The organism is Deltaproteobacteria bacterium (genome assembly GCA_016180845.1).
GTDB lineage: Bacteria > UBA10199 > UBA10199 > JACPAL01 > JACPAL01 > JACPAK01.
Window position 1 is genome coordinate 1 of sequence record JACPAK010000004.1, and the last position, 57,671, is coordinate 57,671.

56 protein-coding genes and 1 tRNA gene (1 of these 57 running past the window's edge) are annotated in these 57,671 nt (G+C 51.1%); 27 read left to right on the forward strand and 30 right to left on the reverse strand.

Annotation, left to right across the window (positions count from 1 at the left end; translation table 11 throughout):
* Positions 1-887 (forward strand): OmpA family protein (locus HYT76_06995; protein ID MBI2083302.1); only part of this gene is annotated, 887 nt, incomplete at its 5' end.
* On the opposite strand, the gene HYT76_07000 is transcribed toward HYT76_06995, so the two are convergent.
* Together HYT76_07000 and HYT76_07005 are read right to left on the reverse strand one after the other, a co-directional pair.
* Positions 884-1,180: a hypothetical protein gene (locus tag HYT76_07000; protein MBI2083303.1), complete on the reverse strand. Its 297-nt coding sequence runs from the start codon at positions 1,178-1,180 to the stop codon at positions 884-886. The two genes, HYT76_06995 and HYT76_07000, sit on opposite strands and share 4 nt — an antisense overlap.
* A 27-nt stretch (positions 1,181-1,207) precedes the next feature.
* Positions 1,208-5,026, reverse strand: a complete 3,819-nt coding sequence (locus tag HYT76_07005; protein MBI2083304.1) for a hypothetical protein — start codon at positions 5,024-5,026, stop codon at positions 1,208-1,210.
* Positions 5,027-5,524: 498 nt separating this feature from the next.
* On the opposite strand from HYT76_07005, the gene HYT76_07010 reads away from it, so the two are divergent.
* The 5 genes from HYT76_07010 (at position 5,525) to HYT76_07030 (ending at position 9,223) form a co-directional block, all read left to right on the forward strand.
* Positions 5,525-5,917: an arsenate reductase ArsC gene (locus tag HYT76_07010; GenBank protein MBI2083305.1), complete on the forward strand. Its 393-nt coding sequence runs from the start codon at positions 5,525-5,527 to the stop codon at positions 5,915-5,917.
* Positions 5,914-8,187: a trehalose-6-phosphate synthase gene (locus HYT76_07015; protein MBI2083306.1), complete on the forward strand. Its 2,274-nt coding sequence runs from the start codon at positions 5,914-5,916 to the stop codon at positions 8,185-8,187. The genes HYT76_07010 and HYT76_07015 overlap by 4 nt, the downstream gene beginning before the upstream one ends.
* 94 nt (positions 8,188-8,281) lie before the next feature.
* Positions 8,282-8,719, forward strand: coding sequence for a MerR family transcriptional regulator (locus HYT76_07020; GenBank protein MBI2083307.1), 438 nt, complete (start codon positions 8,282-8,284; stop codon positions 8,717-8,719).
* The gene (locus HYT76_07025; protein MBI2083308.1) at positions 8,707-9,033 is read left to right on the forward strand and encodes a hypothetical protein; all 327 of its coding nucleotides are present in this window, start codon (positions 8,707-8,709) and stop codon (positions 9,031-9,033) included. The genes HYT76_07020 and HYT76_07025 overlap by 13 nt, the downstream gene beginning before the upstream one ends.
* 7 nt (positions 9,034-9,040) lie before the next feature.
* On the forward strand, positions 9,041-9,223 hold the full coding sequence (locus HYT76_07030) for a hypothetical protein (protein MBI2083309.1): 183 nt from the start codon (positions 9,041-9,043) through the stop codon (positions 9,221-9,223).
* A 93-nt stretch (positions 9,224-9,316) separates the two neighbouring features.
* On the opposite strand, the gene HYT76_07035 is transcribed toward HYT76_07030, so the two are convergent.
* From HYT76_07035 to HYT76_07050, 4 genes are read right to left on the reverse strand one after another with little or no spacing between them, the layout of a single operon-like run.
* Positions 9,317-9,607, reverse strand: a complete 291-nt coding sequence (locus tag HYT76_07035) for a hypothetical protein (GenBank protein ID MBI2083310.1) — start codon at positions 9,605-9,607, stop codon at positions 9,317-9,319.
* Positions 9,604-10,230, reverse strand: a complete 627-nt coding sequence (locus HYT76_07040; GenBank protein ID MBI2083311.1) for a class I SAM-dependent methyltransferase — start codon at positions 10,228-10,230, stop codon at positions 9,604-9,606. Before HYT76_07040 ends, HYT76_07035 begins: the two co-directional genes overlap by 4 nt.
* On the reverse strand, positions 10,227-10,514 hold the full coding sequence (locus tag HYT76_07045) for a zf-HC2 domain-containing protein (GenBank protein ID MBI2083312.1): 288 nt from the start codon (positions 10,512-10,514) through the stop codon (positions 10,227-10,229). The genes HYT76_07040 and HYT76_07045 overlap by 4 nt, the downstream gene beginning before the upstream one ends.
* The gene (locus HYT76_07050; GenBank protein ID MBI2083313.1) at positions 10,504-11,127 is read right to left on the reverse strand and encodes a sigma-70 family RNA polymerase sigma factor; all 624 of its coding nucleotides are present in this window, start codon (positions 11,125-11,127) and stop codon (positions 10,504-10,506) included. Before HYT76_07050 ends, HYT76_07045 begins: the two co-directional genes overlap by 11 nt.
* A gap of 109 nt (positions 11,128-11,236) precedes the next feature.
* Between HYT76_07050 and HYT76_07055 the strand changes: the two genes are divergently transcribed.
* Genes HYT76_07055 through HYT76_07085 form a run of 7 tightly spaced genes read left to right on the forward strand, consistent with a single transcriptional unit; the run spans position 11,237 to position 16,957 of the window.
* The gene (locus HYT76_07055; protein MBI2083314.1) at positions 11,237-11,665 is read left to right on the forward strand and encodes a hypothetical protein; all 429 of its coding nucleotides are present in this window, start codon (positions 11,237-11,239) and stop codon (positions 11,663-11,665) included.
* Positions 11,666-11,670: 5 nt separating this feature from the next.
* Positions 11,671-13,101: a mercuric reductase gene (locus HYT76_07060; protein ID MBI2083315.1), complete on the forward strand. Its 1,431-nt coding sequence runs from the start codon at positions 11,671-11,673 to the stop codon at positions 13,099-13,101.
* Entirely contained in the window at positions 13,098-13,730 is a 633-nt protein-coding gene (locus HYT76_07065) for a glycosyltransferase (protein MBI2083316.1), read from the forward strand. The genes HYT76_07060 and HYT76_07065 overlap by 4 nt, the downstream gene beginning before the upstream one ends.
* Positions 13,731-13,768: 38 nt before the next feature.
* Complete coding sequence (gene arsS, locus HYT76_07070; protein ID MBI2083317.1) at positions 13,769-14,683, forward strand: arsenosugar biosynthesis radical SAM protein ArsS; 915 nt, start codon at positions 13,769-13,771, stop codon at positions 14,681-14,683.
* A 12-nt stretch (positions 14,684-14,695) separates the two neighbouring features.
* Complete coding sequence (locus tag HYT76_07075) at positions 14,696-15,742, forward strand: methyltransferase domain-containing protein (GenBank protein ID MBI2083318.1); 1,047 nt, start codon at positions 14,696-14,698, stop codon at positions 15,740-15,742.
* Positions 15,742-16,314: a TIGR04282 family arsenosugar biosynthesis glycosyltransferase gene (locus HYT76_07080; GenBank protein ID MBI2083319.1), complete on the forward strand. Its 573-nt coding sequence runs from the start codon at positions 15,742-15,744 to the stop codon at positions 16,312-16,314. Before HYT76_07075 ends, HYT76_07080 begins: the two co-directional genes overlap by 1 nt.
* Positions 16,301-16,957, forward strand: a complete 657-nt coding sequence (locus HYT76_07085; GenBank protein MBI2083320.1) for a TVP38/TMEM64 family protein — start codon at positions 16,301-16,303, stop codon at positions 16,955-16,957. Before HYT76_07080 ends, HYT76_07085 begins: the two co-directional genes overlap by 14 nt.
* A gap of 200 nt (positions 16,958-17,157) precedes the next feature.
* Here the strand turns inward: HYT76_07085 and HYT76_07090 are convergent, their stop codons facing one another.
* Positions 17,158-17,604: a hypothetical protein gene (locus HYT76_07090; protein MBI2083321.1), complete on the reverse strand. Its 447-nt coding sequence runs from the start codon at positions 17,602-17,604 to the stop codon at positions 17,158-17,160.
* Between the two features lie 364 nt (positions 17,605-17,968).
* Positions 17,969-18,041 (reverse strand) — tRNA-Gly (locus HYT76_07095).
* A 104-nt stretch (positions 18,042-18,145) separates the two neighbouring features.
* Here HYT76_07095 and HYT76_07100 point away from each other — a divergent pair.
* From HYT76_07100 to HYT76_07110, 3 genes are all read left to right on the forward strand, one after another.
* Positions 18,146-19,504, forward strand: coding sequence for an MBL fold metallo-hydrolase (locus HYT76_07100; protein MBI2083322.1), 1,359 nt, complete (start codon positions 18,146-18,148; stop codon positions 19,502-19,504).
* A 194-nt stretch (positions 19,505-19,698) separates the two neighbouring features.
* Positions 19,699-21,441 (forward strand): FAD-dependent oxidoreductase, encoded by a 1,743-nt coding sequence (locus HYT76_07105; GenBank protein MBI2083323.1) that lies wholly within the window; start codon positions 19,699-19,701, stop codon positions 21,439-21,441.
* A gap of 6 nt (positions 21,442-21,447) precedes the next feature.
* Positions 21,448-22,398: a hypothetical protein gene (locus HYT76_07110; GenBank protein ID MBI2083324.1), complete on the forward strand. Its 951-nt coding sequence runs from the start codon at positions 21,448-21,450 to the stop codon at positions 22,396-22,398.
* Here the strand turns inward: HYT76_07110 and HYT76_07115 are convergent.
* The 10 genes from HYT76_07115 to HYT76_07160 form a co-directional block, all read right to left on the reverse strand.
* Complete coding sequence (locus HYT76_07115; GenBank protein ID MBI2083325.1) at positions 22,387-23,484, reverse strand: hypothetical protein; 1,098 nt, start codon at positions 23,482-23,484, stop codon at positions 22,387-22,389. The two genes, HYT76_07110 and HYT76_07115, sit on opposite strands and share 12 nt — an antisense overlap.
* 59 nt (positions 23,485-23,543) lie before the next feature.
* Positions 23,544-23,960, reverse strand: coding sequence for an SCP2 sterol-binding domain-containing protein (locus tag HYT76_07120; GenBank protein ID MBI2083326.1), 417 nt, complete (start codon positions 23,958-23,960; stop codon positions 23,544-23,546).
* 9 nt (positions 23,961-23,969) lie between these two features.
* A complete protein-coding gene (locus tag HYT76_07125) occupies positions 23,970-25,139 on the reverse strand; it encodes an iron-containing alcohol dehydrogenase (GenBank protein ID MBI2083327.1) in 1,170 nt (389 codons plus the stop codon).
* Between the two features lie 58 nt (positions 25,140-25,197).
* Positions 25,198-26,046 (reverse strand): hypothetical protein, encoded by an 849-nt coding sequence (locus HYT76_07130; protein ID MBI2083328.1) that lies wholly within the window; start codon positions 26,044-26,046, stop codon positions 25,198-25,200.
* A gap of 52 nt (positions 26,047-26,098) precedes the next feature.
* Complete coding sequence (locus tag HYT76_07135; protein MBI2083329.1) at positions 26,099-27,499, reverse strand: amidophosphoribosyltransferase; 1,401 nt, start codon at positions 27,497-27,499, stop codon at positions 26,099-26,101.
* Between the two features lie 89 nt (positions 27,500-27,588).
* A complete protein-coding gene (gene purL / locus HYT76_07140) occupies positions 27,589-29,958 on the reverse strand; it encodes a phosphoribosylformylglycinamidine synthase subunit PurL (protein MBI2083330.1) in 2,370 nt (789 codons plus the stop codon).
* Positions 29,924-30,580 carry a phosphoribosylformylglycinamidine synthase subunit PurQ gene (purQ, locus tag HYT76_07145; GenBank protein ID MBI2083331.1) on the reverse strand — a complete coding sequence of 219 codons (657 nt, stop codon included), beginning with the start codon at positions 30,578-30,580 and terminating at the stop codon, positions 29,924-29,926. Before purQ ends, purL begins: the two co-directional genes overlap by 35 nt.
* Positions 30,577-30,807 carry a phosphoribosylformylglycinamidine synthase subunit PurS gene (purS, locus tag HYT76_07150; GenBank protein MBI2083332.1) on the reverse strand — a complete coding sequence of 77 codons (231 nt, stop codon included), beginning with the start codon at positions 30,805-30,807 and terminating at the stop codon, positions 30,577-30,579. The genes purQ and purS overlap by 4 nt, the downstream gene beginning before the upstream one ends.
* A 4-nt stretch (positions 30,808-30,811) precedes the next feature.
* Positions 30,812-32,104, reverse strand: a complete 1,293-nt coding sequence (locus HYT76_07155; GenBank protein MBI2083333.1) for an adenylosuccinate lyase — start codon at positions 32,102-32,104, stop codon at positions 30,812-30,814.
* A 38-nt stretch (positions 32,105-32,142) separates the two neighbouring features.
* Complete coding sequence (locus HYT76_07160; protein ID MBI2083334.1) at positions 32,143-35,634, reverse strand: hypothetical protein; 3,492 nt, start codon at positions 35,632-35,634, stop codon at positions 32,143-32,145.
* A gap of 82 nt (positions 35,635-35,716) precedes the next feature.
* On the opposite strand from HYT76_07160, the gene HYT76_07165 reads away from it, so the two are divergent.
* The 3 genes from HYT76_07165 (at position 35,717) to HYT76_07175 (ending at position 39,382) form a co-directional block, all read left to right on the forward strand.
* Positions 35,717-36,913, forward strand: coding sequence for a sodium:calcium antiporter (locus HYT76_07165; protein ID MBI2083335.1), 1,197 nt, complete (start codon positions 35,717-35,719; stop codon positions 36,911-36,913).
* 5 nt (positions 36,914-36,918) lie between these two features.
* Complete coding sequence (locus HYT76_07170; GenBank protein MBI2083336.1) at positions 36,919-38,193, forward strand: Glu/Leu/Phe/Val dehydrogenase; 1,275 nt, start codon at positions 36,919-36,921, stop codon at positions 38,191-38,193.
* Positions 38,194-38,302: 109 nt separating this feature from the next.
* Positions 38,303-39,382: an ATP-binding protein gene (locus tag HYT76_07175; GenBank protein ID MBI2083337.1), complete on the forward strand. Its 1,080-nt coding sequence runs from the start codon at positions 38,303-38,305 to the stop codon at positions 39,380-39,382.
* Positions 39,383-39,470: 88 nt separating this feature from the next.
* Here the strand turns inward: HYT76_07175 and HYT76_07180 are convergent, their stop codons facing one another.
* Positions 39,471-40,337: a hypothetical protein gene (locus HYT76_07180; GenBank protein MBI2083338.1), complete on the reverse strand. Its 867-nt coding sequence runs from the start codon at positions 40,335-40,337 to the stop codon at positions 39,471-39,473.
* A 148-nt stretch (positions 40,338-40,485) separates the two neighbouring features.
* On the opposite strand from HYT76_07180, the gene HYT76_07185 reads away from it, so the two are divergent.
* Together HYT76_07185 and HYT76_07190 are read left to right on the forward strand one after the other, a co-directional pair.
* Positions 40,486-40,719, forward strand: a complete 234-nt coding sequence (locus HYT76_07185; GenBank protein ID MBI2083339.1) for a hypothetical protein — start codon at positions 40,486-40,488, stop codon at positions 40,717-40,719.
* Positions 40,716-41,123, forward strand: a complete 408-nt coding sequence (locus HYT76_07190) for a type II toxin-antitoxin system VapC family toxin (protein ID MBI2083340.1) — start codon at positions 40,716-40,718, stop codon at positions 41,121-41,123. The genes HYT76_07185 and HYT76_07190 overlap by 4 nt, the downstream gene beginning before the upstream one ends.
* 13 nt (positions 41,124-41,136) lie before the next feature.
* Here HYT76_07190 and HYT76_07195 read toward each other — a convergent pair whose 3' ends face one another.
* On the reverse strand, positions 41,137-41,427 hold the full coding sequence (locus HYT76_07195) for a heavy-metal-associated domain-containing protein (protein ID MBI2083341.1): 291 nt from the start codon (positions 41,425-41,427) through the stop codon (positions 41,137-41,139).
* A gap of 259 nt (positions 41,428-41,686) precedes the next feature.
* Here HYT76_07195 and HYT76_07200 point away from each other — a divergent pair, with 259 nt between their 5' ends.
* A complete protein-coding gene (locus HYT76_07200; protein ID MBI2083342.1) occupies positions 41,687-43,267 on the forward strand; it encodes a sodium-dependent transporter in 1,581 nt (526 codons plus the stop codon).
* 100 nt (positions 43,268-43,367) lie between these two features.
* Here the strand turns inward: HYT76_07200 and HYT76_07205 are convergent, their stop codons facing one another.
* From HYT76_07205 to HYT76_07220, 4 genes are read right to left on the reverse strand one after another with little or no spacing between them, the layout of a single operon-like run.
* The gene (locus HYT76_07205; GenBank protein ID MBI2083343.1) at positions 43,368-44,429 is read right to left on the reverse strand and encodes an AI-2E family transporter; all 1,062 of its coding nucleotides are present in this window, start codon (positions 44,427-44,429) and stop codon (positions 43,368-43,370) included.
* The gene (locus HYT76_07210; protein ID MBI2083344.1) at positions 44,426-45,586 is read right to left on the reverse strand and encodes an MFS transporter; all 1,161 of its coding nucleotides are present in this window, start codon (positions 45,584-45,586) and stop codon (positions 44,426-44,428) included. The genes HYT76_07205 and HYT76_07210 overlap by 4 nt, the downstream gene beginning before the upstream one ends.
* 16 nt (positions 45,587-45,602) lie before the next feature.
* Complete coding sequence (locus tag HYT76_07215; protein ID MBI2083345.1) at positions 45,603-46,487, reverse strand: cation transporter; 885 nt, start codon at positions 46,485-46,487, stop codon at positions 45,603-45,605.
* Between the two features lie 10 nt (positions 46,488-46,497).
* Positions 46,498-47,532 carry a 6-phosphofructokinase gene (locus HYT76_07220; protein MBI2083346.1) on the reverse strand — a complete coding sequence of 345 codons (1,035 nt, stop codon included), beginning with the start codon at positions 47,530-47,532 and terminating at the stop codon, positions 46,498-46,500.
* A gap of 43 nt (positions 47,533-47,575) precedes the next feature.
* Here HYT76_07220 and HYT76_07225 point away from each other — a divergent pair, with 43 nt between their 5' ends.
* Positions 47,576-48,169 (forward strand): hypothetical protein, encoded by a 594-nt coding sequence (locus tag HYT76_07225; protein ID MBI2083347.1) that lies wholly within the window; start codon positions 47,576-47,578, stop codon positions 48,167-48,169.
* Between the two features lie 15 nt (positions 48,170-48,184).
* Here the strand turns inward: HYT76_07225 and HYT76_07230 are convergent, their stop codons facing one another.
* Positions 48,185-48,382, reverse strand: coding sequence for a hypothetical protein (locus HYT76_07230; GenBank protein MBI2083348.1), 198 nt, complete (start codon positions 48,380-48,382; stop codon positions 48,185-48,187).
* Positions 48,383-48,433: 51 nt separating this feature from the next.
* Between HYT76_07230 and HYT76_07235 the strand changes: the two genes are divergently transcribed.
* Positions 48,434-50,914, forward strand: coding sequence for a PBP1A family penicillin-binding protein (locus HYT76_07235; protein ID MBI2083349.1), 2,481 nt, complete (start codon positions 48,434-48,436; stop codon positions 50,912-50,914).
* On the opposite strand, the gene HYT76_07240 is transcribed toward HYT76_07235, so the two are convergent.
* Complete coding sequence (locus HYT76_07240) at positions 50,874-51,866, reverse strand: histone deacetylase (GenBank protein ID MBI2083350.1); 993 nt, start codon at positions 51,864-51,866, stop codon at positions 50,874-50,876. The two genes, HYT76_07235 and HYT76_07240, sit on opposite strands and share 41 nt — an antisense overlap.
* Positions 51,867-51,908: 42 nt before the next feature.
* Here HYT76_07240 and HYT76_07245 point away from each other — a divergent pair, with 42 nt between their 5' ends.
* The 3 genes from HYT76_07245 to mtgA are packed head-to-tail and all read left to right on the forward strand — an operon-like array spanning position 51,909 to position 53,436.
* The gene (locus tag HYT76_07245; GenBank protein ID MBI2083351.1) at positions 51,909-52,064 is read left to right on the forward strand and encodes a twin-arginine translocase TatA/TatE family subunit; all 156 of its coding nucleotides are present in this window, start codon (positions 51,909-51,911) and stop codon (positions 52,062-52,064) included.
* Complete coding sequence (gene tatC / locus HYT76_07250; protein ID MBI2083352.1) at positions 52,061-52,786, forward strand: twin-arginine translocase subunit TatC; 726 nt, start codon at positions 52,061-52,063, stop codon at positions 52,784-52,786. The genes HYT76_07245 and tatC overlap by 4 nt, the downstream gene beginning before the upstream one ends.
* Positions 52,783-53,436, forward strand: a complete 654-nt coding sequence (gene mtgA / locus HYT76_07255; GenBank protein ID MBI2083353.1) for a monofunctional biosynthetic peptidoglycan transglycosylase — start codon at positions 52,783-52,785, stop codon at positions 53,434-53,436. Before tatC ends, mtgA begins: the two co-directional genes overlap by 4 nt.
* Here mtgA and HYT76_07260 read toward each other — a convergent pair.
* The 4 genes in view from HYT76_07260 to HYT76_07275 are tightly spaced (at most 54 nt apart) and all read right to left on the reverse strand, a layout consistent with a single transcriptional unit that may run on beyond the window.
* Positions 53,433-54,956: a methylmalonyl-CoA mutase gene (locus HYT76_07260; GenBank protein ID MBI2083354.1), complete on the reverse strand. Its 1,524-nt coding sequence runs from the start codon at positions 54,954-54,956 to the stop codon at positions 53,433-53,435. The genes mtgA and HYT76_07260 overlap by 4 nt on opposite strands.
* On the reverse strand, positions 54,953-55,465 hold the full coding sequence (locus tag HYT76_07265; protein MBI2083355.1) for a biotin/lipoyl-binding protein: 513 nt from the start codon (positions 55,463-55,465) through the stop codon (positions 54,953-54,955). Before HYT76_07265 ends, HYT76_07260 begins: the two co-directional genes overlap by 4 nt.
* Complete coding sequence (locus HYT76_07270) at positions 55,429-56,994, reverse strand: ATP-grasp domain-containing protein (protein MBI2083356.1); 1,566 nt, start codon at positions 56,992-56,994, stop codon at positions 55,429-55,431. Before HYT76_07270 ends, HYT76_07265 begins: the two co-directional genes overlap by 37 nt.
* Before the next feature lie 54 nt (positions 56,995-57,048).
* Positions 57,049-57,671 carry the 3' end of a DUF4215 domain-containing protein gene (locus HYT76_07275; GenBank protein MBI2083357.1) on the reverse strand. The gene runs 1,258 nt beyond the window's last position, so only the last 623 of its 1,881 coding nucleotides appear in the window; its start codon lies off the right edge, out of view — the gene reads right to left on this strand; it ends in the stop codon at positions 57,049-57,051.

Genomic DNA, 57,671 nt, shown 5'->3' on the forward strand with positions numbered 1-57,671 from the left:
AGGAGAGAGAGGAACTGAAGAAACAAGATCAAGAGGCCAAACAATTGGCGGATAAGATCAAGAAAGAAAAGGCAGAACTGGAAAAATTAAGGAAAGAAGCGCCGAAGAAAGAGAAGGCAAAAAAGATCAAAAAAGAAAAATTGAGCAAGAAGGAATTAAAGGAAAAGGCACAGGCGACCGCCTATTTTGGAGTGGGGGGCATTGACCCTACACCGGAATTTCTAGGACCGATCCGTGAGGTCGCACTCCTCTTGAAGCAGCATCCGGAGGTGAAACCTGTAAGGATCGAAGGACATACCGATAACACCGGAAGTCATACGCTGAATCTGGCCCTGTCACTCCGTCGGGCAGAAGCGGTCAAAGAAATTCTTATCCGCGAAGGGGTTGATCCTTCACGAATCGTTACAGCCGGTTTCAATGCCGACCGTCCCGTTGCGCCGAATATCACACGCAGGGAAAGACAACTGAATCGACGGGTCGAGATTTTTATTGGAGACAAAGAGAAGAAGCGGGAACGTCATCGGATCAAAGAGAAGGAGCTCCGAAAAAATATCCATACCACTGCCTATTTTAGTGTTGGTGCCAACCACCCGAGCCAGGAATCCACGCAATGGATCCGCAAGGCGGCTGCGCTGTTGCGTGAGCATCCGGAAATCAAAGAGATCGCCGTGGAGGGACATACCGATAACATTGGAGATCGTTCCAAGAATGTCGACCTCTCACTTCAACGAGCGGAGGCGGTAAAAGAGATTCTGGTTCGGGAAGGGATCGATCCCTCCAGGATTATGACCTTCGGATTCAATGCCGATCGCCCGGTGGCAGCCGATAACACACCCAGTGAGCGACAATTAAATCGGCGGGTTGAAATTATGGTTGGGGATTATTAATGACGGTGGTAACCACGCTGCTGTCCTGGAGAAGTCGGCCGTCCTAGGAGAAGATTCCCTTCATGCCAAACTCGAATCGACCGATGCATCGGTTCAGGCCCCATTTTCTGGAGTTGAATCAGGATCTCCACCACACGGGCCAGTCGATCATTGTTCTTTTGGAGTAATTCAAGCGCCCTTTTTTGGTCCGGCGACAGTGGCCCCGAACGTTTGTCCGTCATCACGATCTCGGTAGCCAGCTTGATATTGCACAGGGACGACCTTACTTCTCGCCAAAGAAATTGCTTCGTCATTCTCACAGTCCTCCCTTCCTGCCTGTCTTATGGCACCGTCATTTCGATAGACCAACTTAAAAAACCGGCACAGGTACCTGCTGATTCCGTAAATGAGATATCAATACAATCATTCGCCGTAATCGCTACCGTATTAACAGCATCGGCACACGTCTGACTGTTTGAGATCGAGCAGGTCAGTGCGGTATTAGAAAAGACACCGGTACAGCCGGTTGCCTTGCGTACGGTCAGCACACAGGTATCCCCCGATGCCTGAGCCGCACTCATATAAAAGTTCAAATTCTTGAGCGTCGCGGCAAAGGGGATATGAGTGCCAAGAGAGGCCTCCGCGGCACCACAAACCCCACCATAAGGATGGCAGGTGGTGCTGGCCGTAAGTGACACACTCGATCGGCCACTGATTAACGATCGATCGACACCGGTAGAGGCTGATGTAAGTCGACCATCCGCATCGACAGTGATCGAGGCGACGGTGTAACTACCCGGCGTGACAGCAGTCGAAGCAAGCTCCGAGGTTCCGACCGCATCCGCGGCAATATCGGCCGCCGCTATTGTATCCGCTGCGATATCATCGGTCGTGATCGTCGAATCCGTGATCTCCGCTGATTCAATCGTTTGTCCCAGAACCGAAAGCTCTCCAGCGGCATTGGGTAATGTGATTGATCTGTCGGCGGTCGGGTCAGCAGCGGAGAGCGTGATCTCAAAAAGATCGGCAGTCGCCCCTTCAAAGATCAGGCTTTGATTCGTCCCATCAATAAAGCAATCGCCACTCAAGCAGGAACCAACCGCTGTAATATCACCCGATCCCGAAGCGGTGGCCCAGGCGGGATTGGCCCCTGTTCCCAAGGTTTGGAGGAACTGCCCGGAGGTTCCGGCAGCAAGCCTGACCCAATCAGTACCACTATAATACATGACATCCCCCTGCGCATCGGAACCGAGCGCAATATCGGTCCCATCCACAGAGTTGTCAGCAACCGTCGGATTTGGATATGACCCCGTTAAATCCCCTCCCGCACTCGTCCCCGACGTCACGATGGTCCCCGTCTCATTCGGAATTGTCACAATCGTATCGGCACCCGGATCGCCCGTGAAGGCCAATCGATTCTCGAAGGTATTGACGGTGGCCCCTTCATAGACCAGCTCAGTTCCATTGTTTGTCCCATCAACAAACGCCGCCCCCGTCGTTGCATCCCCTACCGCTGATATATCTCCTGTCTCCGATCCGGATGAGGCAGCGGTCAATCTCCCGTCCGCATCCACCGTGATCGAGGCGATCGTGTAACTCCCAGCGGTCACTGCCGTCGCCGCTAACTCGGAGGCGTCAACCGCATTCGCAGCGATCTCGGTACTCCCAACCGCATCCGTTGCAATCTCATCACTCCCGACCGCATCGGTCCCGATATCCGCAGCGGCAATCGTTGCATCGGTGATCTCGCCTGATTCGATCGTCTGTCCCAAAACTGAGAACTCACCGCTCGCATCCGGTAATGTCACCGACCGGTCCGCCGTTGGATCGCCAGCCGAAAGAACAATTTCGAAAAGATTGGTGGTCGCCCCCTCGAATGTCAGGTTCTGATTCGTCCCATCAATAAAACAATCACCGGTTGTGCACGAACCGACAGAGGAAACATCACCTGTCTCGCTTCCCGTTGAGGCCGCTGTGAGTCTTCCGTCGGCGTCGACTGTAATGCTCGCCACGGTGTAGCTTCCCGCTGTCACCGTAGTGGCAGCAAGTTCGGAAGCCCCGATAGCATCGACAGCGATCTCTGCGGAACCGACGGCATCGGTGGCTATTTCAGAGCTGCCCACAGCGTCCGCAGCGATCTCATCACTCCCGACCGCATCGGTCCCGATATCCGCAGCGGCAATCGTTGCATCGGTGATCTCGCCTGATTCGATCGTCTGTCCCAAAACCGAGAACTCACCGCTCGCATCCGGTAATGTCACCGACCGGTCTGCCGTTGGATCCCCAGCCGAAAGAACAATTTCGAAAAGATTGGTGGTCGCCCCCTCGAATGTCAGGTTCTGATTCGTCCCATCAATAAAACAATCACCGGTTGTACAGGAACCGACAGAAGAAATATCACCGGTCTCGCTTCCTGTTGAGGCCGCTGTGAGTCTTCCGTCGGCGTCGACTGTAATGCTCGCCACGGTGTAACTTCCCGCTGTCACCGTAGTGGCAGCAAGTTCGGAAGCCCCGATAGCATCGACAGCGATCTCTGCGGAACCGACGGCATCGGTGGCTATTTCGGAGCTGCCTACAGCATCCGCAGCGATCTCTAACCCACCAACGGCATCGGTCGCAATTTCCGAGCCCCCAACAGCATCGGCAATAATCTCGGCGCTTCCGACAGCATCCGTCGCAATCTCTGCCGATCCGACACCGTCAGTCGCAATATCTCCTGCTGTAATCGTGTCCGCCGCAATCTCAGTCGTCGTGACGGCATCCGTTGCGATCTCCGCTGACCCAACGGCATCGGTCGCAATTTCAGAGCTGCCGATTGCATCCGCCGCGATATCGGCTGCAAGAATCGTATCCAGAGAAATCTCCGCGGTTGTGACCCCTCCCGCAGAAATTCCGATGACATCAGCGGCAACCGTAAGACCGTTACCAGCCCCCACATCGAGTGTCACACTGCCGGTGCTCCCACCCCCCGTCAGACCGGCCCCCGCAGTCACATCCGTAATATCACCACCACTCCCTGAGGGGGTGTCCCACGAGAGAACGCCGGCGCCACTTGTCTTCAAAAATTGACCAGAGGTTCCGTCGACGGAAGGCAAGGTCCAGATCTGGTTCGCGGAAATATCGTTGGGCGCCTTAAGGCCGACATAATTGGAACCGGTCGCCTCCAGTTCGCGAAACCTGAGCTCTGCCGTTTGTCCCGCGTCGGTACCAAAGGCCATCAGGACAAGACCATCAGCAGTCGTCCCATCAATTGTCACAAGGGTAAAAGTTCCTGTCGCTGGGGTTGTCCCGCCGATCACTGAATTATTGATCGTCCCCCCCGAAAGTGTCAGATTGTTATCCACCTCGGCATCGGAAACGACAGAACTTCCGGCAACGAGATCCGAGGCGGTCAAGGTATCCGAAACCTGCGTATCAGTGATCCCGGCCGCCGTGCTGATATCGGCACTGGTAATCGTCCCATCAGTAATCTCCGAAGATTCAATCGAAGTCCCCAGAACAGAACTGAGCGTCACATCACCCGATGCCCCACCCCCACTGAGACCCGTCCCTGCCGTCACGGCCGTGATATCACCTGTCCCACTGCTCACCATCCCATTCGCCGCCGAGGTAATACGACCATCGCCATCCACAACAATAGTCGCTAAGGTATATGTCCCCGGAGTCACTCCCGAAGAGGCGAGTTGGGTCGGACCGATAGCCCCCGTCCCGATATCGGATTCCTCAATGACACCGGCCCCGATATTCTCGCTCGTAATAATATCCTCCGCGAGAGAAAGCGCGATTTCAGCCACATCGGCCCTCTGGGACCAGGGAATGCTAAAGATTGCCAGACGCGGAGAAAACTCCCGATCCCCCTCAATCTGAACACCGAGGTAAAGCGACTCATTTTCAAAGAGATCCACGGGAAATGGAACAGTCGCCCCTAATTCTGCGGTAAAGACACCTTGATCAAAAGAAAGATTCTGTGCCTCTTCCCAAACGGGATCTGCCGAACTGGAATCAGGGTAGAGACGAAAGGTGACTTCCAAAAAACCACCGAGCGGGTTCCCTTCTTCATCCACAACAAAACCCTGGTGAAAAAGCCGATCCCGTGTCCCTGCAAGGGCAGCAAGGGGAAAAAGTAGAAGGAAAAGGAAGATGAGGATCTTGATCTTCATTCCTGACCCCCCTTCTCTCCCGCAAGACTTTGGGCCCCAAGACTGAGCGAAGGGGAAAACATCCGATAGCGGTCACCTCGACTTTCTCCCCCGAAAATGAAACTAGATCCCCCTGTCCCTCTATAAACATCACCTGAGAAGTTCACCTGACCCAAACTTCCAACGAGCTGATGACTGCCGCTCAAAGGAGGGATTAACCCTGGCTCTGTGGGCGGAGGTATCGGAGGCACCGGAGAAATCGCTGTCTCCTCCCGAGAGAGGAAAAGATGCGGTCCTGGACTGATACAACCCTCCCCAAGGCAGAGGAAACACCCCAGTAGGACAAAGCCTGGAGATATCCATTTCATACGCGATGAATGGTAAGGAAAAGTGTGTCCTAATGATATCGGCGCAAACCTGATGTTTTTGTCCGTTATTCTCCTACAAAAAGCAGGCTAAAAGCTGTCCTTATACTTTTCCCCTTGTACATATACTCGTCGCCTTGCTATTCTTTCTTCCGTGAAAATTCTATTCGTTTGCGAATACAATGCCTGTCGGAGTCAGATGGCAGAGGGTATGGCGCGAGTGTTCCTTCCAACCCATTTTTCTATTATGAGTGCTGGCCTCTACCCTGGTGAATTAAACCCGATTACGATCGAGGTCATGAAGGAGATCGGAATCGACATCTCACATCAGCGGTCGAAGCTGCTTGCGGAAGTGAAGGAGAAGCAGTTTGATCAGGTAGTTGTCCTTGCCGAACCGGCATGGGAAGCAATAGGGATGTTACAGATGGATCACAAAATGCTTTGGGCTTTTCCCGATCCAGCATCTGATCCCGGTGACACTGAAACGGTGAAGGGGCGAATCCGCAGGGTTCGGGATCTGTTGAAGGAGAGAATTTTAACATTATGAGGATTTCCCGTTTCTGGATTTTAATCGTTGGATCTTTGCTGGTCGTTGCCGTCGCCGTCTCCTTCGGTCATTTTCGGCGGGAACAGAACAGCCTTCGGGATGATCTCAATCGACGCGCCCGTGTGATCGCAAAAAGCCTCGCACCCCCTGCGATCCGCATCCTGAAAAATCCTCCCGCTGTTGATGAAGAAGATGTTGCGGAACGATTGGAGGGACAAGGTCGCACCCTTGGACTTATGGTTTGCGATCTTGAGGGGAAGTTGATCGCTCGATCATCAACGCTCTCCGACATCTTCACCTGTAACGATGAAGTCATGGCAACGTTGCAGAGCGGAAATGAAGCGGTGCTTCTGGATGAAACAGGGGGCCAGTCTCTTCATCGGTTGGTCACTCCATTGAAAGATCGGTCTAGTTCCCTTGTTGGTACTCTCACCATCGTTCATGACGCCACCTACATTACAAAACGGGTCATGTCGGCTGTTACCTGGATGACGCTTACCCTCGCCATTTTGGCGATTGTCATTGCCGTCGGAACTTATCTTGCTTCGCGTCGCTCATTTCAAAGATCGGTTGCCCATCTCCTCGACTGGATGAAATCGTCAAAGACCGAAGAGAACCTTTCTCCTCCCACCGAATCTCTTTTGAGGCCTGTCTCCAGAGAGGTTGAAAAGCTGACCGCCCGATTGAGGGCGGCCAAGGAGACGGCCAAAGAGGTTTCGGAGGCAAGTCAGGTGAGCAATCTCTGGACCGCGGCCCGTCTGAAGGCCCACGCTACATCTTCTATTGGAAACAAGTCACTGATCGTCGTTTCAAATCGGGAACCGTACATGCATGTTCGGCAAGAGGGTCAACCGCAGGTCATCATCCCGGCAAGTGGTCTGGTCACGGCGCTTGATCCTGTCCTTCGGGCGACCTCTGGCATCTGGATCGCCCACGGATCGGGGGAGGAAGACCGCGATTTTGTGGATAGCGAAGACAAGATCCTGGTCCCGCCGCAGTCCCCTCTTTATACACTCAGAAGAATCTGGCTCACGCGGGAGGAGGAAGAGCGGTACTATTATGGTTTCTCCAACGAAGCGGTCTGGCCTCTCTGTCACCTCACCCATCACCGGCCGCATTTTGAGGAGAAGGACTGGCAGTATTACAGGAAGGTGAATGAGAAATTCGCTGATGCCGTTGTGCAAGAATGCGGCAAAGAACGACCGTTTATTCTCGTCCAGGATTACCATTTTACCCTGCTCCCAAAGTTGATTCGTGAGCGGCGACCTGATGCCGTGGTTGGCTTGTTTTGGCACATCCCCTGGCCTACACCCGAATCGTTTCAAATCTGTCCTTGGAAGCGGGAGATATTAGAAGGGATATTGGGGGCAAACTTCGTCGGGTTTCATCTGCAATCGTTCTGTAACAACTTTCTTGATACTGTAAACAGTCTCCTCCCGGTGCGAATTGATTGGGATCGACCGGGCATCCTCCACGAGGAAGGATTAACGACAGTCAAGCCATTCCCGATCGGGGTTCAGCCGTGGTCGGAGCGAGGAATCGCCTCAGATGAAGTATTTCGCGAGAAGGCAAATATGTGGCGAAAGGAATTGGAGTTGAACACTCGGCGTCTGGTCGTGAGTGTTGACCGGCTCGATTACACCAAGGGGATACCGGAGAGGATCGGAGCAATTGATCGGTTTTTGGAAAAATATCCGGCCTATCGCGGAAAGGTTTCCTTTGTGCAACTTGCGGCCCCTAGCCGGGTTCACATTCCACGCTACCGGGAATTTGTGACAGAAGTTGAAGCCTTTGTGGAGCAGGTCAATTGGCGGCACGGAACCGAGGATTGGAAACCGATTCTCTTTCTCAAATCACATCACGATGCCGAGACGGTTTACACCTTTCTTAGAATGGCTGATGTTTGCATCATCAGTTCTCTCTCAGACGGGATGAATCTCGTTGCCAAGGAATTTGTCGCGGCACGAGAAAAAACAGATGGAGTTCTTATTCTCTCCGAGTTTGCTGGCGTGGCGCGTGAGTTTCAGGATGCCTTGCAGGTGAACCCTTATTCTCGTGCCGATTTTGCGGAGGTCATCCGGGTGGCCCTTGAGATGCCGATGGAAGAACAAAAAAGACGGATCGGCCGCATGAAGGCACAAGTCATAGAACATAACGTCTACGGATGGGCCGCAAGTCTTATTACTGAAATGACTCAGACCACGGAGGAAGTGTCTGCACAGAAAGTTCATTCGGTATTGAAAACAGCAAATAGCGACGAATCTCGTTGAGGCTAGACCCCTTCTCGTGTCTTTCTTTGATCTGGGCGACCCTTTAAAAAAACAATTTGACCTTAGAGCCAGCTCAAAGGTTTATAATACCTTCATGCGTTCGGGTTTATTCGTTGGAGAATTGGCAAAGCAGGGCGGCGTCGATCCCTGGACGATCCGGTACTATGAAAAAGAGCGGTTGATCCCGCAAGCCCCTCGTTCCACCTCCCGATACCGGATGTATCCCAAGGAAACCGTTGATCTGATTCGATTTATCAAAACGGCGCAAGGACTGGGCCTCACTCTCGAAGAGATCAAAAAGGTCATCGATGCAAAGAGGCTCAAAGGAAAGCCCTGCGAACATGTGGTCAAGCTCCTGGAGACGAAAGTCGGCGACCTGCATCGAAAGATTGAGGAGATGGGTCGGCTTAAGAAAACAATCGGAGGGCTTCTTAGAAATTGGCAAACGGTTCGCAAGAGTAAAACGACCTGTATCTGTGAAATCATCGAGTCGGCGGGTCAAAGAAGAGGAGAAAAGAAATGCAAAAGCTGACACGAATCACCGCCGTCGGGGCGAGTGCGGCCGCCCTTTTTGGCTCCTGTTGTGCCTTGCCGCTTCTTCTGGTGGGACTGACGGGGACTGTTGGTTTTGCCTCTGTGCTCATTCCCTATCAGAAGTATTTTACGATTCTGACCATCCTCTTATTGGGAACCGCCTTTTATCTCGTTTATGGAAGGAAACAGGCAGTTTGCGAGAATCCTAAACTTTGTAGCCCTGCAAGTCAGAAATGGACGAGGATTCTCTTGTGGATCTCGACGGCATTGGCGGCGATCTTTTTGATCGGGCCGCATTTGATAGCACCGTGAGGGAACCATGACAGAAAAATGCGCCGAAGGAGTTTGTGAAATCAGCGACAAAGAGACGGCTCAAGCCCCAGCGTCTGCAGTAAAAGAGAGGTATAATTCACCGCCGATCTGCTACTGTTTCCATATCTTTCGTGAGGATATTGAGCAGGAGATCGGAAAAACAGAAAAGACAACAATACCGGATTTTTAAGGGCGCAAATCAAGTCCGGCAATTGCCGGTGCGAGACTGTCAACCCAAAGAAGACCTGTTGCCTGGGAGATATCGTAAAGGTAGTCAAAGAAATTACAGATTGACCCGGAGGTGTCTTTTCAGGTCGGGAAGTTTTCCCTCAAGGACTTCCCTCGCATGGATTCGGCAATCGAGAAAATGGGCAAGGAATTGAGGTTGGTCTTTGAGCATCTCCCTGACCTCTGACTCCGGGACATCGAGAAGGGCGATGGTGCTCACATATTCGGTTTCTTGATCGCCGGAATATCTTTGAAGGAGTGTCAGCGTCGGAGTCTTCTCGATAAACTTCTCCCGAACGATCTTCACGAGGAGGTCAGGGGGAATATGGCAGTAGCAGGTCTTCATATTTTTTCCCCTTCAATCAAGAGATAGGTATCTGCCTTCAAATAGGTCGTGCGGGTCACCTTGAGCGATTTGGTAGAACGAATGTGATCCAAGGTTTTACGATCGAACCGTGCCCCGTAAACAAGTTCAACAAAGGGGGCCAGGAGTTTTTGTCGAAGTTGTAACGAGCGGTCTTTGGAATAGAGGATTTCAATCAGGCGGAACCGTCCTCCCGATTTGAGAATCCGCGCCATCTCGCGCAAAGCCAGCGGTTGAAGACTGTCGGGCATGACACAATACATAAAGGTCGAGATGTACCAGTCGAAGGTTCCATCGGCGAATCTCTTTAAGCTTGTGGCATCTGCCTCTTGGAGGTCGACCTTGCATTGAGCCACACCCCTCCTTTTACGTGCCTGTCGGAGCATTCCTGAACTCAAATCAATGGCGGTGAGATTCACGGATGGGGAGTAATGGCGCAGGTTGTGTCCCGTTCCGACCCCGGCCTCCAGGACACGACCATCGACATCTTTCAGAATCTCCGGCCGCCACTTTCGATATTGCCGCTCCCACGGATAATCCAAAATATCATAGAACCACGAGGTGATCTGATATTTTGATCGGAGGCGGTGATTTTCATCGGTCACACCTTGCCTCCCGCCTTTTGCGCGAGAAACTCAAAGAGATTCTCCTTGAATTCCGGATCGAGTGTCGGCTTCTGAAATGTTTTTCCCAACGAGGCGGTCTTTCGATAGGCCGCTATGAAGCGCTGACAGTTTTTGCAAGCCTTGAGGTGCCGCTCGACCGCCTTCATCGTCGATGAATCCAGGACCCCTTCTAAAAAGTCGTAGGCGAACTGTTCTACCTCCTCACAAGTGGGGAGCCCCATGAGGCCAAACATCGCCCGGATCATTTTGTGCTTAACGGACATACTTTCCCTCAATCCTCTTCCTCAAAAAAAGCCGTGCCCGATGGACCCGATTCTTCATTGCCGGTTTGGTCAGTTCCAAAATTTTGCAGACCTCATCCTCCGGCAGCTGCTCAACATCCTTCAAGAGGTAGGCGGTCTTCAAGTCATCGGGGAGGAGTTCGATCGACGCCTGAACAAACTCCTGAAATTCTTTTTCGGCAAATCTCTCGTCGGGAAGTTTTGCCCAGTCAGAGAAATTTTCCAGATGGATGCCGTTTTCATATTTTGGCAAGGCATCCTCCCACGAGACCTGAACCTTCCCCTTGTTGGGCCGGAGCCTCATCAACGACTCGTTCACCGTCACCCGGTAGAGCCACGTATAGAGCGACGAGGCCTCTTCAAATGTTGCGATCTTCTCCACCACCTTCAAGCACACCTCCTGAACGATCTCTTGGGCCTCCTCCGGACGTTTCAAGAACTGGAGTGAAAGCCGGTACAGTTTATCCGACCAGCGGGAGATCAATTCGCGAAAGGCCCAGTCGGCCTTCTCGCGAAGGCCCCGAATCAGATCCTTCTCACTGATGTTAGATGCGGCGGCTGACTGAAAATCTCGCGATTTTGGAAGACTTTCCACAGGGGCTGGAAATCTAACAAAATATCAAGGAATGGGAAGACAAAATCTCTCAAGACTTTTTCCTATCCCCAGCATCAAAGCGTATAGAAACCAAAGAAAAGGGGGACTTATGAAGATCAATATCAAGAAGGGGATTCTGGCAGGGATTTTGGGGACGGTGGCGATCACCATCGTTGCCACCTTCGGTGCGCCGATGATGGGGTTACCGAAGATGGACATCGCCGGGATGCTGGCCGGTGTCATGGGAGGTTCAGCCACACTCGGATGGATTGCCCACTTTATGATCGGGACAATCCTCGCCTTTGGTTATGCCCTGTTTCAGGGGAAACTCCCCGGACCTGCCGTCGTGCGAGGCGCCCTTTACGGGATCGCCCCATGGCTCATGGCCCAGATTGTCGTGATGCCGATGATGGGGATGGGATTCTTTTCGGGTGCCTTCACCCCGGCGTTTGGAAGTCTGATCGGTCACCTTGTTTATGGTGCGGTGGTGGGGATTGTTTACTCATCTGATGCCACGTGCAAATCATGCTCCGCATAGAAGGAATGGAAACACAACGATATCATCTCATCGTCATCGGTGCCGGATCAGGAGGACTTGTGGCGGCGGCTGGTGCGGCGGGGCTGGGGGCCAAAGTCGCCTTGGTCGAGAAGCACAAGATGGGAGGCGATTGCCTCAACACCGGGTGTGTTCCCTCGAAGGCGATTATTCGGACGGCGAAACTGATCTACGATACGAAAACCGGACACCGGTTTGGGCTTTGCGATCTCCATCCCGAAATCAATCTCTCCCGCATTATGGAATCGGTTCGCTCTGTACAATCGAAGCTCGAACCTCATGATTCACCCGACCGATTCCGTGGACTCGGTATTGACCTTCACTTTGGTTCCTTTCGATTCATCTCCTCGCACGAAATCACCGATGGAAAGGTCACGCTGTCGGCCAAACGGTTTGTGATCGCCACCGGCGCAAGTCCCTTTGTCCCGCCGATCAAGGGGATCAACGAGATACCGATCCTCACGAGCGACAATGTCTGGGGACTTAAGGAACTCCCCAAGCGACTTGTTGTCTTGGGTGGCGGCCCGATCGGTGCGGAGCTGACACAAGTCTTCGCACGGTTGGGGTCGAAGGTCACTGTTGTTGAAATGTTGGACTCCCTTCTCATCCGGGAAGACACCGAAGTCTCACAGTTCATCAAGGAACGTTTTATAAAAGAAGGGATCGAGGTCTTGATCGGTCACAAGGCGGTTGAAGTCAGAAAATCGGGCGATTCTTTTGAGCTGATTGCGCAAGAGGGTCAGAAGGGAAAACATATCCCGTTTGACCAGATCCTTGTTGCCGTAGGCCGTGCCCCGAATGTGAATGGTCTCGATCTTGAAAAGGCGGGGGTCAAATTCTCCAAGAAGGGAATCGAGGTGGATGAATACCTTCAGACCTCCGCAAAACATATCTTTGCTTGTGGGGATGTTGTCGGCCCTTATCAATTCACCCACACCGCCGATTTTCAGGCAAGACTGATCCTCCGAAACGCCCTTTTCCCCGGAAGATCAAAGATTAACTACCGAGTCGTTCCGTGGTGCACGTTCACCGATCCTGAAGTCGCCCGTGTCGGTTTTAACGAAAGAGAGGCGAAAGAAAAAGGGATTCCTTATGATCTCTATTCTTACTCATTCAACGATCTCGACCGTGCGGTTTGTGATCGTGAGGAGGGAGGATTCATCAAGATATTGACTGAAAAGGGATCGGGTCAGTTATTGGGAATCACCATCGTCGGCTCCCACGCCGGGGATCTTCTGCATGAACTCGCCTTGGCGATGCACCAAAGAATCGGGCTTAAAAAAATCGCCTCGATGATCCATGTCTATCCGACACTGGCGGAAATCTCCAAACGGATTGCCGACACCTATCAAAGATCACACATGACACCTCGGCTCAAGCAATGGCTGGCAACATATTTCAAATGGAGGTTTGGATGATAAGCGTCATTATTCCTTCTTTGAATGACGGGGTTCATCTCAAACGGAATCTTCCCGCACTGGAGAAAGATCATCGGATTGAGGTGATCGTGATTGAAGCGGAGAAGGTTGGCATCGCCAATCGTGCCCATCAGATGAATGTGGGTGCGACAAGGGCAAAAGGAGACTTGCTCGTTTTTCTTCATGCCGACACGAAGATCAATCCGGATGATCTCACCAACCTCGCCGAGCAGATGAAACAAAGGCCTGAACTGGTAGGCGGAGCCTTCCGGTTTGCATTGGATGGTGAAGGCATCAAGTCCCGCTTGATTGAGTTCGGTGTGAGGTTAAGGGAGTTAGCGTTTCGACTCCCGTACGGCGATCAAGCGATCTTCATCCGAAAGACCCACTTTGAAAATTTGGGTGGTTACCCGGAGGCACCGCTTTTGGAGGATGTCCTGCTCGCACAAAAGATGAAAACGTTAGGATCGCTCTATTTCTTCCCTAAGAAAGCGGTGACGAGTGCGCGCTGCTGGGAACAACACGGTTACCTCAAAACCACATTCGTGAATTTGGCGACGATGATTTTTTGGCGATTGGGGGTTTCGTTAGAAAGAATTGTCAATTTTAGACGGAGGGTTTTTCAGTGATCCCGTTCGAGGAGACATTAAGAAAGAACCGGCTCGAAATCAGACGGAAGCCGCTTGAAATCTTGCAAATCAACCTCGGGAAGCTCTGTGATCTCGCCTGTCTCCATTGCCATGTCGAGGCCGGGCCGAAACGCAAGGAGATGATGGAACGGAAGACTGCCGAGCGACTTATGGAACTTTTGAAGAAGTCACCCTCTATTCAGACGGTTGATCTGACTGGCGGGGCACCGGAACTCAATCCAAACTTCCGCTACCTCGTTCAAGAGTCACGAACATTGGGGCGGGAAGTGATCGACCGCTGTAACCTTACAGTTCTTTTCCAGAAAGGTCAGGAGGAAACCCACTATTTCTTGAAACAGCATCGAGTTCAGATCGTCGCCTCACTCCCCTGTTACTCCAGAGAGAACGTTGAGAAACAACGTGGCCGAGGCGTCTTTGACAAGAGCCTCCGGGCCTTAAAGCTCCTGAATGAGTTGGGTTACGGAAGAGAGGGAACCGGTCTTATTCTTGATCTTGTTTATAATCCGATCGGGCCTTCTCTCCCGCCGCCTCAGGCAGAATTGGAGTTGGACTACAAAAAGGAACTCAAGGAACTTTTTGGAATTGAATTTAATCGCCTATTGACGATCACGAACATGCCGATCAAACGGTTTCATGGTTATTTGGGACGACGAGGTGAACTGGACCGATACGCAGACCTCCTTGTAAATAATTTCAACCCGGAGGCGGCCGGGCATGTGATGTGCCGCAACCTCATTTCCGTAAGCTGGGACGGCAAAATCTACGATTGCGATTTTAATCAGATGTTGGAAATTCCCATTGGAGGAAAAAGAAAGACGATTTGGAAGATCGGGTCATTTGATGAAATTGCATCCGACCCGATTCAGTTTGCGAATCACTGTTACGGATGCACCGCCGGGGCGGGAAGTTCGTGCTCCGGTGCGCTTATTTAGGAAAGGAGATATATGCAAAACCTAATATCAGAATCGGTGAAGGAGTATTACGGCAAGGTCCTCACGGGGAAAAAAGACTTGAAGACCAACGCCTGTTGCGGCACCGACAGTTTCCCGCCCCACGTTCGCTCGATTGCAAAGATGATCCACCCGGAGATTATCGAGAAATGCTACGGTTGTGGTTCGCCCATCCCATCAGTATTGGCAGGGTTGACGGTACTTGATCTTGGGTGCGGCACCGGACGAGATTCCTATATCCTTTCCAAGCTCGTTGGCACGGAAGGCAAAGTCATCGGCGTCGATATGACCGATGAGCAACTGGAGGTGGCCAGGCGCCATCTCCCCTTCCAAATGAAACAATTTGGTTACACACAACCGAATGTCCGTTTCTTAAAAGGATACATTGAGGACCTTGAATCGTTGGAGATCAAAAACAACTCCGTTGATCTTGTTGTTTCCAACTGTGTGATCAACCTCTCCCCCGACAAACGCCGGGTTTTCTCTGAAATCTTTCGTGTCCTGAAACCGGGCGGGGAACTCTATTTCTCCGATATTTTTACGGGACGCCGGATGCCCAAAGAGTTGTCGGAAGATCCGGTCCTGTTGGGTGAGTGTCTCGGTGGTGCTCTTTACCTCGAAGATTTTCGTCGACTGCTTGTTGAGGTTGGATGCCATGACTATCGCATCACCTCCCGTTCCCGAATTGAATTAAAGAATCCGGAGGTTGAGGCAAAGGCCGGGATGATCGACTTCTGGTCGATGACGGTCCGGGCGTTCAAACTGAAACTCGAAGATCGATGTGAAGATTACGGTCAGATCGCCACTTATTTGGGAACAATCCCGGAATCTCCCCACGCCTTTTCGCTGGACGACCATCACCTGTTTGAAAAGGGACGACCGGCGCCGGTATGCAGTAACACAGCGGTGATGCTCCAAGAGACACGATATGCCTCACACTTCAAGGTGACGGGCGATCTTTCGACTCATTACGGGCTTTTTGATTGTGGGACAGGCGGGAAGGGTGCGGCAAGGGAGACCCCCACAGGGGGATGTTGCTAATGAACAAACTCCTCATCTTTGCCAAATATCCGGAGCCAGGACGGGTGAAAACACGGCTAGCCAAAACGATCGGACCGGAGAAGGCGGCCATTCTCTACAAGGAGATGGTTGAGACGGTCATGCAAAAGAGTCTTCCCGTGGATGGCGAGTATCGAAGAACTTTGTGCTTTGACCCTCCTCAAATGGAGAACGATTTTAGGGAATGGTTTCCTTTGTTGGAGATGAGACCCCAATGTCGTGGGGATTTGGGGCAACGGATGTCAGCCGTTTTTCAAGAGTCGTTGGAGAATGGTTCAACCAAAACGGTCTTGATTGGAACCGATTGTGTCGAGATCGACCGATCTCTTTTGTGCGATGCCTTTGATCGTCTGGAAAAGAGTGATCTCGTCCTCGGCCCCGCGAAAGACGGCGGCTATTATCTGATCGGAATGAAGAAGCCGCATCCCTTTCTCTTTGAAGGAATCCCTTGGAGTACGGAAAAGGTTCTTGGGCTTACGCTTGAGAAGGCCAAAGAGAGCGATCTCAAGGTTGAATTGTTAAAAACACTCTCGGATCTCGATGAAGAATCTTAAACCGATACTGTTTCTTTTGATTCTCATTGGAGGTGTAGCGGCCTATTTCTTTACGCCACTTCGACAACTCCTGACACCCGGCCGTCTTATAGCCTTAACCCAGTCGGCACACGAAGTTTGGTGGATTCCGATTGTTCTCATTCTTGTCTATGGCATCGGGGGGTTGTTTGGTTTTCCCGGTTCTGCCCTGACTTTAGCCATTGGTGCCCTGTATGGAGTCATCCCCGGATTTTTCTACAACGTGATCGCCTCGAATCTTGCCGCTGGTGCCGGTTTCTTCGGGGCACGATACTTGGGACGCGATTTTGTCTCCCGCTTTCTCAAGGGGAGATGGAAAGAGTTCGATGAAAAAGCGGCGAGACATGGTTTTCGATTCATCTTCTATCTTCGACTTGTTCCGCTCTTTCCATTCAACGGAATCAACTTCGGCGCCGGTCTTTCCAAGATCCGATTCACCGATTATGCCCTTGCCTCGCTCTTGGGAATGATTCCCGGCACTTTTGTCTATACCTACTTTGCCTCCTCCCTTTTGAGTGGAGCAACCGGAGCAAAAGAGAAGGCCACCTTCCATCTGATACTCTCAACAATTCTGTTCGTGCTGTTGTCGCTCGTCCCGGTGGTCTATAAGCGACTCAAGAGGTGATGCACCCTGTCTCAAAAACCCTCCTTACCGACACCTAAAGGTTGATTCATGTCGCTCCTAACTTTTCCAACAGAGCGAGATCTTTCTTCTCCCTCTTCTTTCTTCTCCCTCTTATCGAATCAATTTAAGACATCGGCAAAGTTATCGGTGATAAAGAAGGGAGGTTGTGGATTGATTTTAAAAGCTGATATCGCTTAAGTTTAATTTGTTGTCAGCGCAAAAGGAACAAACCCGATCCGGAAGGCGGGAGAGCCGGGTCGCAGATTAAAATTCTGACGAGCTGGATCCTGAAAGAGTGGGTCCGCGTTGATTGAATTAAGATCCTGTCTCATCTCCCGTTGCCATTGCCAGAGATTCCCCGGCGACGTCGGTGTCCTCGGACGATAGAACAGGTTGTGATTCGACGTGACGAATCGAAACGGCCATTGGTCATAGTGAATCAGTTTTCGATCATTCTCAGGCGGTGAATCGTAAACGATGTTATGTCGGAAAACATTTCCCTGAGGTGGTGCCCGCCCCCGTGCAGCCTCGGGACAACTTCCGGTTTCTGGATACAGGTACAACCCCTTCCGGCTCGATAACCCCGAATCATAGGGACAGGTGGAAGGTTCAGGAGTTGCAAAGCCGATCTGTCCATAATCATTCATCAAAGCCTCCGCTGAATTCCCGTTAACAAAGATATTATTTTCAATCCTGTTGAAAGACCCCCGATGAATGAGATGACGCCTTGCGTGTCCGATTTCTCAAAATGGGAAAATTATCAAAACGAGAAAAAATAAGCGGGCGACGGGGTTCCCCCTCCATTCGCTGTACAGCTCTCTCCGGGGCCGCGGCCTACAGAACGATTCACTGGATCGTTCTGTTACGGCCGTTCTCACCCCGTCATAAATAGAGTGAGTGAGCATTGATCGGATCGGATTCACTCCGTCCGATCAAGCGGAACGAACGATGTACCTTGGGAATTATAGATGGGGTTGTTAAGGGGAGAGCGGGATCTCCCCTTAATTTAAAAGCGGGCGACGGGGTTCGAACCCGCGACCCCGAGCTTGGGAAGCTCGTGCTCTACCAACTGAGCTACGCCCGCAATATTGAAGCTGTATCTACCGATATCAATGGGTCTCATCAATAGAAAAGAACGACAAAAAAACTCTTCCCAATAACCCCAAATCCCTTCATGATGAGAATGGGATGCAACTCCAGTTCATTGGCGCCACCGGAACCGTCACTGGCTCAAAATACCTCCTCCAGGTCGATAAAAAACATTTCCTGGTCGACTGCGGTCTCTTCCAGGGCTTGAAACAGTTACGCCTGAGAAACTGGAACCCCCTCCCGATCCCCCCAAAAGCAATTGAGGCGGTGATCCTGACCCATGCCCATATCGATCATTCCGGATACCTCCCCCTGCTGGTCAAAAACGGTTTCCGGGGAAAGATTTACTGCACACGAGGGACCCGAACACTCTGTGAGATCCTCCTCCCAGATGCCGGCCATCTGCAGGAGGAAGATGCCAGCTTTGCCAACAAACACCGATTTTCAAAACATCACCCTGCCCTTCCCCTTTATACCGAAGAAGATGCCATTCTGTGTCTCAAGTATTTTGAATCAGTCCCCTGGCACAAACAAATTAACCTGGCACGACATCTGAGTTTTCATTTTGAACCGGCAGGACATATTTTGGGGGCTGCCAGCATCCAATTTTCCAATCAAAAAACACGCCTCACCTTTTCCGGTGATTTGGGACGACCCAAACAGATCATGATGCCTCCCCCCAGCTCCCAACATGATACAGACTATCTCGTTGTCGAATCTACCTATGGGGGACGGCGCCATCCCCCTGAGAACCCGAGGGAGATTCTCAAAAACTTTATCAACCCAACCCTCAAGCGTGGAGGGATTGTGCTGATCCCCGCCTTTGCTGTCGGCCGAGCCCAGGAGGTCCTTTATCTTTTAACCCAACTTAAAAAAAACAAGGAGATCCCGAATGTCCCGATTCACCTCAACAGTCCGATGGCGATCCAGGCGACACGGCTTTGTTCGAGTTTTGTCGGGGAACACAAACTGACCGAAGAGGAATGCCAAGAAATCGACCACTCCACACATTTTGTCACAACAATAGATGAGTCCAAACGCCTCAATACCCTCCACGAACCTTCGATCATTATCTCAGCGAGTGGAATGGCAGAAGGGGGACGCATTCTTCATCACCTCAAGGTGCTCGCCCCGCACCCCAAGAATCTGATCCTGTTTGTCGGATTTCAGGCGGCAGGGACACGAGGAGAGGCGATGGTCAATGGAGCGACACAAGTAAAGATCCATGGATCGATGATCCCTGTCCGTGCCCAGGTTGAACTCCTCGAATCCCTCTCGGCGCATGCCGATGAAAACGAAATTGCCGGCTGGCTCAAAAAATTTCCGTCCAGGCCGAAGATGACCTTCATCACGCACGGAGAACCGGAGGCCTGTCAACAGATGAAAAAGAAAATCGAGTCAGAACTTCACTGGAAATGTACGGTGCCTCATTATCTCGACACCTTTAGCCTCTCTTGAAAAACACCTGACGAGGATCATGTTGTCATAAAAATCGCCCTCCCTTATCCTGAGGTTGCCATCAAAAAGGGGGCATTAGTCATCTCCTCCCCCACCCATAAAGTGCCGGCCCGTCTGGGCTAGGAGCCCCGGCGGGCCTGATGGCTTTTTTAGCGTGACACCTATATTTCAAATGCTGTAAAACGCATTTCAAAATGAACCAAGAATACGATGTCGTGATTGTCGGTGCCGGGCTTGCGGGGCTCACCTCGGCTTACTACCTGAAAAAAATCAAACCCTCTCTGAAGATCGTGATCCTGGAACGCTCCGGAAGCGCCGGAGGACTCACCGGCAACTGGATCGATCATCGCCTGGGACCGAAAAAGAAGTTCCAGATGCCGATGCATATGATCTTTGTCGAAAAATATAAAAATCTTTTGAAGCTCGTTTCTGAAATCGGTGGGATCCTCTCCCCCCTTTATACCGGTTATCGAATCATCACGAGTGACGGAAAGAGACATCGGATGGAGATGGACGATTGGGCCGCGAAGATCCTCCCTCCGCCTCTCCATGCCACAGGGATGATTTCGAAACTCGATCTCTCGCTCCTCGCAAAATGGGACCTCTTCAAACTTGCCCTCGCCTCCTGTTACTGTTACCGGGAGTTGGTTCGTGGGGCCGCTGAACCGAAACTGGTCCCGAACACCCTCTCGTTCGAGAGCTTCCAGCTTTTGCTGAATATGGGTCCTCGTGCCCGCGATTTTATTGAGACCGCAACCCCGAGCATTTATAACCCTCATCCTTGGTACGTAAGCGCCCCTCGGATGGCGGCGGTCGCCGCCGGGACCATGGCAGTCAATCGTGGCTCCCTTCACCACCATGTCTTTGGAAAGAACTATAACAGTGCCTTTATCGATCGATTTGTTGAGAAGTTGGTCGCGATGGGAATAGAGATCCGTTATTGGACCGAGGTTCGACGAATCGACAGCAACGCCCACGGAAACCAGATCGATCAGATATGGTGCCGATCGTATGGGACTGAATCGGGAGGCAAGCGGTATGTTTGTGATAATTGTGGCGCTGAAAATTACTCGCTGGATCGTGCCTTCTGTACCCGATGCGGATTGAATACAACCCTTGATCAAATCCGTCAGGGGCAGATTCATCAATCAACCTCTCGTGAGCTTTGGAACCAACCAGAGGAGACTGGCTGTCAACCCCTCAAGTGTCGATGGTTGATTACCGCGATGTATCCCCATATGATTGCGAAGTTGATCCCCGATCATTCCCCTCTCAGACGCCTTCCTGTGGTGAAGTCGTTTTTCTCCTCCCGTGGAAACCAAACCCAGCTCTCAATTGGACGCGTCTACTATAAAAAGCATGTCACGAACGGGGAACAGTTTATCACCGGGACACACAACCCGACCTTCTGTTTCAACGGCTGTCAGTCGGTTTACAACAACTTCGGAGGAGAGGACCTGGATCACCATTACGGAGATGTGATCGATGTGCTCCTCGATGTCGGTGTGATCCAGGAGGCACACCTGCGGGAAGAGATGATTGAAAAAATTGTCAAAGACCTCCAGAGGGTCTATCCCAATGCCGATCCCTCGCTCGTCGAATCGGTCTCCTTTGCGAAGATTCAATCGGACGTCCTCTACCTGACGGAACAACCGGCGATCACGAATCTTCACCGCTTCTTCAATACCCATCAGACCGGCACCTCAAACTGGTTTGTTGCCGGCTGTCACAGCGGCCAGATCGGGATCGGAATGGAATCAGCGGTCGAGAGCGGGATGTCGACGGTCAATCAAATTCTCGAAAAAATGGGGGGGACCGACCGGATCCCTGTGGAATCGTATGCCATGGGGGTTGGAAGTCGAATTGCTGCGATGGTAGGGGCAGGACTCTTAAGATGGAAAGGAGGAGGAAGAAGTTTTCGCCGACTCGCTTCCTAAAAACATATGAAGGGGATCAAACTTTCACAACTTATCTTGTTCAAACGTGTTGGTTGGCTCTTTGCCGGTCTGCTGATCATCATCGTTTTTGGATGGAAAAGCTGGGATGAAACCGTCTCTGCCTCACTTCCTTCGATCCTGACTGCTTCCCCATGGACTCTCCTTTTCCTTTTTCTCTCCTATCTCCTGCAAGCAGAGGCGACACGATCGCTTTTTAAAAAAAGCCCCCCGTCCCTCCTCTTCCTTCTGAAACTTAAAATCGTCTGCGACACCTACAATAAAATCTCTTACCTAGCCCCCTTTCGAGGGGACACGATGTTTCGACAGATTCTCGAGAAGAAAAAGAAGATTTCAGAGGGGACAGAGATTCTCATCCTGGATCGGGCGATTGCCGGGATTTCTTCTTTCTGGACAACCACGATGCTCCTTCTCTTTGGAGTTGTTCTGTCTCTACCTCTCCCTTCTCTTGCAAGCATAGGTATTGGAATCCTGGCAGGGCTTGGTCTCCTGAAGTGGATGCCATTCGAACGATTACGATTTTACTTCTCCTCTCAAGCCCAAAAAGGACACTCCGAAGAGGCGGATCGTTCACTCGCCCGTTTCGTCGAGGGAAACCGCGCTCGATACTGGTCCTCACTGATCTTTCACATTTTAAGCCAGCTCATTCTTTGTCTCGTCATTTACTGGCTCGGAAAAAGTTTTTTTGAGTCCTTTTCACTCTCCCAGGCCTTTCTCCTGACAGGGATTTTCCCTCTCTTATCCCGCTTGCTCCGGTTCCTCCCGGCGTCTCTCGGTTTTTTTGAAATCGCCTGTGCCACCCTGATGGCCCTGTTTTACGGAAGTGAGGGGCTCGCTCTCGGTTTCCTCCTCGCTATCATGTTCCGATTGGTCGTGTTGGCTGGAGTGACAGCCGGTCTTCTTATCGGTGGGAATCCGACCAAAGTCTTATTCCGATGAAACCTTGATGGAGATTTTACCCTCAATAAGAAGGGCCATCGTCGTCCCCTTCATCCCGTTGAAAATACCATCCGCACCGGGATCCAGTGTCGAATCCACAATCTTTGTCGTCCCGACAAGGGTGATATTCCCCTCTTCATCGATACGACTTCCAAAGATCTTTTTCCCAACAGAGTCATAATGATCATTGCCAAATGAGGATTGAAGCGCGTTTGAGTTCGGCATGACACCCAGGGCCTCCAGAGAAACCTCATCCGTCGTCAATGTCACAACAACAGTCGTATTAAAATCAGCGTCCATTTTAACAGAGACATCTTCCAGTGTGATACTGCCGACAGCCGAATCGTATTGACCACTCGCCTCAGCAACCGTGGTAATCATGGTGTCCTGTTTGACTCGAGGGCCAAGGGTCGGAACCTCTTTTTTCGGTTTCGGCAAAATAAAAATCCCCTCCGCAATCGGCGGAAGAGTCGCCTCAGCTTCCTTCAGATTCAATATGAGCGTAAGATCCGTCGGTTCAAAAACCCTTTCTCCATCATCAGAACTGATCGGTGCATCCAGTTTTGAAGTCGCCGCCACCAGCCGGGTGACCGTCAAGGCAACTTCACCATCAAAACTCACCTCGCTCCCTTCAGAAAGATTCACACACCCGCCTGCCGAGTCCCCTTCAGGTGTTCCGGAAAGCGCCACTTGATAGACCCCCATCTGAGGACTTTGATAGGCGATATCTAAAAGGGCATCGTGTTCCTCGCCAGCCGTTTTCGGGGTATAGGTCAGAGTGAAGATATAATCAGCGCCGGGAGGAACCCTGATTTCAGAGAGAGACCCGGCAACACTGGGAATTTCAACCTCACCAACCGTCACCCCCTCCAGGACAAAATTTTTCAGGGGATCGGTCCCCGGAGCGATCGAAGCCCCACCGATGACAACCTCTTCAGCCGTTGAATTGGAAAATTTCAGGCGTTCTGTCCTGGGAACACAGATATTGGAGGTCCCAAAGTTTAGGTCAAAACGACCATACAATTGATCATCTGCCCCACAACCGGCCACCAGAAAAAACAGGAATCCTAGAAAATAGTGCCTCATACGTTAGTCATTATTAGTATCGGTCAAAAGGGCCAAAAGTTGCCTTCCGAAAGGAGGCCTCACAAAACGGAGAGATAGCCTGAAAACCCCTTTTCTTTTAAATAGTTAGGGTACATTTGGTATGCTGGCTTAATGATCGGTAAGAGGCGCAGGATCTTCGGGATCGGTCCCTTCGCGACCATCTCTCGTCTCGCAAGCGCGATCATCAAGTTCACTTTACCCATCCAGAAACGGTGCGCGATATCCGCCTTCATGCTCATTTCAACTTCAGGACTCTTGGAGGCATCATTAAAAGTGATCTCCGGTTTTTCTCTTGAAAGATCGACCGTAATGGAGAGATCAGGCTCTTTGTAGTTAAATTTCAAGACAAGTTTGGAGTTGATCAATTTAGGGCCCATCTGAGGATCGCTCAGCAGATACTCAAAAAAACCACCCAGCACTTGTTGGAGACGATCAGAATTTTCGAATGTCGGCATAATTCCTCCTCAGTAAGCTTTCTTAACCTGTTTCAAAACTTCCTCTTTTACGACCTCTCGCGGATTATAAAAACTGGTCCCATCATTCACCGCCCCTTCGGCGATCGCCTCCAAAAGACCCTCACTCACACCGGCATCACGGAGACGATAGGGCAGGCCACAGGCATGATAAAGCTCCTCTCGTAATCTCTTCACCGCCTCGATCGCCGCACGTGCCGCCGCCTCCTCATCCATTCCCGATTTTCTGACTCCAAGGTGTTCTGCAATTTCTGCATATTTTTCTTCGGCAGCTTCCAGATTATACTCCATCCCCCAAGGCAAAAAGATGCTGTTCGCCGTCCCATGATGAAGACCGGTCAAACCACCTGTTGCATGGGCCATTCCATGGACGACCCCTACCATCGCATGATCAAAGGCGATCCCGGCCATCGTCGCTGCGGTCAAAAGGTCACCACGTGCCTCAAGATCCTCTCCGTGAAGGACCGCCCTCATGAGACTTTTCCTTATTAACTTCATCGCGACGGTAGAAAAACCTTCTGAAATCGGATTCGCCTGTAGACTCGTGTAGGATTCGATCGCGTGAGTCAGGGCATCCATCGCGGTCGCTGCGGTTAACTTGGGCGGTAGGCCGATAGTCAATTCAGGATCGAGGATCGCAAGATGAGGGGCGAGGTGACGATCCACAAACGAAAGCTTGACATGGGTTGATTCATCCAAAATGACAGCAGCGGAACTCACCTCACTTCCGGTCCCTGCGGTCGTCGGAATCGTAATGTGCGGTTTTAAAAGACCAGGGAGCGTCTGGGCCCCTGAATAGTCCTGAACAAGATCGCCACCATGCGTGAAAAGGATATTGGCTGTCTTCGCGGTATCGATCACGCTCCCACCACCGATAGAAAGAATCCCTTCCGCCTCGGATCGAATCGCTTGTTCCGCCGCCTTTTTCACAATCGAAAGTTCCGAATTGGATGGGACCTCCGAGAAAATACCAGCCACTTCAACCCCGCCTTGCTTGAGTCCCGCAACAATCGGATCAATCAACTTGAGTCCCATCAAGACCTTGTCCGTGATCAGAAAGAGTCGCGAGAGGTTAAAAGAGGCCAGCTCGGCATTGAAATCGCGTGCAATCCCATTATTAAAAACGACACGCGTGGGGCAGTTGAATTGGTAGAATTCCATTGAAGTCGATGCGACCCTTAACCCCGCCTTATTTGATTATCAAGAAGAAGAGTTCTCGCTACGCGTCAAGCTGGGAGGCCCCATAAAGGGCCGCAGCAAAGGAAAGTCCGATAAAAACCGCCACGCCAGATCGGCAAAATTTTGTGAGACTCCAGATCGCTGACCGAGGCTGACCACTACAGATAAACCATCCCGACCGGGCCGCTTCGGCCGCCCCCATCGCAACATCTCGAACCTCCCCTCTCATCAAACCAGGACAAGGGGTGAGCTTCATCGCCACTTCGGAGAGATCTCCCCTCCCACCAACGAGCCAACCAACTCCAGTCCCGCGCAGGGTCAGAAGCTGTTGATCTCTATCCAAGGAGGCAATAATGCGCCCTTCAAATGGTCCCAGCGAGGTTGCAGAGACAGACTCCGCTCCATCGAGAAGCAATGGTTTTAAATCGATCAAAATTCCACCCAATCGAAGCCCATCATTACGTAAAAGCTTCACCCGCGAGGCAAGTCCTCCCTCGGCCGTCTCCGAGCGGAAAATCTCACGAATTTGGGTAAAATTATGCTCCCTCGTCAGAACTGTTGTCCCAAAGAAATACTCGTCATGGTCGCCTCGGAAGAATTGATCATAACGATGGGCATTGCCTGAGAAAAAATCCCCTTTCACCTTATAGACGACTCCGGCACGTTGTGCCTCGGCCTCAAAACGGACCTGTGACTGCCTCTGTTGTGCCTCAAGGATCACCTCATCCATCACAATCGTCTGATCTTCCTCTAGAGGAAGGGGTTGATGATAGTTGGCCGTGTCATCGAGTCTTTGCTGAAAATTTCCGTCTACGAGGGGAAGGAGGCGGGACTCAGCACAAAAACGTTGAACCAGGGCAAAAACAAGGGTTGGAACACGAGATAGCATAGTCTTGATTATTCTCGGATGAGAAAAACAAAGGTTGTTTCCTAAAAAGGGGTTATTGGGACCTGGCCAGTTTGAGCTTGTCAGTCGTATCCTCAACAGCGAGCGGGTAGTCGCCGGTAAAACAGGCGTCACAGAACCATTCGCCGTGATTTTTCTCGAACCAGTAGAGCCCTTCCGTCGAGAGATAGGCAAGCGAATCGGCCCCCAGGAATTTCCGGATCTCCTCCACAGAATGGGATGAGGCGATCAATTCAGACTTGTTAGGGGTATCAATTCCATAAAAACAGGGGTCAGTGGTCGGCGGGGAGGAGATTCGCATATGAACCTCCTTCGCCCCGGCATCGCGAATCATTTTGACAATCTTTTTCGAGGTCGTCCCTCGGACAATCGAGTCATCGACAACAATCACCCTCTTCCCTTTCAAAACCTCTCGAACCGGATTCAGTTTGATCTTCACCCCGAAATGCCGGATCGAATCCTTCGGCTCAATAAAAGTTCGTCCGACATAGTGATTTCGAATCAGACCGGTTTGAAAAGAAATCCCGGATTCCTCCGAATACCCCAACGCCGCGGGAACACCGCTGTCCGGAACCGGGATCACAACATCGGCCTCGACCGGATATTCACGAGCGAGCTGTTTCCCAAACCCTTTCCGCATCTCGTAAACGTCACGACCAAAAATATGACTGTCCGGACGTGCAAAATAGATGAATTCAAAAATACACATCGCCTTTTTTCTGGGAATCGGAAAGGGACGGAGGGAATGCATCCCATCCTTGTCAAAAGTCACGACCTCCCCCGGCTCCACCTCCCGAACAAATTCCGCCTCAACAAGATCCAAGGCGCAGGTCTCGCTGGCCACAACCCAAGTGGGGCCGCCGGGATCTGATTCCGAACCCTTTTTCCCGATCACGAGAGGCCGCCACCCAAAAGGATCACGAACTGCAATCAGCCGACTCTCCGTCAGGAAAACCAGTGAGTAGGCCCCCTTCACCTTCAGCAACGCCTCGATGATCCGATCGACGAGGGAACTTTTTCGAGAGGCGGCGATCAGATGGATCAGAACCTCTGTGTCCATCGTCGACTGAAAAATAGACCCGTGTGCCTCGAGTTCAGCACGTATTTTTTGGATATTGATGAGATTTCCGTTATGTCCACAGGCAAGCCATCCACGGGAATAATTGATCAGGATCGGCTGACAATTTTTGAGACTGCTCTCTCCCGCGGTTGAATAACGGGTATGACCAATGGCGCACAACCCAGGGAGTTTTTTTAAAACCTCTTCTGTATAGATATCGGCAACAAGCCCCATCCCGCGATGCGAGAAAAGCTCTTTCCCATTGGATGAAACAATCCCGGCCGACTCCTGCCCTCGATGCTGGAGGGCATACAACCCCAGATAAGCCAGATTAGCCGCTTCGGGATGGTTGTAGATGCCGACGATTCCGCACACCTAAAATTACCTCCTTGGTAACGCCCTTAGGCGTTACACCCCATAATACTTATTACCTCGAGGGCAACTTTCAAAGGGAGGCTTCCCCCCTATGACGTCGCTTCGCTCCTGTTACCCCCCTTGTTAAAAACCACGTTTTCAAATGAAGCAGCCCAAATATCCTTGATTTCCTTAACCGACAGATCAATCTCCTCGCCAATCTTCAGCCGATTACCTCCCACCTTCCCCAAGATCGTCGCCGGAGTTTTTTTAAGCTTAGCCAATTTGAGAAACTTCTGCAAATGATCCTCGTTCAAACTGACAATGATCCGGGATTGGGTTTCGGAGAACAAGTGAAGCCACTGCCGATTTTGACTTACGCCAGACGGGTGACTCGGGTCGGGCGCCCGCCCGCGCGCAACGGGTGAGCACGGGTGGGCGGAACCCGAGGCAGGACCCGTCCCATTTGGGTCAAAATCGATAGTGGCTCCAAATAACGCCGGTCCCGATACACAACACTCCGCCAGCGCCACTGCCAGACCTCCCTCTGAGCAATCATGGGCCGAGCGGACCCAACCTTTTCGAATCCCTGTGAGCACCAACGCCTGGACCCTCTTTTCAAGCGGGATATTGAGCCGAGGCGGACGACCGGCGACAATGCCGTGAATTACTTTGAGATACTCACTCCCTCCAAAATCTTCACCCCACTTTGAAAAAGGGGGGCTGGGGGGGATTTTTCCAAATGCCGGGCCTACCATCGCAACAACATCCCCCTCCTGCTTAAACCACTGCGTACAGTGCCTTTCGACATCATCGAGAAGCCCGACCATCCCGATTGTTGGTGTGGGATAGATGCTTCCTTGTTGGCTCTCATTATAAAAACTGACATTCCCGGAAACGATCGGCGTCCCGAACGCCTTACACACCTCACTGAGACCTTGGGTCGCCTCTTTAAACTGCCACATCACCTCAGGGTTCTCAGGACTCCCAAAATTCAGGCAATCAGTGACGGCGACCGGTTTTCCACCCGAGCAGACGATATTCCGTGCCGCCTCGGCAACTGCAATCTTCGCCCCTTCCCTCGGATTCAGATAACAGTAACGACTGTTACAGTCGGTCGTTAACGCAAGCCCCTTTTTCGTCCCCTTGATCCGGATCACCGCCGCATCGGATCCGGGAAGAACAGTGGTATCGGTTCCCACGGTGTGATCATACTGGCGGTAGACCCAATGCTTGCTGGCGAGGTTAGGGGAACTAAGGAGCCTCATGAGAATTTCATTCGGCTCCTCGATCGCGATCGGGTAACGCGATCGCGGCCGCCGTACCGGCCGCCGTACCGGCCGCCGATACACCGGCGCCTCTTCACTGATTGGAAGATTCGGGACAACTCCAACCACCGTCCCGTTCGACCGAATCACCACCTCATGTCCCTTTGTAATCTCCCCCACCTGTACCGCATCGAGGTCCCACTTCTGAAAAATTTTAAAGACCTCCTCCTCATGCCCCCTCTTCGCCACAAGAAACATCCGCTCCTGGGACTCCGAAAGCATGACCTCATAAGGAGTCATGCCGGTTTCCCGTTGAGGAACATGATCCAGTTGCAGGGTCATGCCGACACGTCCCTTTCCCGACATCTCGACCGAGGAACAGGTCAACCCCGCCGCCCCCATATCCTGAATCCCATAAACCACCTGTCTCCCGCTGTCTGACTCCATGAGCTCCAAACAGGCCTCCATCAGTTTTTTTTCGGTAAAGGGATCGCCAACTTGAACTGTCGGACGTCGCTCCACAGACTCCTCATCAAAAACATCACTCGCCATCGTCGCTCCGTGGATTCCATCACGACCCGTCTTGGCCCCGACATAGATCACCGGATTCCCAACTCCACCCCCCTTTGCATAAAAGATTTTTTTCTTTTCAATGAGTCCGACACACATCGCATTGACCAAAATATTACCATTATAACATTCATCAAAATAAACCTCCCCACCGACCGTCGGAATCCCCATGCAATTTCCGTAACCACCAATCCCCGCAACAACGCCATTCACAAGAGAGTCTGTCTTGGGATGATCCGGGGAACCAAACCGAAGTGAATTCAAGAGCGCGATCGGTCGCGCCCCCATCGTAAAGACATCGCGCAGGATCCCACCCACACCGGTCGCCGCGCCCTGATACGGCTCTATAAAGGAGGGGTGATTATGACTCTCCATCTTGAAAACGACAGCGAGTCCTCCACCGATATCGACAATCCCGGCATTTTCACCGGGACCACAGATAACCTGCTTTCCTTTGGTCGGGAGTTTTTTGAGATAAGTCTTGGAACTTTTGTAGGAACAATGCTCGCTCCACATCACAGAGAAGATCCCGAGTTCGACGAGGTTCGGCTCACGACCGAGGATCTTCAGGATCTTTTTATACTCTTGTAGCGACAAACCATGTTGTTCAATCAATGAGGGATTCAAACAACCTCCTCCCATCTTCGTTACCGAGAAGCACCTCCGAGCATCTCTCCGGATGCGGCATCATCCCAAGGACATTCCCTTTCTCATTCATAATGCCAGCAATATCGTGGATCGCCCCATTCGGATTCCGTGGATGATAGCGAAAAACAACTCGCCCCTCCCCCTCCAATCTCTTCAATGTCTCTTCATCGGAAAAATAATTCCCATCTCCATGCGCGATTGGCATTGTAACAACAGTGTTGGGTGCGTAGTGTTTCGTGAATAGCGTCTGGTTATTTTCGACACGCAGTGAAACATTCTCACAAATAAATTGAAGATTTGCATTTCTCATAAGGACGCCTGGCAAGAGACCGGCCTCGGTCAATATCTGAAATCCATTACAAATCCCCAGAACCAAACCACCCCGCTCCGCATGCCGGATCACTTCTGTCATGATGGGAGAAAAACGGGCGATCGCGCCGGTCCGAAGATAATCGCCATAGGAAAAACCACCCGGGAGTATCACACAATCAACTCCCCTAAGATCAGTCTCTTTGTGCCAGAGGTAACGAACAGGCTGCTTCAGGAGGTCTTTCAGGACATGAAAGGCATCGCGGTCGCAATTGGATCCGGGAAAGACAACGACGCCAAATTTCACTTCTCTACCTCAAACCGATAACTCTCAATCACCGTATTCGCCAAAAGCTTTTCGCACATCTCCTTGATTCGCTCCTTCGAGTTTTTCTCCAGTTCCAGTTCTATATACTTCCCGATCCTCACATCCTGAACCTCATGAAACCCCAACGAGGCAAGCGCCTGCTGGACCGCCTTGCCCTGGGGATCGAGGACGCCAGATTTCAGTGTGATGTAGATGCGCGCCTTCATGCCCTCACCCAAACACCCTCTTAAAGATTGTGTCGACATGTCTCAAGGTGTGATCGAGATCAAAAACCTGATCCAACTCTTTTTTTGTCACCCTCTTTGAAATCGCGGGATCTTTCCGGATCGCCTCTTCAAAATCAGCCCCCTCCTCCCAGCACCGCATCGCCTGTCTTTGCACGAGTCGATACCCCTCCTCACGACTTAAACCCGACTCAATCAATTTCAGGAGAACCCCTTCGGAAAAAACCAGTTTCCCCATTTTCTCGAGGTTCTTTTTCATGTTTTTCGGATAGACGAGCAGTTGGTCAACAATCTTTGTGAAACGAACAAGCATAAAATCAGTGAGGATCGTCGCTTCTGGCGCTAATATCCGCTCCGCAGAGGAGTGGCTGATGTCGCGTTCGTGCCAGAGGGCGATATTTTCTAGTGCTGGAACAACCGTCGATCGGACGAGGCGGGCCAACCCACAAATGTTTTCCGAGAGCACAGGGTTTCGTTTGTGTGGCATCGCCGAAGAACCTTTTTGCCCTTCGGCAAAAAACTCCTCGACCTCGAGAACCTCTGTTCTCTGAAGGTGCCGAATCTCCGTCGCCATCCTTTCCAAAGAAGAGGCGAGCAACGCGAGCCTGGAGAAAAAAGCGGCATAACGATCGCGAGAAATCACCTGGGTGGCAACCGCATCAGGGGTTAATCCCAATTTCCGACAAACAAACGACTCGACCTCCGGCTCCAGATGGGCATAGGTCCCGACCGCACCGGAAATTTTTCCGACAGAGATCTCCTCTCTGACCGCCTCGATCCACAAGAGGTGACGCCTGATCTCCTCGTACCAAGAAGCCAGTTTTAACCCAAAAGTGGTCGGTTCCGCATGGATCCCATGGGTCCGTCCGATCATCGGTGTCTCTTTGTGCTCGAAGGCCCGTCTCTTCAAGACCTGCATCAACCCCTTCAAGTCAGAGACAATCAGATCGGAGGCCTGTCGAAGCTGCAGGGAAAAACAGGTATCGAGGAGGTCGGAAGAGGTCATCCCGAAGTGGAGCCAACGCGCCTCGGGACCGACCGACTCACCGACATTCGTCAGGAAGGCGATCACGTCGTGCTGAACCTTTTTTTCGATCTCGTCGATCCGTGCGATCTCAAACGTCGCTTTTTTCCGAATCTTGGCGGTTGTCCCCTTTGGGACACGACCAAACTGCTCCCATCCCTCACAGACGAGGAGCTCGATCTCGAGCCAGAGCTTGAATTTATTCTCCGGCTCCCAGATTTTTGCCATTTGAGGACGACTGTATCGAGGAATCATGGAAAAAGTCTCTAGCAGGAAGGAAAAAAAGAATCAAATTACTTAGAAGACCCCCTGAGGAGCTTATACAACCGTTTCACATCCAGCTCGATCCCATAATATTTGGCTTTTTCCCATTCCCCTGGCTCTTGACTATCAGGATACCATCTCCAGTCTTTTTTAAGAGACAAGACGCCACCGGCAAGCTCTAACCCAAGTCCCACCCCAAGAAGACCGGTGGCATCGGAACCTCCCCCATCCCCTCCCGCCACCTCATGCAGTGAGGCGCCACCCAGGAGGAATCCCCGAATTGCCAGGACACCCAAGGGATCTCCAATCGTTGCTCCCAGTTCAACCGGCAGATCGATATCGAGACGAAAGAGAGAGGCATTGAAACTGTTGCTTGGACCGGTAGTCCCATCCTGATTGACAACCAGAACCTCCCCCTCTCGCACCTGACCAATAAAATGGGCCGAAACGGATCCATAGGCCTGGATCATCGGCCTGTAGGCATGATCTAACAGACGCCAGAGATGGCCGTAACCAAAGTAGGGACCACCATTAAATCCAGATAATTCCTGACGTCCACGGGAGGTCCCAAAACGACTTTGGCCCGATCCCATCTCAAACCCCAAGATCCATGTCTTTGTATCCCATTTTTCCCACGGTTCACCATTCTTAGGCGGAGGAGGAAGCAGTGCCCGAACACCGCCCGGGGTATGGAGAAGCGATTTCTCCCAGGGACTCGTCGACCGCTCCTTGATTTCATCCTCCGTCGGCATTTCTATGGAGAGATCGACATATCTTTCCTTCTCTGATCCCAAATGTTCGACGACACGGATCCGATCCGGGATCTGATGGGAGTATGCCTCCTTAAGACGATATTTGCGATATTCATACCCGATCCTCTGCGCCTCCAACTGGACATGGACACCAAAGGCAGCTGCCCAGGTGCCGCGTTGAAATTTCTGACCATACCATTCGAGGGATCGCGCATGATCCCCACCAAAAAGATCCATGTGGCTCAGCCACTCGTGATCCGGTCGATCCTTCCGCTTCAAACTTTCGTATCCGTTGATCCAGTCCCGAAACTCGCGCGCCATAAAACCATAGAGATGCGGAAGCATGTGGGACATCTGCTCGAGCAGGTGCCGCCGCATCGGGTCCTGTTCCGTTTCAAGCTGTTCCCGGATCTTCGCCACAAGCGGAAGTGTCGCCCCATTGAGATTCAGTTCCAGCTCCTTTTCGATCTTTTCGTCCCTCATCCGCTGAAGCTCCTCTTCATCGAGAGGACCGCCATTCTTATCGTACCGTTTGGACCAGACCTCCTCATACGTGGCGACCAACTCCTTCGCATATTTTCGATAGGTCACACCGAGCTGGCTGGCCTCTTCTGTCAGACCCGCTTGCCGCAATGAAAGTTCAATCTGACGAAGATAGAGCTCGACAGCGGTCTCCCCTTTGGCATTGACGGCATGGAGTACATCATTTTTTGTAATCCCGGCATACCCTTGTTTCATAATAAGCCCATGGAAGAGATGTCCAATCAGATAAACCCTCTTATATAAGGTTGTCTCGGGATGAGATGCCTCCTGAGTCTGTTTGTCCGTTATCTTCTCAAGCGCGCGGCGGTAATCAAACAGGAGCGGTGCCACTTCTTCCATCACCTGACGTACTTCAGGCCCACTTCCGGGGACCGCTTTTTCATCGACACCGATAAATTCGAACTCGGTCACAAGGTCATTGGTCCCCGGCTTGACCCAAAATCGCTCCTGCATCACCTCGGTGCGATAATCCATGACAGACGGCACACCGACAACTGGAAGCGGATTTTTGCGGACGATATCACTCGCCTCAGCAAACGTCGCATAGGCAACTTCTGTTGAATCAGAGAGCGTCGGTTCATAACGAACCTTCATCAGATCAAAATAGGAGCGGTGGTGTTCGTGACCATGGATGTAGATTTTTGTCCTCGGATCGCTCAACACCCGATTAAAACCAGAATCTCTCAGATTATGGATTAGAAGCGGCGAATAGTGGGTCACGAGATCAAATCCGACATTCCGGTCACCCGAGGTCTGGGCATCATAGAACGCCTCGATCAGGTAGGTCTGGATATAGCTGATATGCCCCTTCAATGAACCTAAAAGACTGGAACCGGTTGTTTCATCCGTCGTATCGATCGCCATCTTCCATTTGGTGTAACGCCGACCCGAGGCGAGATCGACCTCTTCTGCCTTGTAGGCCTGCAGATGGATCCATTTCTGCTCAGCCTGGCTCCCTCCTTTTGGAAAATAAACAACCGCCTCCCAAGTCCCATCCTCTTGCTCCCTCCAGAAATGTTTAAAAACCCGCAGCCGATCTTCCCAACGACCAATCACCCTCTCCCCTGCCCGATTCTTCGCCACAAAGTCATTTTTGGTTGAATCAAGAACCTCCGTATAAAACCGCGGCTTCGCTCCCAGAGGTTGAAAAACGGCAAGCGGGTTTTGCTTCAACATCTCGGCATAAAAAGACTCGAGAATTTTTTGCCGATAGGCATCAATATCAACCCCTTCATGCCCTTCCTTCTCTATTTCGATCGCGTAGGTCGGTTGGACCCTTCCGTCCGGAAGTGTCTTTTCATTTTTTAGGAAAACGCTCAGATGAACCCAGGCTGGTTTTTTCTTGCGTTTTTTGGGGTCACCACGAGGTGGGATGTAGGTATAGTCAGGAAGATAAGCGACCGCCTCCCATTCGCCGGTCCTTGTCTTTCTCCAAAAATCCTTAAAGACCCTTTCTTTATCGAGCCAACTCGCCTCGGTCTCCTTTCCTTCCCGATCAACACCGCGATACCAGTCACGATCGGTCTTCGCATTGAGTGTGATGCGAGGTTTCGTCTTTTTCCCATGAAAGAATTCAAACTTCCTCCGGACGAGCACATCTTTGGAAAGTCTTCTCGCCTTATGACCATGCTCAGGGAGGATAACATCCTTGTTGAATTCACTTTCCCCCTGGGCCCTGAAAACGATTGCCATCCCCCCGGCGAAATTGGTTGGGGAATCAAACGTCCCCCTCCATTTGACGCAATGATTCCCTGGCGAGGCGAGGCGCAGCTTGAACGCAGGACCGTTTTGTTCGAGTTCTGTTTGTGTCCTCACAAATTTTTCCCATTCAATGGTACTATTCAGATCGGCAATATCCCCCTCATCAATAATCCCTTGGGCACAACGTCTGGACTCCGGGGGAAGCGCCTGCAGCACCACCTCGCGGTGGAGCATATTGATCATCGTTGTCTGACCGGTGAGTCGAAATCCGGGACCAATCATATTGGCAAAAGAACCACCCAGCATCCCGGTCGTGTCCGGTTCGGTATAGTATTGGAGGTCGGAGACATTCAGACGTGAGCCTTTATTGACACAACTATAATCGCTCTGGGAGGAAGGCTGACTTGGTAAAGAGTCCGCCTCTGAAGGAATCGAAGGCTCATCATAGGGGAATGAGGCTGACTCTTCCGGGACCTCGAATGAGGCAGGCCGAACCGAGATGCGTGGTGTGTCTCCCCCAGCCATTTCATCCCGACCATCGACGAACGAGATTAATATGTTGCGCCGAAAGTGAAAACGAACTAAACGAATCTTCAATTATTTCAGTATGAAACCAACCAAAGCAGCCCTCTTGATCGCCTCCGCCTTTTTTCTTTGCCTTCAATGGGTTTTCTTTCGTTTTTCCGGGAGTCATCTTCCAACACCCTGGTCTGCCCTCTTGCCAGGAATCGCGATTTTCGGTGCGGCATTTATCCTTTCCTGGGGGGCAGAACTGGCCCAGTTCTATATCCCCCAGTCGCTTGCGATCGCCTTTCTCGCTTTGATCGCCGTCTTACCCGAGTATGCGGTCGATATGTATTTCGCCTGGGAGGCAGGAAAGAATCCTGAATATATTCATTTCGCTACCGCGAATATGACCGGCGCCAATCGGCTCTTGATCGGTGTGGGATGGGCAACAGTCGCCTTCGCTTATTTCTTCCGGACAAAACAGAAAGAGGTCGTCCTGGAACCAAGTAATCGTATTGAGCTTTTTGGCCTGGGGGCTGCGACCATTTACTGCTTCGTCATACCGATGAAAGGAACGATTTCATGGGTCGACTCGATCTTTCTTTTGAGTATTTTTGCCGTCTATATTTTTCAGACGACGCAAAGCCATCATGAAGAGCCCGAAGTCGAGGAACCGCTGATAGCGATTTCTAAATGGTCATGGGGACGACGCCTCGCGGTCACCATCTTTTTCTTTCTCTTTTCTGGTTTCACGATTTTTACCTCTGCAGAACCTTTTGCTGAAGGACTTTTGGAGACAGGCCGCCACTGGGGAATCGAGGAATTTATCCTTGTGCAATGGCTTGCCCCCCTCGCCTCCGAATCCCCCGAATTTATTATTGCCATCCTCTTCGCCTTAAGGGCGAAGGCGGCATCGAGCCTCGGAACCCTGCTTTCTTCAAAGGTCAATCAATGGACGCTCTTGGTTGGAATGCTCGCGCTGGTGTATAATCTCTCCGCAGGCCATATCCTCCCGATGACACTTGATGCGAGGCAATCCGAAGAAATTTTTCTGACTGCGGCCCAGTCCCTCTTCGCCTTTGTGGTGATTTCCAACTTGAGATTTTCGCTGATCGAAGGCCTGTTGCTCCTCGTGCTTTTTGCAACGCAGATCTTCTTTACATCACCTGTTTCCCGTCATTACTATGCCTTTTTCTATCTGCTACTCTCCATTGGGTGGTTTGCCTTCGGACCAACGAATCGACAGGGGATTTTTGAAATCGCCAAGGTTTTTTCAAAAAGGGCGAGAAGGGATTAGGAATCATGGTTGACCAACACTCGGTAGAATGGGATTCGCCACTTTTTCGGAGCACCCAGAGCCAATTTGAGACAGTCGCGAAGAGGATGAAGATGGATGAAAATGTCTTCAACCGCCTCCGGTGGCCTGAGCGCGTGCTGGTTGTTTCTGTTCCTTTCCGGATGGATGATGGGTCCGTCCGGGTTGTCCCTGGTTATCGTGTCCAACACAACGATGCCCTCGGCCCCTGCAAGGGGGGGATCCGCTATCACCGCAGTGTCAATCTCGGTGAGGTCGCCGCCCTCGCGATGCTGATGACCTGGAAGACCTCACTGGTCGGCCTTCCTCTCGGTGGCGCCAAAGGGGGGGTTGCCGTCGATCCGAATCCCCTCTCAAGACAGGAGCTCCAGAGGCTCACGCGTCGTTACACGGCAGAGATTATTAATTTCATTGGGCCCGATCATGACATCCCGGCACCCGACATGGGGACAAGCGCGCAGGTGATGGCCTGGATGATGGATACCTATAGCTCAGTAAAGGGGTACTCGATCCCAGGCGTGGTCACCGGCAAACCGATCGCGATCGGAGGATCACTCGGTCGACTCGAGGCACCCGGGCGTGGGGTTGTTTATTGCATCATGGAGGCGGCGGAAAAATTGAAGTGGAAATTAAATGAAAAGATCACTGTCGCCATACAAGGGTTCGGTCAGGTCGGAAATGCCGCGGCAAGAAAGATCTCGAAGATCGGATGCAAGATCATCGCCGTCGGTGATCATACAACGACCCTCTATAATGAGAAGGGGTTCTCTTATGAGTCGCTTCAACAGCATGTCATGACCCATCAATTTCTGAAGGGGTATCCGGAGGGGGAAGAGATCCCGTGGGGAGATCTGATCACATTAAAATGCGATATCCTGATCCCGGCGGCTACCGGCGGGGTCATCACGGAGGAGAACGTCAAAAAGCTCCGTTGCCGAATGATCGCCGAGGGGGCGAATGGCCCAACAACGACAGAGGCTGACCTTATCCTGCAGGAACAGGAAGATATCTTTGTCATCCCTGATATCCTCGCCAATGCAGGGGGTGTCATTGTCTCTTATTTTGAATGGGTTCAGGACCTCCAAAACTTCTTTTGGTCAGAGAAAGACGTGAATCAACGCCTCTTCGAGATCATGCAGAAGGCCTTCCATGAGGTCTATGAAAGGTCGCTCGAGGAAAAGGTCCGGATGCGAGAGGCGGCAATGCGGATCGCCATCCGCAAGATCTCCACGGCAATGCTGACGCGGGGATTGTTTCCTTAAATAATTCAGGTTGACTCTAATTTATACATGACTAAAATAGCATACAGTCTAATTCATTCATATGAAACGGTATCTCGAACAGAAGGTCCGAGAGGACTTAAAAGAAAAGATGGTCTTTGTCGGTGGTCCCCGACAGGTCGGAAAGACGACTGTCGCCTTTCACCTGCTGGGAGATGTCGATGAATCCCACCCCGCGTACCTTAACTGGGACTCCCCTCCTGTTAAACAGGTCCTCCTCAAGGGGGAACTTCCATCAGGTCAGAAGCTGATCGTTCTCGATGAAATTCACAAATACAAAGGTTGGAGGAATCTCGTCAAAGGCTTTTATGATCAGTATAAATCAAAACGTCAGTTCCTTGTTACCGGTTCGGCTCGCCTCGACTACTACCGTCGTGGAGGAGATTCCCTTCAGGGGAGGTACCATTATTATCGTCTTCATCCATTAACCCTTCCGGAATTGGGAAAAAATTCAACCGAAGATGACCTTGAGCAATTAATCTCCTTCGGTGGCTTTCCGGAACCATTTCTCAAAGCGAACGGGCGTCATTACAAGAGGTGGCAACAAGAACGGCTCACACGGGTTCTTCAGGAGGACCTGATCGGTCTTGAGCAGGTGAAAGAGATCTCCCAATTGGATCTCCTTGTCCATCTCCTTCCCAGCCAAGTTGGGTCCATCCTCTCCCTGAATAACTTAAAACAAGACCTTCAAGTCGCCTTTGAAACGGTAGAGCGGTGGATTCTCATCCTGGAAAATATCTATTATTGCTATCGGATTTCTCCGTTCGGACTTCCACACTTGAGGACGGCAAAAAAAGAGAAGAAGCTCTACCTGTGGGATTGGTCTCAGTGTGAAAATCCGAGCGCCCGATTTGAAAATCTTGTTGCCTCTCATCTGCTAAAGATGTGCCATTTCCTCCAGGACTCTCAAGGGGACGAGATGCAACTCCAGTTTTTGCGAGATGCCCAAAAGCGGGAGATCGATTTTGTAGTGTCAAAAAACCGGAAACCGATATTTGCTGTCGAGTGCAAGACGGGCGAATCTCAACTGAGTCCAAATATTTGCTATTTTGCGGAACGATCCCCTATCCCAAAATTTTACCAGGTCCATCTGGGGAAAAAGGATGTTGAAATCGAGAAGCATCGGGCTCGAATCATTCCCTTTGGAGAGTTTTGTCAGCTGTTTCCTTAAATCGCCTTACACTCCTTCGCCTCAAAGCCAAGCTTGTTGATCGCCTCCATCACCTTTAAAGGAGTCGTCTTCGCAGGATCGATCGTGACTATCCCACCATGCGCATCCGACTTGATATCGGACTTTCACTCTGCAAGTCGTCCTGCCCGAAGAACGAAAGTCCTACATAAAGGGCAACAACGAAGGCAGGGACAATTGCCGCCCTGGTAAACACCTGAAGGCCTCCGAGCGCAGCAGGAATTTTAGGGTGCTCAATTCCGAGTGTAGTCCCCGCCCTGATCACAGCTTCTTTGAGACTCCTTGGTCGGGTTGGCACCCATATCTTGAACCAAAGATTTTCATCTTCGGCTCTTAATAAATAGGCAAGAGGTTTCCCTCTCGCTTCGAAATATAGCCGCCCCGAAGCCGAACGCCTCAATGGAGTCACTTCAATTGAACCCTCAAGTATTCCAGAGGTTGTAAAGGTCGGTCTCTCATTCATCTGAAAATCTTTGAAAATTATACTGTGAGGAACATCTTCTGCAGTACCATGATTTCGTACAGAGTAGTCCATGAAGGCTTTACAAGATAGATCTTCAACAATTATCTTAGATGGGAGTCTTTCAGAACCACTGCGAGCAAATATTGCCTGCAAGAAAACATCGCATTCATTCCCAGTTCTGGCATCAGGTGAATACCGTCTATTCAGCTGCCAATCTTCCTGCCTAACAGCTCCGAATCCAGCAAAAGGTTTACCTATAACACGTTCCTTTCTCGTGACAGAGTAGTTATCATGGCTAACGGCTACCTCTGTAACAAGATCTGCGGATACAGAGCTGCGAAATAAGCCATATGGATCTTCAACCAAAGGTACATCTAAGCCAGGATGTGACATTCCTGAATCGGTGATGACTGTTTCGTGGGGGGGAAATCCCAAACGACCCAGAATCGATAAGCCAATTTTTTTGAAATCCATTATCAATTTTCCTTTCCCAAAATTCCGTTGACGAACGCGGAATGGTGGTTCCTTACTTTTTTTCGGAAAAATAAGAATAAAGTTGCGTTGCGCGTGTAAAAAAGCAGTTGTTTATTTATAATTGTATATTATACTCATACCCATGAGTATGAGTCATAGACTGCAGGTAATATTAAATCCAAAGGAATTATCAATAATTAAAAAGGCAGCTCATCTAGAAAAAAAGAGTGTCTCTGATTGGGTCCGTGGAATCATCCGGGAAAAACTCTCACGTAAAAAGGTGGAGTCGGAGATCGATCCTATTCAGGCCTTAAGTGACCTCAGGCTTCCAGCGTCACCGATTGATCAGATGCTCGAAGAAATTGAGGAGGGGCGTTTTTGATCTTTGTCGACTCCAACATCCCAATGTATGCCGCAGGAAACAGTTCCCCTCAAAAAGAGGCCTGTCTCTCTTTTCTTAAAAAGATTAACGATACCAAGCTTGATGCGGCCTCATCAGCTGAAGTCCTGCAAGAAATTCTGCATCGTTACCACGCTATTCAAAGACTCATGGAAGGAATCAAGGTCTACGAAGCTTTTCGGTCACTCCCGATTCGGTGGCTGGAAATAGTTCCTGACGACGTCGATTATGCCAAGGAGACCTTGACAATCCACCCCCACATGCCAAGCCGAGATGCCATTCACTTGGCGGTAATGCACCGGAACGGCATCAAGAAAATTGCCACCTACGATCAGGATTTTTTAGGTATTCCGACAATTACTGTTTTTCTACCCGAACAGGTGTAACTAAAACTATCAGCTAAATCGCCTTACACTCCTTCGCCTCGAAGCCGAGCTTGTTGATCGCCTCCATCACCTTCAGAGGAGTCGTCTTCGCAGGATCGATGGTGACTATCCCACCATGAGCATCCGACTTGATATCGGACTTTAGGACACCGGGGACCTCTTCGGTCAATGTCCGATTGATTTTCTTCTCGCACATCGCACACGACATCTTCTCAACCTTGCAATCGAGCTTCTTTTCAGCGGCAAAAAGAACCGGGCTCAAAATAACGAGACCAAAAACCACGACAAGGATCTTTCGAATCATAAAACCTCCTTAATTTGTTTGACAATTTTTCGAATTCTCCCTATCTCCTCTAAAAAAGTCAATCGATTCAAACGTTTTTAATTTTCTAATTACTTAGATGCAACGTAACTATCCAGGTCTCATCAATATTCGCCGGTAGTGAGCGAGTATTGGCCGGATCGGATTCATTCCGTCCGGCCAAACGGAGTAAACGATGCAATCCTGGTTTAACAAATGGGGGTTTCAGGGGGAGAGTGGTATCTCCCCCTGAGTAGTAACGATGCAACGAGAAACATGGAAGTCTCGTGTCGGAATCATCCTCGCCGTAGCTGGTAGCGCTGTCGGTCTCGGCAATTTTTTAAGATTCCCAGTTCAATGTGCCCAGAATGGAGGCGGAGCCTTCATGATCCCGTATTTTTGCGCCCTCCTCTTCCTCGGCATTCCACTCATGTGGGTCGAATGGGCGATCGGTCGTTACGGTGGGAGTTATGGGCATGGGTCGTCACCGGGGATGTTCCAACGCCTCTGGAAAAATCCGATCGCGAAATACTTGGGCTCCTTTGCCCTCGTCGTCAACTTCAGCATCTGTGTCTATTACGTCTATGTCGAGTCCTGGACACTCGCCTACGCCTGGTTCTCGATTTCAGGAAAATATTTTGGGATCACAGATCCGGTGGAGATGGGACTTTTTCTCTCAAGCTTTCAAGGGATTGGCACATCTTCCCATTTTTCCGGAATTGGAGCTGCCTATCTGTTCTTTCTGCTCACCTTTCTCGCAAATGTCTATGTCCTCTGGCATGGGATTCGGGGAGGGATAGAGAAACTTTGCAAGATTGCGATGCCAACCCTCTTTATCTTTGCGATTATTCTGATGTTCCGTGTCTTTACGCTGGGCACCCCGGATCCGACACAACCCGAAAACTCAGTCATCAACGGCCTCGGATTTATCTGGAATCCCGATTTCTCGAGACTGAGCGAGGCGAAGGTCTGGCTCGCTGCGGCGGGTCAGATTTTTTTTACGCTCTCGGTCGGATTCGGGTGCATCCATACCTACGCGAGCTATCTCAAGAGAAAAGATGACATCGTTCTGAACGGACTCAGCGCCTCTCTCACCAATGAAGTGGCGGAGGTGATCATTGGCGGTTCTATCGCAATACCGATTGCGGTCGCCTTTTTCGGGCTCACCGCAACGGCAATGATTGCGAAGGGAGGCGCCTTTAACCTTGGCTTTCAGGCAATGCCCCTGATCTTCCAGAAACTCCCGTTGGGACAACTCTTCGGCGCCCTTTGGTTTATTCTCCTCTTCTTCGCCGGAATCACCTCTTCCGTCTCAATGACTCAACCGGCTGTTGCCTTTCTTCAGGATGAATTCCGCTTTTCTCGAAAAAAGGCGGTGACAACAATATCTGTCTTCTGGTTTCTCGCTGCCCATCTCGTTATCTATTTTCTGCGGTATGGTTATCTGGATGAGATGGATTTTTGGGTCGGAACCCTCGGAGTCGTCCTCTTTGCCTTCATGGAAACGATCATTTTCGTCTGGATCTTCGGTCCTAAAAACGCGTGGGAAGAGATTAATCTGGGGGCGGATCTGAAACTCCCAAGATTTTTCCTTTTTGTCTTAAAATATATCACGCCGGTCTATCTGCTCTTTATCCTGATCTCCTGGGCCAAACAGGACGCCTATCGAATCCTTATCATGGAAGGTGTGCCGGAAACCAATGTCCCTTATATCATTACCGCTCGATTGGTATTGGTCTTAACCATTACCGTTTGTGGCCTCTTGGTTTTCAAGGCGTTCCGTAAAAAGCCAGATACGGTCCCGAATTCGGTACCCAATACGGCGTTAGAGGGATCTCTATGAAGACGACCGGATGGCTCCTCATCATCATTTCTTGGTCGCTCTTGATTGCCTGGAGTGGATACTGCTTCCGAAAAGTCCTGCAAAAGAAAGACAATCCTTCCTAAGAGCCGCTGGGGTATTCTTTTTTATAGATTTGGATCAGCGTCAAAAACAGGGCGACAAGGACAGGGCCAAGAAAAATCCCGACAAAACCATAAAAACTGAGTCCACCAAGGATCGCGAAAAAGAGGAAGAGGATCGGAAGCCGTGTCTTCTCTCCGATCAGAAGCGGTTTTAGAAAATTATCCACCATACTGATCACCAACGTACCGTAGAGAAACAGGATCAACGCCCTCCCCCAGGATCCCTGAAAATAGAGGTAAACAGAAGAAGGGATCCAGATCATCGCGGCGCCACCAATCGGAAGAAAGGCGAGAAAGGCGATCAAAAGGGCCAGAAAAAGCGGATAGGGGATCCCCAATATCCAGAAGGCGAGACCTGCTAAAACGCCTTGGGTAATCCCTGTCAAGCCAACACCACGAACCACTGCGGAAACTGTCTGCTCGATCCTTCCCAAAACCGCCTCCTTATGCTCCATCGACATCGGGAACATATCCTTGAGCCCTTTTGTCATTGATTCGCCATCTCGAAGAAAGAAAAAGAGGGTCATAATGGTGATCAGGTAATCAAAGACAAAGACAAAGAAGTTTTTGGCCCCCTGCTCCAATTGCCCCACAATAAGATTCGTCATTTTTTGAAGAAATTTGACGGTCAGCGGGACCACTTCGATGTTCAGGGCCGCCGTCTTTTCCTGAATCTGCAGCCAAAGACCCCCAAAAGGGGAAGTGGCAAGCCACTCCCAGGAAAGCCCCTTTCCCCTCTCCTGAATCCATGCAGCCACCTGGGTATAAAAACCAAGGACCTCGCGAACAAGGGCCCCCGAAAAGAAGACCATCGGTCCTGTGGTCACAACAATCACAAGAAGCGTCACGATCAAAGAGGCAACCGTTTTCTTTCCACGCAGAATTTTTAAAAACCACCGGTAGACAGGAAAAACAGCGATCGCCAGGATGACCGCCCACATAATGGGAACCAGGAAAAGATCGAAGACCTTGAAAAGTTGAATCAGGATCAGAATGAGGAGGATAAAAAAGGCGGCTATGGAAAGTTGTTTAGAAGTCACGACTGTCTCGGCTTTACCAAAACTAAAAACAAAAGAGAAGCAAGAATCAAGATGGCCGAATAAATCGCAAATCCCGGTCGATACCCGAGGGAGGCGATAAGGAAACCGGCTGAAATCGGCCCTGTAGCATGCCCTATATCGAGAATAGTCCCGAAGACCCCATGGGCGGCCCCATAATGTTCCCTCTCACAAAGATCGGTAATCAGGGCGGTAGTTGCCGAAGTCGTCAGGGCGACGGAAATTCCAAAAATGATGACCAGAAGGCAAAGAAAAGTGAACGACGTCTCCCAAGGAATTCTCCAGAGAACAAGCCCTCCCATAATAAGCCCCAAAATAATCTGGGGCTTCCGCCCAAACTGATCAGACAGGTACCCCATTAAAGGTTTTAGAAGCAGCGTCGTCCCCATCTGGACACCAAACAGAAGGCCGATCTGCCACTCGAGAAGCCCCACCCCCTTTGCATACAGAGGGAGAAAGGCATCAACCACCCCAACAGCCAGATATTGAATCGCTTCGATCAGGCTTGTCATCAGTATGGAGAGATTCGATCCGACCTCTCGAAAACCTTTTCCCATCCGTTGAATCAAGGGCCTCCATTCAAAACCGTGCCGTTGGTCAGAAGACCATTGAAGCGCCAATCCAAGGGCAACAAGACCCGCCACGGCACTCGCGATAAAGGGATAGAAGAAACCACCCCAGAAGAGCAAGAATCCACCGAGGGATCGGCCGGCCATCGTTCCCAGGTTTGTCGAAGCGGTATAGGTTGAGAGCCAGTTCCCTCGCCGGTTTGCTGGAACAATATCCGCAACAAAGGCACGTCCGACCGGTCCCATGATCGCCGTCCCCAAACCATGAAAGACCCGAATGACAATGAGCGAAGTTGCTGAATCAGCGAAAAAATAGAGGGTTGGGAGAACGGTGGCGACAAAACAAGCAACCACCATCATCACCTTGCGACCCAGCGAATCGGAAAGGGCCCCTGAAAGCATCTTTCCAAAAATGCCGGTCATCGTTGAAGCAGCGACCACAAAACCGATCGCCTCTGGCGGCAATCCCAGTTTCTGGGCATATAAAGGAATGACAGGAAAACGAGAGAGGTCATACGCAAGCCAGAAGAAAAAACCTTGAAGACAGATTCGGGAAAAAAGAAGGCTCATAAATCAACTTGAGAACTCACATCAAATCGGTTTGATCCAGTCCGGTCCCTTCCGGATCGGCATGAATCGTCACATGAACATTCCCCAACTCGCGACGGATCTCTCCCGCGATCCTTTCCTCGAGTTCATGCACCTGCTCGAAAGAAAGTTCTTTCTTGAGAACCAAATGAAACTGCAAAAATCGCTTTGAAGCAGCATGGCGTGATTTAAAGTTGTGCATCCCCAAGACCTCGGGATAATACCGCTTGACGATCTCTTCCACCGCTTGCCGGATCTCAGGGCGGAGCTCTCTATCCATGAGTTCATCGACTGCCTGTTTGCCGACACGAAACGCCAGCACGGCAATATACAAAGCGATCAGAAAAGTAACGATGGCATCGAGCCAGACCCAGCCGGTTAACTTGATCAGAAAAAAAGAAAGAAGGATCCCACCGTAGGCGTAGAGATCCATCGCGTAATGAAGGGAATCGGTCTTCAGAACAACAGAACCGGTTGAAGCAGCCTGCCTCTGGAGACGCCAACTCAACCAATATCCAACCACCATCGAGAGGAGAACAATACCGATCCCTCCACTTAAGTGTTGAAGGGGAACCCCTCCCCGAAATCTTTGTACGCTGGCGTAAACCAGCGCAATGACCGATGCGAGAATCACGAGAGATTGAAAAAAACCGGCGATCGCCTCCGCCTTGCCATGACCGTAGGCGTGGTCCTCATCGGGGGGACGATCGGCAACCTTTAACGAGAATAAATTGATACTCGAGATAAAAAAATCCATGAGGGAGTCGAGAGCAGAGGCCACCAAGGCGAGAGAACCGGTCCAGAACGAGGCAAGCCCCTTCCCCACCGCCAAGAGGAATGAAACCGAGATCGCAATGACTTCCTCTTTAATCTTTGGATTCAACGAAATCCCCCTAGCCGAAGAAAACTTCGGCGATTGAAAATAGTTCCGAATCGACGGTCTTAAGTCGACCAACTATCGTCTCCAGCGGAACCGCTACAATTTGATTTCCCTTCAGGGCGGTCATGACACCAAAATTCTTTTTCTGAATACAATCGACGGCAAAAACACCAAAACGGCTCGCCAGAATCCTGTCAGCTACCACGGGGGTACCTCCCCGTTGAACGTGACCCAGCACCGTCACACGACTCTCGTATCCAGTCTTTGCCTCGATCTCTTTCGCAAGCACCGCCCCTATCCCTCCGAGTTGGACATGACCGAATTCGTCCTTCCGACTTGAGGCGAGAAAAGTCTCCTCCCCTTCTTTGCGAACCATTTTGGCCCCTTCCGCAACGACCACGATGCTGAAACGCCTCCCATTTTTTGTCCTCTTGCGGATGATCCCGCAAACGTCGTCCAGGTGAAATGGTCTTTCTGGAATCAAAATAACATCGGCCCCCGCTCCAAGACCGGCATAGGTCGCAAGCCAACCGACATGCCGCCCCATCACCTCCACCACCATGACCCGGTTGTGAGATTCGGCAGTTGTATGGATCCGATCGATCGCCTCGGCAGCTATCGCGACAGCAGTCTGAAAACCGATCGTGAAGTCAGTCTCCTCGAGGTCGTTATCGATTGTCTTTGGTATCCCTACCACCTTGTATCCGTCCTGGCTGAGCTTCGAAGCAACCCCAAGCGTATCCTCCCCACCAATCGCGATCACAACATCGCAACCGCTCGCGGTGAAACCTGTCTTAAACTTCTCCATCGTCTTGGAATCTTTGTAGGGATTAGTCCGGGAGGTCCCCAGGATCGTTCCCCCCAATGGAAGGATGCCGGTAATCTTCTCGCGATCGAACGGGATAAAGTTTTGATCGACAAAACCACGCCAACCCTCGCGGACACCAATGATTTTGTAGCTGTACGATTCCCCTCGCCGAACGACTGCACGGATCGCTGCATTGAGTCCCGGACAATCGCCACCACCTGTGAGTACAGCAATCTTCATTTTTCTTGCCCTATCACAAAATATTAAATAAATGAAAGTTCTTATGAAGCTAAAAATAGGGGTGATGGGCTCAGCGACAGAGAAACTGACCCGCATTCAAAAAACAAAGGCAATCGAACTGGGGAAGGCGATCGCTGAAAAAGATTGTATCCTTGTCACCGGGGCCTGCCCCGGACTTCCCCATCTTTCAGCAAAAGGGGTCAAAAAGGCGGGGGGTTTTGTGATCGGCATTTCGCCAGCCCTTTCCCTGCTCGAACATGTCCAGAAATATGACGCCCCAACCCGTTATCATGACGTTCTTATCTATACCGGCTCAGGTCTCATGGGACGAGAGGTTGTCAATATTCGTTCTTCGGAGATTGTTATTATTATTGGTGGGAGGTCAGGCACGCTTGGTGAATTTGCTATCGCCTATGACGAAGGCAAACTGATAGGCGTCCTGCAAGACACCGGAGGAATCGCCGATCAGATCGAAACGATCCTTGACATCTGCCGTGTGAAACAAACCGGCGCTAAAATCGTCATGGATCCAGACCCTAAGAGGTTGGTCAGCCGCCTCCTGACAATTTACCAGAAGGAATTCAAAAAACACGGCTCGATCTTCGATGATTACGTCTCGAAGGCGTTCCGGAGTTAATCCTCTATGGATCCCCTACTGCTGCGGAGCCGCTGGAGGAGGAGGAACTTCTCGAGGCTGATCAGCTGTGGGAGCTTCCGGGGCTGCTGGTTGTGCCGCCTCGGGAGCTGGTTGCTCAACTGCTGGCTGCTCGGCCTGTGGTGTTTCCCCCTTCTTCTCGAAGCTGCATCCGAGGAAAGCAAGGAGAACTGCGATTGTGAGTATTGATTTCATGAGTTAAGCGAATTACACTGCCTGACAAAGAAATCAAGCTTAAAAAATTTTATGCGCTCTACTCCCTCTCTCTTCGAAGGTATTGGACGGCTTATTAAAATTATTTCCACACTTATTGGAAGTGCCCTTCTCCTTGTCTTGATTGCCGCAGGGGCCTTGTACTTCAAGTTCGCAAGAGATCTTCCAAAGATTGGCACTCTCACCGATTATCACCCCCCCATCGTCAGTGAAGTCTACGCCTTTGATGGAACAAAAATTGGCGAGTTCTGGCAAGAATGCCGATTCCTCGTCCCCTATGAGCAAATTCCTGAGTTGGTGATCAACGCCTTTATCGCAAGCGAAGATGAACGATTTTGGGAACATCGTGGTGTTGATTTGAGAAGTATCGTTCGGGCATTTATTGAAAACTTCAGGGCGGGCCGCGTTGTGCAGGGAGGATCGACCATCACACAGCAGGTAACACGATCTCTGCTGCTCACCCGTGAAAAAAAATTAGAAAGAAAAATCAAAGAGGCGCTCCTCGCGACTCAAATTGAACAAAATCTCACTAAAAAACAAATTCTTTACCTCTATCTGAACCAAATCTATCTCGGAAATCGAGCCTATGGAGTTACCGCGGCAGCGAGAAACTATTTCAAAAAGGAGCTCAAGGATCTCAATCTCGCCGAAATCTCCTTGATTGCGGGTCTTCCCTCGGCTCCTACCAACTACTCGCCGATCAATAATCCTGAACAGGCACGCCGGAAACAGTTCCATGTCCTGTCTCGAATGCTCGAAAACGGCTACATCAAAAAAAAGGCGATGGATGAGGCGCTCAAAACAACGCTTCAGATTTATCATCATGGGACCGACAAAGAATATAACCTTGGTTATGCCCCTTATTTTGTCGAACATGTGCGAAGGGCCCTTGAGGAAAAATATGGTGCTGACCTCTACCAAAAAGGCCTCAAGATCTATACCACCGCTGACTTGCGAGCTATAAAGATCGCCGAAGAAACACTCAAAAAGGGGCTGGAAGAATTTGATCACCAAAAAGAGTTTCGGGGACCTCTAGGAAAACTTAAAACCGAAGAGATCCCGGCCTATGCAGATTCGATTCATAAGACTCTTATCCTGGAGGAAGAAATTCCTTTTTCTTTTCCCGTTCCGGAAAAAAAACCTGAGGCGGTCGTTCCGATTCGTGAGGGGAAATATTATCGTGGGATCATCCTCAAGGTTGATTCCCAAGACAATGCCATCGTTCTGATTGGACATGTTCGAGGCACAATCCTGGGACGAGATCGAGGACGCGCCTATCGTACCCCCCGTGTCGGAGAAGTCTACTGGGTACGAAAGGTGGGGGACTATTTCAAAATCGATCAGGAGCCTGAAATCGAAGGGGCCCTTTTCTCCATGAACCCACTCACTCATGAAGTGAAGGCAATCGTCGGGGGTTATGACTACCACAGAAGCGAGTTCAATCGAGCGACCCAGGCGCTGCGCCAACCAGGCTCCGCCTTTAAGCCGATCCTTTACGCGGCCGCCCTCGACAAAGGGTACACCCCTGACACGATCGTCATGGATGCCCCTGTCACTTACGAGATTGGGAATGACGAATACTGGAGTCCCCGAAATTATGGGGAAAAATTCAATGGCCCGATGACGATTCGTTCCGCCCTCACGCATTCCGTGAACGTGATTGCCGTCAAGGTCATGCACGATATCGGAATCCATTACACCATCGGCTATGCCCATAAATTAGGGATTGTTTCTCCTCTGCAAAAGTATCTCTCCTCGGCCCTGGGGGCTAATGTAGTCACCCTGCAAGAGCTTGTTCGTGCCTACGCCACTTTTCCGGCGGGCGGCATTCGTCCCAATCCCATTTTCATTCTCAAGATTGTTGATTCTACGGGAAAGGTTCTGGAAGAAAACAAGCCCCCCTCCCCTGATCCTGAGAAAATTTTCGAGGCGGTCTCGAAGGCAGATCCGGAGTCGATCAAGACCCGATTGATGGAAGAAGGGGCCAAGACGATCGAGGAAAAAAAATTGAAACTCTCGATGGATGAATTGAAAATTCTCTACGGGGGAACAATCCCGGAAGGACGTGTGATGACCCCTCAGACCGCCTTCATCATGATCCATATGATGAAAGATGTGATCGAACGAGGGACCGGTTACCGAGCCAGGGAATTGGGCCGACCCACTGCCGGAAAGACAGGGACGACAAATGAGGAGTCGGATGCCTGGTTTATTGCAACGACCCCCGATCTGATCACCGGGGTCTGGGTTGGTTATGACAGCTTGAAATCCCTCGGTCCTAAAAAAACGGGGGGTATCGTCGCCGCACCGATTTGGCTGGATTATATGAAGGAGGTCTTGAAGGATACCGCGATCAGGGAGTTTCCCGTCCCTTCAACACTCGACCTCGCAAAAATCGATTCAATGACCGGTGGATCGTCAATCACGGCAATGAAGAAGAAATCAAAGGAAGAATTCCCTGTCGCCGGAACCCCTAAGAGCCGGGGGATCGATTTTCTGTTTGAAGGATTTTAAGACAGGCCTCAACGCTCTCTGAAAGCCCCTCGAGACTGTATCCCCCCTCCAAGACCATCACGACGCGACCGCCACACGTTTTCTCTGCTACCTCCAAAATTTTTCCTGTCATCTGGGCAAACCCGTCGGCCGTCACATTCATCCCCCCAAGGGGATCCAAGCGATGCGCATCATAACCTGCCGAGACCAAAATAAGATCAGGCTGATAATCTTTCATCACAGGAATAATCTGTTTATCAAAGGCTGTGAGATACTCCTCATCCCCTTCCCCACCGGGAAAGAGGACATTCAGCGTGTACCCCTTCCCTTTTCCCTTCCCCTCCTCTTTTCGGGCCCCAGTCCCCGGATAAAAAGGATACCGATGAGTGGAGATATAAAAGACATCGGGGCGATCATAAAACGACCACTGGGTTCCATTCCCATGATGGACATCGTAATCGACAATCAGGACCTTTTTGATCCCCGGTTTTCGCAACGCATATTCGGCGGCGATCGCCACATTATTAAAGAGGCAAAACCCCATCGCTCGGGCCCTCTCGGCATGGTGGCCGGGGGGACGCACGAAGGCAAAGGCGTTACGAGCTCCCCTCTTACCCCACTTTGAAAAAGGGGGGCTGGGGGGATTTTCCAACACCCAATCAACCGCCACCAACATCCCCCCCACCGCCAGACAGGCCGCTTCCCACGATTTCGGCGACACAGGCGTGTCAGGGTCGAGTTGAATGTCGTGCCCTGCCGTTGTCTCAATCTTTCGGACATATTCAAAATCGTGAACCAACGCGATCTCTTCCGGAATTGCGAGACGGGGTTCGAGACGAATCAGCTTTTTCCCAATTTCGCTTTTATCGAGAACCTGCTTGATGGCAAGCAACCGTTCCGGCCGCTCAGGATGATAAAGACCGGTGTCATGAAGCAGATAACGTTCATCCCAAATAACCGCCGTTTGACTCATACTATTTGACCTACCATAACCCTATTCGTTATACCACTTTCCATGTTCGGTCTCGGCACCTCAGAACTTTTAGTTGTTTTGGCCCTTGCCCTGATTTTTATCGGGCCGGAGAAACTCCCCCAAATCGCGACCACCCTCGGGCAAGCGGTGAAAAAATTGAAGGAAGCGATCGACGATATCAAATCCGAAATCAAATGAGCGAACAGAAACTCACCCTCACACAGCATCTCCAGGAACTCCGGACCTGCCTGATCCGCTCCGTCGTGACGATCGTGGTCGGGATGGGAGTTTCCCTCTACTTCTCGAAAAGCATCTTTCGCCTCCTTCAGAAACCGCTTCTCACGACATTGCCTTGGGGATCCCATTTTATCGCGACCTCACCGCTCGAGGCCTGGACTACCTATCTAAAGGTCTCACTCCTGACCGGATTTTTCTTGAGCCTCCCTGTCATTTTTTATCAACTCTGGTCTTTCATCGCCCCAGGACTTTATCGAAACGAAAAAAAGATCGCGTTCCTTTTTGTTGCCTTCTCGACCCTCTTTTTTGTGGGCGGAGGATTTTTCGGATATTTTGTCATTTTTCCGATCGGATTCAAATTTTTTGTGACCGCACTCGAGGGGACCGACATCACGCTCCTCCCGGTGATGAAGGATTATCTGGGGTTCATCATCCGGATGCTCTTCATCTTCGGTCTGATCTTTGAAACCCCCCTCATTCTCGTCCTTCTGGCACAAATCGGGATTGTCAATCGTCGACAACTCGCCTCGGCGAGACGTTACCTGATCGTCCTCGCCTTTCTTATTGCCGGAGTTTTAACCCCCGGCCCCGATGTCGTCTCTCAACTCCTCCTGGCCCTTCCACTCCTTGGGCTCTATGAGATCTCCCTCATCGTGATCCGCCTTATCGAAAAGAAAAAATGAAAAAGAAAATTATCCTGATCCTGATTGTTGTCTTTGGACTTGTCGTTGGGTGGTTTTCCTACGACATGATCTCACTCAAAAAAAAGAATCCTGGCCCGACCGCACTCATGCAGCAACGAGGAACCCCGATCCACCAGACCTGGGTGCCACTTTCGAGGATCTCTCCCTTTCTCAAAAGGGCTGTGATTGTCGCTGAAGACGCCTCTTTCTATGGGCATAACGGGATTGATTTTCACGAGTTCGTCGAATCTCTGAAGAAAAATATCGAGGAACGCGAATTCCATCGAGGTTTTTCAACAATCACGATGCAGGTGGCGCGAAACCTCTACCTCTCTCCGGGAAAAACAATTCCCCGGAAGCTGATGGAAATTGTGATCGCCTGGGTTCTGGAGCAAACCCTCTCCAAAAACCGGATTTTTGAGATTTACCTGAATATTATTGAATGGGGAGACCATATTTACGGCGCCGAGGCGGCCTCACAACATTACTTTAAAAAATCAGCGATCGAACTCTCTCCAGCTGAGGCAGCCTTCCTCGCCTCAATCATCCCGAGCCCGCTTAAGTGGGGCCAATGGCCCCCAGGACCTTATGTCTGGCAACGTGTGCTCATTCTTCTGAATCGGATGAATCCGGAAAACCTGCAACCTTAAATGACCACATTCTCTCGATACTCCCCAAACACCTTCCTGAGAGAATTGGAAATTTCACCAAGCGTCGCCTTGGATTTCACCGCTTCGATGAGGACCGGCATCAGATTTTCTTTTCCATTCGCCTTTTCTTCAAGAGTCTTCAAAATCTTCTCTGTCTTCTTCTCATCACGAGAGGTTAGAAATTTCTTCAGTCTTTCTTTTTTCTCTTCCTCAATTTTTGGATCAATCCGATGGATCTTTGGAGCAGTCTCCTCTTTGAGCCGAAACTCGTTCAGACCGACGACAATCCGCTTCTTTTCCTCAATCTCCCTTTGATACTGAAACGCCGCCTCCTGGATCTCTCGCTGGACAAAACCGGACTCGACCGCCCGAAGCATCCCCCCCATCTGATCGATCTTGTCCATCAGCTTTTTAGCCGCACTCTCAATCTCGTTCGTCTTCTGCTCGATGACATAAGAACCACAGCAAGGATCGGCGGTATTCATGACACCCGATTCACTCGCGATCAGTTGCTGTGTTCGAAGCGCAATATGGGCCGATTCTTCTGTCGGGAGCGCCAACGCCTCATCGTAGGAATTGGTATGCAAGGACTGACAACCACCCAAAACTGCCGACAACGCCTGAAGCGTGACCCGAACAATATTATTCCTCGGCTGTTGCGCGGTCAGCGTACATCCCGCGGTCTGGGCATGAAACCGGAGCATGCATGATTTATCCTCTTTTGCCTTGAATCGTTCTTTCACGAGCCGGGCCCAAAGGCGACGCGCCGCCCTGAATTTTGCAATCTCTTCAATAAAATCATTATGCACGCCGAAAAAGAATGAGATCTGAGGGGCGATATCGTCGACGGAAACACCAGCCTTTATCAGCTCTTCCAGATACGTCCTTCCGTTCATGAGCGTGAAGGCGACCTCCTGAACTGCCGTACATCCCGCCTCTCGCATGTGATATCCGGAGACGCTGATCGCGTTCCATTTCGGGACATTCTTTTGGCAAAAGGTGATCAGGTCGGTGATGATCCGGAGTGACGGTCCTGTGGGATAGATATAAGTTCCGCGAGCGATATACTCTTTTAAGATGTCGTTCTGGACGGTCCCGCGAAGCCTGTCCCACGAGACTTTTTGCTGATCGGCCACAGCAAGATAGAGTGCTAAAAGGATCGATGCGGTCGCATTGATTGTCATTGAAGTAGAGACCTGATCCAATTGAATCCCATCAAAAAGCAGATCCATATCTTCTATCGAATCAATCGCCACACCGACACGACCGACTTCTCCTTTCGCCATCGCATGATCGGAGTCATATCCCATCTGCGTCGGCAGATCGAAGGCGACCGAGAGACCGGTCTGACCATGCTCGAGGAGATATTTGAATCGCGCGTTCGTCTCACGTGCATCGCCAAACCCGGCGTACTGCCGCATCGTCCAGGGACGACCACGATACATCGTTTCGTAAATGCCTCGGGTAAATGGAAACTGACCGGGGTTGTTAAGCTCTGTTTCGTAATCGATCTTTTTCATTCAATCACCACCAGTTCCTGCCCCGCCTCCACCGTCTGACCAACCTTCACGACAATCTTCGACACCTTCCCCGCTTTCGGAGAGGCCAGCTCGTTCTCCATCTTCATCGCCTCGACGACAATAAGCCCATCCCCTTGCTTGACAACATCTCCCTCGGTCACCTTGATTCCGATCACGCGCCCGGGCATCGGAGATTTAACCTTCCCGCTCTGTACAGCGGCAACGGATGGGCCCTTTCCGAGCTCACCGACCGGCAGGACCTCTATCAAATGACCCTTGAGATCGACCTGATATCCACCATTCTTCTCCCGGACAAAGACCTCGTAGGAATGGCCGTCCACAAGGATCGAATAATGCCCCGGACCGAGGACTCGATAATCAATCGAAGGGCTCGCGTCGCCCCCCCAACCGGCAAAGCCGGATTGGGTCCCCCCCTCAACGCCCCTTTGGGGCTGGTTATTCTCTTTCTCCTTCAACGCAAACCCTCCTGACGGGCGGTGGTTTTCCATGGGGATTCTGTAGGGGTCCCGCTTGCTGGACCCCTCTCTTGGGCGCAGCAAGCAGCGCCCCTACATTTTCGATGAATCTCCACCGCAATCCTCGCGATCTCTTCATAACCGGTGTGGATCTCGCGTTTCAGATTTGAAAGTTCCCGTTCCACAAAACCGGTGTCATAGGAACCTTTTTGAAATTGGGGGTGGGCCAAAAGCGCCTCATGAAAGCAGAGATTCGTCTTCACTCCTAAAATCTGGTACTCCTGCAAGGCACGTCTCATCCTCTGGATCGCCTCTTCACGAGAATTCCCCCAAGCGATCAATTTCGCAATCATCGGATCATAATAAACGGAGATCTCTGAACCGCTCGTCACTGCAGTATCGACCCGAATCCCAGGCCCCTCTGGGTTTCTGAGCTCCTCGATCCGCCCCGGCGAAGGAAGAAAATTATTGTCCGGGTCTTCGGCATAGATGCGGCATTCGATGGCGTGGTATTGGGGGCGGGTGGCTGGGGGTCGGGCGCCCGCCCGAGCGGAACGGGTGAGCACGGGTGGGCGGAACCCCCAGACAGGACCCGCCCCAAGTATTGCACCAGCGGCAATTTCTATCTGCGCCCTGACCAGATCAATCCCGGTCACCGCCTCCGTCACCGGATGTTCGACCTGAAGCCGCGCATTCATCTCAAGGAAATAAAAATTCTGATTTTTATCGACGAGGAATTCGAGCGTGCCGGCATTTTCATAGTGTGCCGCCTTGGCAATCTTCACCGCCGCCGCCATCATTTTTTTTCGGGTTGCCTGTTTTAGAAATGGAGACGGCGATTCCTCGACGATCTTCTGATGGCGCCTCTGGATCGAACACTCCCTCTCACCCAAAGCGATAATCTTTCCCGTACGATCTCCCAGGATCTGGATCTCGATGTGATGTGGCCCCTCGATATACTTCTCCAGATAAAGCGAGGGATCACCGAACGACTGTTTCGCCTCCGACGAGGCAAGGCGAAAGGCGGATTCCACCTCATGTGCGGCATCAACCCGACGCATTCCCTTCCCTCCCCCTCCGGCACGCGCCTTCAAAAGAACCGGGTACCCAAATTTTTTCGCGACCTCCTTAGCCTCTGGAAAATCTTTGAGCGGGCTCTCCATCCCGGGGACGACCGGCACCCGAACCGACTGTGCCACCTTCCGCGCAGAAATCTTGTCTCCAAGCTTCCTCATTGATTCAGGTGAAGGACCGATAAATTTTATCTTTAGTTTGCGACAGGCCTCCGAAAAATCGGCGTTCTCAGAGAGAAACCCATAACCGGGATGGATCGCTTCAGCCCCCGATCTCTTCGCTACCTCCAAAATTTTTTGGATATTGAGATAACTTTCGGCAGCCAGTGCCGGACCGATCCGATACGCCTCATCGGCAAACCGAACATGGAGCGCCTCACGGTCGATCTCCGAAAAAACAGCAACTGTCCGGATCCCAAGCTCCCGACAGGCGCGAATAATGCGGACCGCGATTTCACCTCGATTGGCAATGAGAATTTTTTTGAACACGCGACTCTTTTAGACAGGAGAAGTTTTATTGGCAATCTTTAAAAAGACAGGTGGCTAAGGAGTCGGCCAACTATCCGTAGCACCCGCAGGTGTGTATTTCCTGATAATAATATCCTGTCTGCCAAGATCTACAAACTCCCCATTGATGAAGGAGCCGATTGTGTAGATATTTCCGGAGGGATCCAGCACAACACTCGAAAAGTTAACCCATGCCCGATCACCCTCCATCGTGGGATCGTACGGAGCCATTCCGGGACGTCCGCGCCCCCCTGAAGGTCCTGCAAGGCTGTCCTCCCAAAACGAGGTCGACAGATCGGATGAGAATTTACCTATCCATAGAAGATCGGCATGGGCTTGAGTTGGTACTGGGCTCGGCGGGTCATCGGTCCACTTCCAACCGACAACGTACAGATTTCCGCCAGAATCAGAGGTAATCCCCCTTGAATAGCGATGCGGTATCACATCTGAACCATCCAAAACAAGATTGCCCAAAAGAGTCCCATCAATAGCCGAAACCTTTTCCAGAAATCGTCCTTCGGAGGCTGTTGCCAGATAAAGATTCCCATCCGACGCAACCGTCAAACCACGAGGCAAGGCGTCATACTCGAGCGGACCAAGGGTTTTGGACCACCTGAGATCACCATCGACTGAATACTTGAGAAGGAGACTCTGTCTGC

Coding starts and splice junctions, on each gene's coding strand:
- HYT76_07000 (MBI2083303.1), bottom strand. CDS start 1,180: ATGACGAAGCAATTTCTTTGGCGAGAAGTAAGGTCGTCCCTGTGCAAT.
- HYT76_07005 (MBI2083304.1), bottom strand. CDS start 5,026: ATGAAGATCAAGATCCTCATCTTCCTTTTCCTTCTACTTTTTCCCCTT.
- HYT76_07015 (MBI2083306.1), top strand. CDS start 5,914: ATGAGGATTTCCCGTTTCTGGATTTTAATCGTTGGATCTTTGCTGGTC.
- HYT76_07020 (MBI2083307.1), top strand. CDS start 8,282: ATGCGTTCGGGTTTATTCGTTGGAGAATTGGCAAAGCAGGGCGGCGTC.
- HYT76_07025 (MBI2083308.1), top strand. CDS start 8,707: ATGCAAAAGCTGACACGAATCACCGCCGTCGGGGCGAGTGCGGCCGCC.
- HYT76_07030 (MBI2083309.1), top strand. CDS start 9,041: ATGACAGAAAAATGCGCCGAAGGAGTTTGTGAAATCAGCGACAAAGAG.
- HYT76_07035 (MBI2083310.1), bottom strand. CDS start 9,607: ATGAAGACCTGCTACTGCCATATTCCCCCTGACCTCCTCGTGAAGATC.
- HYT76_07045 (MBI2083312.1), bottom strand. CDS start 10,514: ATGTCCGTTAAGCACAAAATGATCCGGGCGATGTTTGGCCTCATGGGG.
- HYT76_07055 (MBI2083314.1), top strand. CDS start 11,237: ATGAAGATCAATATCAAGAAGGGGATTCTGGCAGGGATTTTGGGGACG.
- HYT76_07060 (MBI2083315.1), top strand. CDS start 11,671: ATGGAAACACAACGATATCATCTCATCGTCATCGGTGCCGGATCAGGA.
- HYT76_07065 (MBI2083316.1), top strand. CDS start 13,098: ATGATAAGCGTCATTATTCCTTCTTTGAATGACGGGGTTCATCTCAAA.
- HYT76_07075 (MBI2083318.1), top strand. CDS start 14,696: ATGCAAAACCTAATATCAGAATCGGTGAAGGAGTATTACGGCAAGGTC.
- HYT76_07080 (MBI2083319.1), top strand. CDS start 15,742: ATGAACAAACTCCTCATCTTTGCCAAATATCCGGAGCCAGGACGGGTG.
- HYT76_07085 (MBI2083320.1), top strand. CDS start 16,301: ATGAAGAATCTTAAACCGATACTGTTTCTTTTGATTCTCATTGGAGGT.
- HYT76_07090 (MBI2083321.1), bottom strand. CDS start 17,604: ATGAATGATTATGGACAGATCGGCTTTGCAACTCCTGAACCTTCCACC.
- HYT76_07100 (MBI2083322.1), top strand. CDS start 18,146: ATGCAACTCCAGTTCATTGGCGCCACCGGAACCGTCACTGGCTCAAAA.
- HYT76_07105 (MBI2083323.1), top strand. CDS start 19,699: ATGAACCAAGAATACGATGTCGTGATTGTCGGTGCCGGGCTTGCGGGG.
- HYT76_07110 (MBI2083324.1), top strand. CDS start 21,448: ATGAAGGGGATCAAACTTTCACAACTTATCTTGTTCAAACGTGTTGGT.
- HYT76_07115 (MBI2083325.1), bottom strand. CDS start 23,484: ATGAGGCACTATTTTCTAGGATTCCTGTTTTTTCTGGTGGCCGGTTGT.
- HYT76_07120 (MBI2083326.1), bottom strand. CDS start 23,960: ATGCCGACATTCGAAAATTCTGATCGTCTCCAACAAGTGCTGGGTGGT.
- HYT76_07125 (MBI2083327.1), bottom strand. CDS start 25,139: ATGGAATTCTACCAATTCAACTGCCCCACGCGTGTCGTTTTTAATAAT.
- HYT76_07130 (MBI2083328.1), bottom strand. CDS start 26,046: ATGCTATCTCGTGTTCCAACCCTTGTTTTTGCCCTGGTTCAACGTTTT.
- purL (MBI2083330.1), bottom strand. CDS start 29,958: ATGGGAGGAGGTTGTTTGAATCCCTCATTGATTGAACAACATGGTTTG.
- purS (MBI2083332.1), bottom strand. CDS start 30,807: ATGAAGGCGCGCATCTACATCACACTGAAATCTGGCGTCCTCGATCCC.
- HYT76_07155 (MBI2083333.1), bottom strand. CDS start 32,104: ATGATTCCTCGATACAGTCGTCCTCAAATGGCAAAAATCTGGGAGCCG.
- HYT76_07160 (MBI2083334.1), bottom strand. CDS start 35,634: ATGGCTGGGGGAGACACACCACGCATCTCGGTTCGGCCTGCCTCATTC.
- HYT76_07165 (MBI2083335.1), top strand. CDS start 35,717: ATGAAACCAACCAAAGCAGCCCTCTTGATCGCCTCCGCCTTTTTTCTT.
- HYT76_07170 (MBI2083336.1), top strand. CDS start 36,919: ATGGTTGACCAACACTCGGTAGAATGGGATTCGCCACTTTTTCGGAGC.
- HYT76_07175 (MBI2083337.1), top strand. CDS start 38,303: ATGGTCTTTGTCGGTGGTCCCCGACAGGTCGGAAAGACGACTGTCGCC.
- HYT76_07180 (MBI2083338.1), bottom strand. CDS start 40,337: ATGGATTTCAAAAAAATTGGCTTATCGATTCTGGGTCGTTTGGGATTT.
- HYT76_07185 (MBI2083339.1), top strand. CDS start 40,486: ATGAGTCATAGACTGCAGGTAATATTAAATCCAAAGGAATTATCAATA.
- HYT76_07195 (MBI2083341.1), bottom strand. CDS start 41,427: ATGATTCGAAAGATCCTTGTCGTGGTTTTTGGTCTCGTTATTTTGAGC.
- HYT76_07200 (MBI2083342.1), top strand. CDS start 41,687: ATGCAACGAGAAACATGGAAGTCTCGTGTCGGAATCATCCTCGCCGTA.
- HYT76_07210 (MBI2083344.1), bottom strand. CDS start 45,586: ATGAGCCTTCTTTTTTCCCGAATCTGTCTTCAAGGTTTTTTCTTCTGG.
- HYT76_07220 (MBI2083346.1), bottom strand. CDS start 47,532: ATGAAGATTGCTGTACTCACAGGTGGTGGCGATTGTCCGGGACTCAAT.
- HYT76_07225 (MBI2083347.1), top strand. CDS start 47,576: ATGAAGCTAAAAATAGGGGTGATGGGCTCAGCGACAGAGAAACTGACC.
- HYT76_07230 (MBI2083348.1), bottom strand. CDS start 48,382: ATGAAATCAATACTCACAATCGCAGTTCTCCTTGCTTTCCTCGGATGC.
- HYT76_07235 (MBI2083349.1), top strand. CDS start 48,434: ATGCGCTCTACTCCCTCTCTCTTCGAAGGTATTGGACGGCTTATTAAA.
- HYT76_07240 (MBI2083350.1), bottom strand. CDS start 51,866: ATGAGTCAAACGGCGGTTATTTGGGATGAACGTTATCTGCTTCATGAC.
- HYT76_07245 (MBI2083351.1), top strand. CDS start 51,909: ATGTTCGGTCTCGGCACCTCAGAACTTTTAGTTGTTTTGGCCCTTGCC.
- tatC (MBI2083352.1), top strand. CDS start 52,061: ATGAGCGAACAGAAACTCACCCTCACACAGCATCTCCAGGAACTCCGG.
- mtgA (MBI2083353.1), top strand. CDS start 52,783: ATGAAAAAGAAAATTATCCTGATCCTGATTGTTGTCTTTGGACTTGTC.
- HYT76_07260 (MBI2083354.1), bottom strand. CDS start 54,956: ATGAAAAAGATCGATTACGAAACAGAGCTTAACAACCCCGGTCAGTTT.
- HYT76_07265 (MBI2083355.1), bottom strand. CDS start 55,465: ATGGAAAACCACCGCCCGTCAGGAGGGTTTGCGTTGAAGGAGAAAGAG.